This is a genomic window from Barnesiella sp. An22, from assembly GCF_002159975.1.
GTDB classification, from domain to species: domain Bacteria; phylum Bacteroidota; class Bacteroidia; order Bacteroidales; family Barnesiellaceae; genus Barnesiella; species Barnesiella merdigallinarum.
This window is the reverse complement of sequence record NZ_NFJR01000011.1, coordinates 57,672-100,249: the sequence shown is the minus strand read 5'-3', so window position 1 is coordinate 100,249 and position 42,578 is coordinate 57,672. Positions and strand designations below refer to the sequence as shown.

Sequence of the window (42,578 nt, the reverse complement as noted above, 5' to 3'; positions counted from 1 at the left end):
CCCTCCACACTCACTCTCACGCATTCATTCTCTCATTGTGACCATCTGGCGTAATCCAAACAAAAAAGGATGACCCTTTAAAGTCTTTGACTTTTGGGTCACCCTCTTTATAACTTCCGTACTGCGTCTTCTATTAGAGCAATACAACTTCTACGTCAGCTTCTGTTTCGCTGATGCTCACTTTACCTTCGCGAGCCAACCAGCCCAGGGCGGCATAAATTTCTTTTTCTTTCAGTTTAGTCGCTTTCTTCAGACCTTTTACAGTCAGTTTACCCGACTCATGCAAAGCATTCCAAACTTGGCCTGCCCATGTTCCAATAACTTCTACGTTCATTCTTTTTTACGTTTAAATTAAACAACTTGAAAACACATTGTTTTAATCCGATGCAAAGTTAATACATTTTTTCTTTATTTTTAATACTCAATGTATTTTTTATGCTTTTCTTGCCAATTCTCCAAGAAAATCGATATTGGAATAACAATTTCATCCTCACTTTTGTTTATGCGGCTCATCGGCCCAAAACAATCTTCATTCCTTCCCGGGCCAGGGTGCAGGGGGTAAACTCCTGGCTGGCTTCGTCGCAAAGGGGCTGCTCATCTTCGTACCGAGCCGAAAAATGGCCCAGCACCAACTGTTTGACCGATGCAGCCCGGGCAATACGAGCGGCCTGACGAGCCGTCGAATGGCAGGTAAGGCAAGCCAACTCCTCGGCATCGTCGCCAAACGTAGCTTCGTGATAGAGGCAATCGGCCCCTTCAATCAAAGGAATGAGGGCTTCGTTGTAGGCCGTGTCGGAACAATAGGCATAGCGTAGCGGCGGGTCGGCCGGGGTGGTGAGTCGGTCATTGGGTATGGTCTGCCCGTCGGGGGTCGTGTAGTCGGCACCGGCCTTGATTTCGGCTCTCCGGTAGACGGGTATGTCGTAGAACTTCACCATATCGCCCCGCAGATGAAGCTGCCCCGGCTTCTCCTCGAAAAGGAAGCCCGAGCAGGGCACCCGGTGAATCAACGGCAAGGAGCGTACCCGTATCGAACGATCTTCGTAGATTACCTCCGAACAATTGGGCACGACGGGTTCAAACCGCACGGCAAAGGGCAATTCCCGGCAAAAGAAGTCGAGTTGCGGACGGAAAACCGCCTCGGCCTGCGGGTGGGCATGAATCACCAGCTCGCCCGTGCGCCCCAGCAACGACAGGGTCGAAATCAGGCCGATAAGCCCGAAACAGTGGTCGCCGTGCAGATGACTCAGGAAGATGTGCCCCAGCCGGGTAAACTTCAGGTGCATGCGGCGAAACTGGATTTGCGCCCCCTCGCCGCAATCGATCATAAACAGATTGTCACGCAGATTGAGCACCTGAGTACTCGGGTAGTGACGCAAGGTAGGCAAGGCCGAGCCGCATCCCAAAACATTGATTTCAAATTTTCCCATAACTTCTGACGGTATACAATATCTACAAAGATAACCCTTTTCGAGCAGATACGTTACTTCAGACAATACGATACCCCGATAAAAAGATAGGCCGGCAAAATTGCCGGCCTATCGGTATAGAGTCATTTGTCGATTACTTCACAACGATTATTTGTTGTTTTTGTCCTCGGCTTCGAGTTTCTCTTTCAGAGCAGCCAGAGCGTCGATGTCGCCCAGCGTCGTCTTCTCAACTTGCGGAGTTACAATCGTATCCTCGGCCTTAGCAGCTTTCTTGGCAGCTTTCTTGGCAGCCGATTCTTTCTTGGCCTCAGCCTTAGCCTCATCTTCGAAGATACGGCTGTGCGAGAGGATGATACGTTTGGCGTCTTTGTTGAACTCGATAACCTTGAAGGGGAGTTTCTCCTCGAGTTGAGCTTGCGTACCGTCTTGTTTTACCAGGTGTTTGGGAGTAGCGAAACCTTCTACACCGTAAGGCAATGCGATAACGGCACCCTTGTCGAGCATCTCGACGATTGTACCCTCGTGGATAGAATCAACGGTAAAGATGTTCTCGAATACGTCCCAAGGATTCTCCTCGAGTTGTTTGTGACCGAGGCTGAGACGACGGTTCTCCTTGTCGATTTCGAGCACTTGAACTTCGATGTCGGCACCGATCTGAGTGAACTCCGAGGGGTGTTTGATTTTCTTCGTCCAAGAGAGGTCCGAAATGTGGATAAGACCGTCTACGCCCTCTTCGAGTTCAACAAATACACCGAAGTTGGTGAAGTTGCGAACTTTGGCGTGGTGACGCGAACCAACGGCATATTTCTCTTCGATATTTTCCCAGGGATCGGGTTTGAGTTGTTTGATACCCAGCGACATTTTGCGCTCTTCGCGGTCGAGCGTAAGGATTACGGCCTCTACCTCGTCGCCCACTTTCATGAAGTCTTGAGCGCTACGCAGGTGTTGCGACCACGACATTTCCGAAACGTGGATAAGACCCTCTACACCCGGAGCGATTTCGACGAATGCACCGTAATCGGCCATCACAACGACTTTGCCTTTTACTTTGTCGCCTACTTTCAGGTTGGGATCGAGAGCATCCCAGGGATGCGGTTGCAGTTGTTTCAAGCCCAGAGCGATACGTTTCTTCTCGTCGTCGAAGTCGAGGATAACGACGTTGAGTTTCTGGTCGAGCGAAACCACCTCTTCGGGGTGCGAAACACGGCCCCAAGAGAGGTCGGTGATGTGAATCAGACCGTCTACGCCGCCCAGGTCGATGAATACACCATACGAGGTAATGTTCTTGACGGTACCCTCGAGAACCTGACCTTTTTCGAGTTTGGCGATGATCTCTTTCTTCTGTTGCTCGAGCTCGGCCTCGATGAGAGCCTTGTGCGAAACAACCACGTTCTTGAATTCTTGATTGATTTTAACCACCTTGAATTCCATCGTTTTACCTACGAATACATCGTAGTCGCGGATGGGTTTCACGTCGATTTGAGAACCGGGCAAGAATGCTTCGATGCCAAATACATCGACAATCATACCGCCCTTGGTACGACATTTGATATAACCCTTGATGATTTCGTCGTTTTCGAGAGCCGAGTTAACACGATCCCAAGAACGGGTAGCGCGGGCTTTCTTGTGCGACAGAACCAATTGTCCTTTCTTGTCTTCTTGATTTTCGATATAAACCTCTACTTTGTCTCCCACTTTCAAATCGGGATTGTAGCGGAATTCGCTCATCGGAATGATACCATCCGATTTGTAACCGATGTTTACGACTACCTCGCGCTTGTTCAGGGCGATAACCGTACCTTCGATTACCTCTTTGTCTTTAACGGTGTTCAGCGATTGGTCATAAGTTTTTACCAATTCGTCGTGGCTTTTGTCGCCATACACTTCGCCATTTTCATAGGCGTCCCAGTCGAAATTTTCTACCGGGCCATTTTTCAGTTCTTCACTCATGTTGTTTAAATAATTGATTTTTTGATTACTAAGTTAGACATTATATGGTCTGTTAAAATCGGTGCGAAGATACGAAATCTTTTTTTCTCTGCAAACTATTTCGATAATAATCACTTACAATCGTTCACGACAAAAACCGGAACCCTGCCGGCAATCAAGAAAAAACATACAATAAATATAAACTTTTTGTGTTTTATAAAGAAAGACTATTACTACCCCCACATGAAACAAAAAATTACATGGCTCCAGATACTGCAAGGATGGAGCATGCTGCTGGTCGTCGTCGGGCACATCACGCTCACCGGAACCTTTGAGAATCCCGAGACCCCGGTAAGCGCAGCCATCGAAACAATTATTTACAGTTTCCACATGCCCCTGTTCATGTTTATATCGGGCTTCCTTTTCTATTATACCAAAATAAGCCGCAATATCGCTTATAAAAATGTAGTTATCGATAAGCTCAAACGATTAGGTATTCCGTTTCTCTTCTTCACGCTGTTCACATTTGCAGTGAAATTTGCATTTGCCCCGTTTATGAAACGCCCTGTGGAGTTGTCAATTTCGCAGTTTGTCAACAGTTTCCTGTATCCGGGGAGTAATCCCTTAAGCGAAATGTGGTTTGTCGCAACTCTCTTTATTATCATGCTTACCTACCCTCTCTTGAAATATATGATTACAAGTCCCTTCAAGATTGGAATACTCTTATTGGGGTGTATCGCACTGAATCTATTTTTTCCTGCCGATATTGAGTTGCTCTGCCTCTCCAATGTGGCTTATATGCTGATTTTCTTTTGTCTGGGGATACTCTTTTGTCAATTTCACCTGCACCAATACCTGAGCACACCTTGGATATTCATCGTGCTATTGGCTCTATTCTGTGCCTTTACGCTTATTCCGGGATGCCCCAGGCTGCTACTAAATCTCTCGGGCATACTCGCTTCAACCTCTTTAGCTCTTAATCTGGCACCTTTGACACCTCGGCTGTTTGCTTCGTTCAGAGATTATACATTCCAAATCTTTTTACTGGGTATCTTCCCGCAAATAGCCATTCGAATCGTATACGCGAAAATTCCCCATTCCGAAGTCGCCTATTGGACACTCTATCTGGCCAGCATTCTCATAGGTATCTATCTCCCGGTACTCGTTGCCAAAATCATCAAGAAAATACCATCCCCGCTCATATACCGTTGCTTCGGTCTGTAACCTACCTCCGCCGTTTGAAAAAGCTCTTCATCAAGGCGGCGCACTCGTCGGCCAGAATACCAGACTCGACGCGGGTTTTGGGGTGCAGGGCTTCGGGAGCAAAGCGGCGGTAACCCCGCTTGTCGTCGCCGGCCCCGAAGACGACACGCGACAACTGCGACCATCCGATAGCCCCGGCACACATTACACAAGGCTCCAGGGTAACGTAGAGGGTACAGTCGGTCAGATACTTGCCCCCCAACGAAGCGGACGCCGAGGTGATGGCTTGCATCTCGGCATGAGCCGTCACATCGCCCAGACACTCGGTCAGGTTATGGGCTCGGGCTACTACCCGGTCCTTACACACCACTACGGCCCCCACCGGAATTTCGCCAGCCTCGAAAGCCGCCCGGGCCTCCTGCAAGGCCATCCGCATATATCGCTCGTCTTTTTCTTTATCGTCCATCATTCTGTTGCACTTATAAAAAAAGTGGAGAATCCCCGGTCGCTACCGACTCAAGGACTCTCCGCAAAGTTAACGCATAAAACAATTTCAATCAATCTTTCAGGTAATAAACCACCGAGGTCACTACGCGCACGTGTTTTAAATAAGGTGTATTGGCATCGCGATCCTCGATAGAGAACTGCCCCTGATAGGCCGAAGAGATTTTGCCCAGCTTGCTGTCCGAATCCTTGGCAAACTTCTCGGCGGCGATACGGGCATTCTGGGTGGCCTCGGCAATCATCTCGGGTTTCAATTCGTTCAACTTGGTAAAGAGGAACTGCGTGTTGTACTGGTAGTCGCCCGACACGATGGCTACCCCCTGCTCCAGCAGAGAGGCCTGTTTCACAATGAGCTCGCGCACCTTGTCGACCTGATTCGACGAAACGGTGATAACCGAGGTGACGTTGTATCGATACGGATTATTGAGGTTGCTATATCGGTCGGCCTGCATGTCGACGATGCTGGGAGGGGCCACCGAAATTTCGTTCTCGCCAATGCCGTTCGATTTCAAGAAATCGATCACGATTTTGTTCTTGGCATTCACCGCCCGGTATATCGAGCTCAAATCGTTGCCCAACTCCTTATATACCAGCGGCCAGATGACCCGATCGGCCGGGACTTCCCGCTCCGAAAGGCCTTTCACCGAGACCGTTCGCACAGCCTCTTTCGACTTGACGATGCCACTCTCGATACGCTGGCCCAACAAAAACAGGCCCAAGGCTACAATGATAGCCGGTACAATCCACTTGTTTTTCATATCTCTTCTATTTTTACGGATTACATACTCCTGCACAAATATATAACTATTATTGAATAATTGAATAGATAACGCTTAAAAACCATTTTCCCCCTATTCTCTTTCACTTTATCTGCACTCCGGCTTCCGATTCCCGCCGAATCTTCGTATATTCGCTACCCAATCGCAAGCCTATGGCACAACACAACCAATTGGGAAAGACCGGCGAAGAACGGGCGGCCGAATACCTCATCTCAAAGGGGTACATCATTCGCGACATCAACTGGCGCAGCGGGAAGATGGAGCTCGACCTGGTGGCCTATCGCGACACGACCCTCGTCGTGGTCGAGGTGAAGACCCGCAGCAGTCTCGACTTTCTACGCCCCGAAGAGGCGGTGACCCTGCGCAAAATCAAGAATATCGTGCGGGCTACCGATGCTTACATACGCCTGTTCAATATCCCGTTCGAGGTGCGATTCGACATCATCACCCTTGTGGGCAATAACGACAGCTTCGAAATCGAACATATCGAAGATGCCTTTCTCGCCCCTCTTAACTGTTAACATTCATCTGCAAACGCAATGGAAACCAAAGAGATAATTTTCACCAAAGACCACCTGGTCGAAACCGCTTCGACCAACACCTATCTGCAACAACTCGATACCGACCGGCACTTGCCCGAGGGCCATATCGTCTACACCGATACCCAACGGGCCGGACGTGGACAACGGGGCAACTCGTGGGAATCGGAACCGGGCAAGAACCTTACCTTCAGCCTGCTGCTGCGCCCCGAACACATCCCGGCCAACCAACAGTTTCTGCTCTCGCAGGCCGTTTCGCTGGCCATGACCGACCTGCTCGGCCGCTATGCCACAGGCTTCTCCATCAAATGGCCCAACGACATCTACTGGGAGGACAAGAAGATAGCCGGCATCCTCATCGAAAATGTATTAAGCGGCACCACTTTTGCCCGCTCCATCGTGGGCATAGGACTCAACATCAACCAAGCAACTTTCGTGAGCGATGCTCCCAACCCCGTTTCGCTGTTCCAGATTACGGGTCATACCTACGACATCGAGGCGGTTCTCGACCAGTTTGTCGATGCTTTCCGCACCCGCTACCAGCAGACCTTTACCGACTCGGCCCGGGCGCTGCGCGAAGAGTATGCAGCCACCCTCTACCGCAACGACGGAGAGTATCCCTATTGCAGCGAGGGCAAAACCTTTTATGCTTCGATTACAGGGGTAGAGCCCGACGGCCATCTGATACTCACGACCGATACGGGCGAGGAGAGACGCTTCGCCTTCAAAGAGGTATCATTCCTGCTTTAACCGCCAGAGCAACGGTTTGACAATGCCGCTGAGCTGGGGCAACACGTCGGTCAGACGGTCCAGCCGAGCCAGTTGGTCGGTCAAATACCGATTGCTTTGCCTCTGAACCGCCGCCGTAAAATAGCGACGGGCACTGGCTATATCGGAAGCGAGCACCTCGCGCTTGGCCTCGCGATAGTACGAGGCCTGCACCGGTGGCTGCCCCACCTCCTCGAGATAACGGGTATCTATCGAATCGAGTCGTTCCTGCCCCTTGACGGCATAGTAGCTACCCAGAAAAAGATTGGCATCGAAGTCGAGCGAGTCGATTTGCAGAATCGACTTCTGCACCTCGACAGCGGCCTCGCTGTCGCCGGCCAGCAGCAGGGCATTAGCCTTCGACTTCAGGTAGTTGACCTGGCGAGGCATCACCGCCAGCAACTCATCGGCAATGGCCAGGGTGTGGACCGCATCACGCCGGAACTCGTAGTAACCCAACAGGTAATTGTTTGCCACCCGCGTAAACCAAGGCTGCTCGCTCTTGACCAGCAGCAGCACCTGTTCATACACGCCGGTCTGTCCAATGGAGCGGGAGAGCACATCGATGCCCGTAAAGAGCGAATCGAGCGAGAGCCCCTGCATCTCGGACCGCACCACATATTGCATGATAGCTGCCGAGTCGTTGAGCATGGCCGAAGCAACCACCGCATCGACATAGGTTTTCACCCGACCGGGTCGACGCTCGAGCAGCGTGTCGCACATGGCAAGAGCATCGCGCCACTCGGCATTTACAAAGTAGTCGTCGGCTTTCCGCAATACAGTGCGATACGGCTGTTCACCCCATGCCGCAAAGAGCGTCGCACACAAAAGAAGCACACCTATTACCCGCCTCATATTCATACGTTTAATCAATCACATTACAGACGGACAAATATACACATTCGGCAGCGGAATATCGGCAAAGAAGAGGCTAAAAAAACGAAACTGCTATTTTTCTTACAGAATTTGCGACCCAAAATTCAGAGAATAATAAAAATTCACTATTTTTGAAAACCAATAAAATCAACAAACACAGTGTGGTTATGAGCAATCGTTACAAAAGAATACTCCTGAAACTGAGCGGCGAGTCGCTCATGGGTGAAAAACAATATGGCATCGACGAAAAACGGGTAACCGAGTATGCCTCGCAAATCAAAGAGATTGCCGGGATGGGTATCGAAATCGGTATCGTCATCGGCGGCGGCAACATATTCCGCGGATTGAGCGGAACGACCCAAGGGGTCGACCGGGTGAAAGGCGACCAGATGGGCATGTTGGCCACTGTCATCAACAGCCTGGCCTTGAGTTCGGCGCTCGAGAAGGTAGGCCAAAAGGCCCGGGTATTCACGGCCATCAACATGTTCCCCATCGGCGAGCATTACAGCAAGTGGAAAGCCATCGAGGCCATGCAGAAGGGCGAAATCGCCATTATCTCGTGCGGAACGGGCAACCCCTTCTTCACCACCGACACCGGTTCGGCCCTGCGCGGTATCGAAATCGAAGCCGACGTGATGCTCAAGGGTACCCGCGTCGACGGCATCTATACGGCCGACCCCGAGAAAGACCCCACCGCCGTGAAGTTCGACAAGATCAGCTACGACGAAATCTACACCCGCGGCCTGAAGGTAATGGACCTCACCGCCACCACCCTCTGCAAAGAGAACCACCTGCCCATCATCGTATTCGACATGGATACCGTGGGCAACCTGAAAAAGGTATTGTCGGGCGAGAACATCGGCACCCTGGTATATTAACCGGCCCGCTTGGTCATTCTCGAAAAAAAGAGTACATTTGTTCACAAAACTATTAGAAACTTTTCAACCCTACTTTATTATGGACGACGTAAAAACATATCTCAACACGGCCGAAGAAAAAATGTCTATGGCTATCGAATTCCTCGACGAGGCTCTGGCTCACATCCGGGCCGGTAAAGCAAACCCGCGGATTCTCGACGGCATACGGGTCGACTACTACGGCAGCCAGGCCCCGCTCTCGAATGTAGCCAACATTTCGGTGCCCGACGCCCGCACCATCGTCATCACCCCGTGGGAAAAATCGATGTTCCGGGTTATCGAAAAAGCCATTCTCGACTCCGAGCTGGGCATCACCCCCGAGAACAACGGCGAAATTATCCGGCTCTCCATTCCCCCGTTGACCGAGGAACGACGCAAAGCGCTCGTGAAACAGTCGAAACAAGAGGCCGAAAATGCCAAAGTGAGCGTACGTAACGCCCGCCGCGATGTAATCGACGCCTTGAAAAAGGCCCAGAAAGAGGGCATGTCGGAAGATGTAGCCAAAGATGGCGAAGCCTCGGCTCAAAAGCTGCACGACAAATACATGAAAAAAATCGACGACATCTTTGCCGAGAAGGAGAAAGAGATTCTCACCGTATAACGACACTTTCAAATTGGTCATACCAGAGGTGAGCCGGGTCGAAAAACCGCGGGCGCACCTCTTTTTTATTTCCATTTCCAAAACTTTCTGCTACATTTGTAACCTAAAAACCGATTACGTGGAAGGGCTTGTCATCAAAAATACGGGTAGCTGGTATATCGTGCGCACCGATGCGGGCGAGTCGATACCGTGCAAAATCAAGGGGAATTTCCGATTGAAGGGAATACGCAGTACCAACCCGGTATCGGTGGGCGACCGGGTCGACATCGAGATGAACCCCGACCATACCGCCTTCATCACCCGCATACACGAGCGGAAGAACTACATCATACGCCGGGCCTCCAACCTGTCGAAAGAGTCGCACATCATCGCCGCCAACATCGACCTGGCCCTGCTTGTGGTCACCGTCAACTCGCCCCTCACCTCGACCACCTTCATCGACCGCTTTCTGGCCACGGCCGAGGCCTACCGCATACCCGTGCACATCGTCATCAACAAGTGCGACACCTTCACCCCCGACGACCGGGAGTATGCCGAGGCACTCTGCTACCTCTACCGCTCCATCGGCTACGAGTGCCGCTGCGTGTCGGCCGCCACGGGCGAGGGGTTCGACTTCATCACCGACTCGCTCAAAGATCGCATCACCCTGCTATCGGGTAATTCGGGGGTGGGGAAATCGACCATCATCAGCCGCATCCTGCCCGGTGTCGAAATCAGAATCGGTGCCGTATCGACCGCCCACCACAAGGGCATGCACACGACCACCTTCTCCGAGATGTACCCGCTGCCTCAAGGGGGATACCTCATCGACACCCCGGGCATCAAGGGGTTCGGCACCATCGACTTCAACCCAAGCGAGGTGGCTCACTTCTTCCCCGAGATATTCGAGATTTCGCGGGGATGCCGCTTCAGCGACTGCACCCACCGGCACGAACCCGGCTGTGCGGTGTTGAAGGCTCTCGAAAATCACGAGATAAGCGAATCGAGATACGCCAGCTACCTGAGCATCATCGACGACAGTTCCGACGGGAAATACCGAGAAGCCTTTTGACAACCCGCATCCATCCCGACTCAGGCGACCGGCCTATCGCTCAAAAACAAGAAAGATTATGAAGAGGATTTGTATTACTTATCGTCACGCAGCCATCGTATTTCTGACCGCAGCTTGTCTTCTGTCGGCCGGAGCTACTCCTAAAAAAAGCCGTACCGCTGCAATCCCTCGCGATACCGATACCGCCGTAAACATACCCGACTCGCTGATGAAGCCGCTGTCGGTACCTCTGCCTCAAACTCTGGTCGACAAACAAATCGACAGCCTCATCGTCTATGCCCGCAAATATACCGGCACCCCCTACCGCCGGGGTGGAAAGGGACCCAATCGATTCGACTGCTCGGGATTCATGCAATATGTCTTCAACCACTTTTCCTACCCGCTCAACGCCAGTTCGGCTTCGCAGTTTCTGCAGGGCATCTCGGTAGCCGACGAACAGATACGCCGGGGCGACCTGGTATTTTTCAAGGGGAGTAACAGCCGCCGGGCAAGGGTGGGACACGTAGGACTGGTAACCGAAGTCTACCCCGACGGGCGATTCAAGTTCATACATGCCTCTACCTCGCAGGGTATACGCGAGGATTGGAGCTCGTCGCCCTATTATGCCAAACGGTACATGGGAGCCCGCCGTATCTACTTTGCTCAAATAGACCAAAGTCTCATCCTCGATGCCATTATCGACCTCGAGGAGATAGACGACGATACCCCTTTCGATGGAGATTGAATAATCGGTCCTGATCAGGCTGCCGGAATCTTCAGCCGCTGTCCCGGCCGGATGGCATTGCCTTTCAGATTGTTTTCGCGCTTAATGTCTTCGGCCGAAATGCCTTTATACTTTTGGGAGATGGTCCACAGACTTTCGCCTTTGCGCACCGTGTGATACTTCGACGCCGAAGAACCGCTTTTACTTTTGGCCAACGAAGCTGCTACAGCCGTACTGCTGCTCTTCTTCGCCCCCTTGCTGCTCACGGCCAATCGCTGCCCGATACGCAGATAGGAGCTCTTGCTCAGGTTGTTCCAGGCCCGCAGATTGCTCACCGATACGCCATACTTCTGAGCTATCTTCGAGAGTGTCTCACCCTTGCGCACCTTGTGATAGACCATCGTGCCGGGGGCAATACCGGCCGGCTCGACCGAAGTGCGCTGCGCATACAGCTCGGCATCATGGGCAAAAATATCGTCCTGTGCCTCGATATAGGCATAGACCTGCTGCGAAGGCAAGATGAGTGCATAGGGGCGAATGTTGCCCGGGATAATGTCGCGGCGGTACTGGGGATTGAGGCTGCGAATCTCCTCGATCGGGATTTGCAGCACATCGGATATTTGCTTGAGGTGCACCCGGCGAGTCACCTGCACCGTATCGGTCAGGAGGGGCCGACGTGTAAGCACGGGACAAATATTGTGGTCGTTGTAATAGTTCATCACATAGTTGACGGCAATGAAGGCCGGCACGTATCCCCTCGTCTCGCGAGGCAGGTAAGGATAAATCTCCCAATAGTCGGTCTTGCCGCCCGAGCGACGGATGGCCTTGCTCACATTGCCGGGGCCGCAGTTGTACGAGGCTATAGCCAATGCCCAGTCGTGATAGATGCCGTAGAGGTCTTTGAGGTAGCGGGCCGCCATGGCCGACGACTTGATGGGATCGCGGCGCTCGTCGACCAGGCTGTTCACCTCGAGTCCCATGCTCTTGCCGGTCTTCACCATGAACTGCCACAAGCCGGCGGCACCCGCACGCGAAGTGGCATCGGGTCGCAGTGCCGACTCGATGATGGGCAGATATTTCAGTTCGAGCGGGAGCCCTTCACGCTCGAGAGCCTCCTCGAAGATAGGCATGTAGTAGGTACTCAGACCCAGCAGGTTCTCCACCAGGGCACGACGTCGTTGCACATACATGTCGATATAGCGACGCACCACGCTGTTGTAGGGCATCTCGATAACCGTGGGCAGTTGCGACAGCTTGCGGATATAGACCGAGTCGGGATAATCGACATTCACGCTGTTTTCCAGGCACGAATTGTCGACCACGGCATACTGCTGCATGTACCAGTTGGTCAGCAGTGTATTCAAATCGGCCTCCATACTCTCGGGATACACTTCGGTACTGTCAGAGACCAATATCTCCATCGAGTCGGGCAAGGCCACCTCGGTCGTATCCAACTCGATATACTCCTCGTCGAGCTCCACCCCCTGGGCGAAGCTACACAACGAAAGCCCCAAACCTGCTAAAATAAATCCTATCCTCTTCATTATTCTCTTTCTCTTTATTCCAATTCATTAAAACGTAATCGCACACTGCACACCCACCGCCGGCAATGCCGATCGGCCGGTGGGTATCACGGCCGGCTGCCACTGCATCGATATGTCGGGGCTCACGTCGAAGTGATACAACTGGGCATCGACATAGGCATCGATCATACAGATGGCATAGAGACCGATCATGCAGATGATACAGAGGTCGCGATACTGCCGGTAGTAGTCCTTGCGCTGCTTCAGCACGCTGGTGAGCCAATCCTTGTCTATATCCTCCTCCTTGTAAGCCGAGGAGAAAAAGTCCATATAGCTGTTGGTCGTGGGGTCGCTGTCCATGATATCGAGATAGGCCCGCTGGTAGTCGGCCAACATGTTGCTGTTCCAGGTCGTCGCATAGAAGAGCCCCACATAACCGCCCACGACGATAGGCAGTTTCCAGTAGCGGCGGTTGTAAATCTGCCCCAGTCCCGGGAAGAGGGCCGACAGCCACACCGCCCGCATGGGGTCGGGGTTGAACGAGGCGGGACGCCACGACTTGCGGTGTGTCGATTTCAGCTGGGCGGTATCGGCCAGGGCAATCTGCCCCAGCGAGTCGGTAATCATCAGGGGTACCGAGTCTTGCAGCAGCGCGCCTATGCTGTCGCCCGAGGTCACCGACACCGAGTCGGCCACCACTTGCGGCTCGACGGCCCGTATCGAATCGGCCGGGAGGCTCTTGGCCCCCTGGGCCTGACGGGCTGCACCCGGGACGAGCCGTCCGCCGGTAACAGGCCGCGACAATTCGGGAACCGCGCCCAACGACGTCAAGCTCCACCACCCTATTATCCACACCAGTATCGAGGCTCTTTTCCAGCCCATGTTACCCGATAGTCTCAAAACTCTATTTCAATTTATCGAACAAACCGATAATTCGTTCTAAGTCTTCCTCGTTCTTAAACGGGATCGATATTTTTCCTTTTCCTTTCTCGTCGCAGCTAAACTGCACTTTGGCTTGGAAGAAGTCGGAGAGGTGCGATTTGAGCACGTTGTACTCCTGCCGCATCATCACCTTCTTCTGTGCCTTCTTGCGGGCACGTTCGCCACCGGCCGCAAGGGTCTTGGCCAACTCCTCGACGTTGCGCACGCTCAACCCGTCGGAGAGGATGCGCTCGTAGAGCTCGAGCTGCAGGGCCGGGTCGGAGACCGAGAGCAGAGCCCGGGCGTGACCCATGTCGATGCGCTTGTCGCGCAGGCCTATCTGTACCTCGGCCGGGAGTTTCAACAGCCGCAGGTAGTTGGCTATGGTGGTCCGTTTCTTGCCCACCCGCTCGCTCAGCTTCTCTTGCGTGAGCTGATAGAGCTCGATGAGCTTCTGGAAGGCCAGGGCGATTTCAATCGCGTTCAAGTCTTCGCGCTGGATGTTCTCGATGAGAGCCATCTCCATGAGGGTCTCGTCCTCGGCCGTACGCACATAGGCGGGAATCGTGTCGAGCCCGGCCATCTGGGCAGCGCGGTAACGGCGTTCACCGGCAATAATCTGGTAGTCGCCGCCCTCCAACTGTCGGAGCGAAATGGGCTGTATGATGCCCAACTCGCGAATCGAAGCCGCCAACTCCTCGAGCGCCTCCTGGTCAAACTCGCGCCGGGGCTGGTCGGGGTTGGGCACAATCCGCGACAACTCTACTTCATGAATCGAGGAGGTACCGCTGGTAACGATGTTGTCCATCGAAATCAGGGCATCCAGTCCTCTACCCAATGCACTTCTTTTAGGTGCTGACATATCTTTGTTCTCCTTCTTTTCTACTATCTATCGATTCTTGGTAATCAACTCTTTGGCCAGCTCCATGTGGTTGACGCTACCCCGCGACTCGCAGTCGTAGAGCAACGCCGGCAGGCCGTGACTGGGGGCCTCGCTCAAACGGATGTTCCGTTGGATTACCGTATTGAACACCAGACTGCCGAAGTGGCCTTTCAGCTCTTCGTAAATCTGGTTGGCCAGTCTCAAACGCGAGTCGTACATCGTGAGCAGAAAGCCCTCGATTTCGAGCTTCGGGTTCAGTTTCGATTTGATTATCTTAATCGTATTCAACAATTTGCTAATCCCCTCCAGCGCGAAATATTCGGCCTGTACGGGGATAATAACAGAATCGGCCGCGGTGAGGGCATTGACCGTAATCAGTCCCAACGAGGGCGAGCAGTCGATCAATATGTAGTCGTAGTCGTCGCGCACTTCGTTGAGCGCCTGCGCCAACACCCGTTCGCGGTTTCTCATATTCATCAGTTCCAGCTCGGCACCCACCAAGTCGATATGCGAAGCTACCAGGTTAAGCCCGTCGACACAGGTATCTACCACCGAATCCTTAATCGAGGCCTGTCCTACCAGACACTCGTAGATCGACGATTTCACCTGTTGCGGGTCTATGCCCAGACCCGACGAGGCATTGGCCTGAGGATCGGCATCGAGGAGCAAAACCTTCTTTTCCAAAACAGCCAGAGAGGTAGCCAAATTGATCGAAGTCGTCGTCTTCCCGACGCCCCCTTTTTGATTTGCAATAGCGATAATTTTACCCATACTGTTATTTTTTCACTATACAAAGGAATATCTTTTCATCCACATTACGCACTCCGGTGTACTCGAAAATAGTCCAATTGTTGATAAGTGGCCCCTTTTGTTGATAAACACAACAGCCACTTCGCTGTTTTTCTGCGTAAAGATACACTTTTTTTCAGAGACTTCCACCAGAAACGGCCGCCTCTTTTACCTATTTTAGGACTCCATATTATCCGTTAAAATATAAAAGATTAAGATTTTTATTCATTACTTTTGCATCATTAAACAGATTTCCGCATGATATGAAAAAAATAATTCATTCTCAGCGACCGCTCATCCTCATCACTAACGATGACGGCATCCAGGCCAGGGGATTGCAGCAGGTCGCCCAATTTCTGAAACCGCTGGGCGACATCGTAGTGGTGGCCCCCGACGGCCCCCGCTCGGGACAGAGCTCGGCCATCACGGTCACCGTTCCCCTGCGCATGAAGGTAATCGACGAGCAGGAGGGCTTCTGCCAGATCAGCACCAACGGTACGCCCGTCGACTGCATAAAACTGTCGATGAATATTCTGTTCGACCGTCGCCCCGACCTCATCGTCTCGGGCATCAACCACGGCTCCAACTCGGGCGTAAGCGTGGTCTACTCGGGCACCATGGGTGCCGTGTTCGAGGGAGCGCTGCTGCACATCCCCTCCATAGGTTTCTCACTCTGCAACCACAAGGCCGATGCCGACTTTGCACCGTGCCGCGACCTCGTGGTCGACATCTGCCGGAAGGCACTCGCCGCCAAGCAATGGCCGCAGGGTATCGGGCTCAACGTGAACATACCCAACCGGCCGCAACTCAACGGCGTGAAGCTGTGCCGGGCCGCCCAGGGATACTGGACCGAAGAGTATGACTGCCGCGTCGACCCGCACGGCCGGGAATACTTCTGGCTCACCGGCACCTTCAAAAACAACGAACCCGATGCCACCGATACCGACGAGTATTGGCTCGACCGCGGCTACGCCACCATCGTACCCTGCTCGACCGACTGCTCGGCCGTCGGCACCGCACCCGAGTTTGCCTCGATATTGAACCTGTAAATTACAGCAGGGGGTGAAACCCCTACTCTAACAGGCAATACAAGGGTGCGTTCCGGTTCTCCAATCGAGCGCACCCTTTTGCATGACACAGCCCGGACAACTCACGGGAGGCAAAGGTGCAAGGGAGGGGGTTATAGCGTCGAAAAAATTTCTCCTCTTCTCCCCGCATCCGAGCCACACCCGACCGGCAGGCAGGCTCGTTCGTTCAAAGGCTGTTTTATTGCATAAGCATGCAGTTAGAGTTTAAATTTCGCCCTATACTGTAAAAAATATACAAATTTTATTCCATTATTCTATTTTTTAGTTATATTTGTCGCATAATTATTCAACAGTAAAATTCGCATTATGAAAAATAAAGCTGCTCGTCTACAAGCAATACGAGAAATCATCATCCACTCGAGGGTAAAAAGCCAGGACGAAATTCTGCAACGTCTGCATGAATCGGGCTTCGACCTGACCCAAGCCACCCTCTCGCGCGACTTGAAGCAACTGCGCATCGCCAAGGTTCCCGGCAGCGACGGCTCCTACGTCTACATCATGCCCGAAATCGGGAGCGTAGGGAAACTCATGCAGGAGAAGCTGGCCGACAACTCCGAACGTCCAGTCTCGGGGAGCTTCATCTCCATCAACTTCTCGGGCAACCTGGCAGTCATCAAGACCCGCCCCGGATATGCCGGCAGTCTGGCCTACGACATCGACAGCAACACGCCGCCCGAAGTGCTGGGCACCATCGCCGGTGACGACACGGTGCTGGTGATTCTCGAAGAGAACATCAACCACCAGCAAGCCATGTTGGCGCTCTCGCCCTTCATGCCCGACCTGCACAAGTAACCACACAAATTCTACGACGCTATAACCCCCTCTTAAGGAGAAGAGGACAAACACATTATGGAAGAAGAAATCAAAGTCATCGTTGCCGACGAAAGACATATCCCCTACGTCGACACCATCCTCGACACCATCGAGAAAGCAGCCAAGATAAGAGGAACCGGTATTGCCAAACGGTCTCCCGAATATGTAAAACAGAAGATGCTCGAGCGCAAGGCCATCATCGCGCTCGACGGCGACAAGTTTGCCGGCTTCTGCTACATCGAGAGCTGGAGCAACAAGCAATTCGTGGCCAACTCGGGCCTCATCGTCGTCGACGCCTATCGCGGTCACGGCCTGGCCAAACGCATCAAACGCAAAGCCTTCGAGCTGTCGCGTGAGCGATTCCCCGAAGCCAAAATATTCGGACTCACCACCGGCGAGGCCGTGATGAAAATCAACAACGAACTGGGCTACCGCCCCGTGGCATTTGCCTCGCTCACCGACGACCCCGCTTTCTGGAAAGGGTGCGAGAGCTGCGTCAACTTCGACATTCTGCAGCGCAACAACCGCCGCATGTGCCTCTGCACCGGCATGCTCTACGACCCCCACGAACACGAAAACAACGACAATCAACCTCAAAAATAACTGCATATCATGGCTAACAAGAAAGTAGTATTGGCTTTTAGCGGAGGTCTCGACACCTCCTTTTGTGTAAAATACCTGTCGCAGGAGTGCGGGTATGACGTCTATACCGCCATTGCCAACACCGGCGGTTTCGGTCCCGAAGAGTTGAAATCGATCGAAGAGCGAGCCTACCGACTGGGCGCCGTCAAGCACGCTACGCTCGACATCACCCAGGAGTATTACCAGAAGAGCATCAAATACATGGTGTTCGGGAATGTGCTGCGCAACGGCACCTACCCCATCTCGGTAAGTTCCGAACGTACTTTCCAGGCCATCGCCATCATCAACTATGCCAAGGAGATCGGGGCCGACTACGTGGCCCACGGCAGCACCGGTGCCGGTAACGACCAGGTGCGGTTCGACCTTACGTTCCAGATTCTGGCCCCCGAAATCGGCATCATCACCCCCACCCGCGACATGACCCTCACCCGCGAATACGAAATCGAATACCTCAAGAAGCACGGCTACACGGCCGACTTCAAGAAGATGGAATACTCGATAAACAAAGGGTTGTGGGGCACCAGCATCGGCGGCAAGGAGACCCTCAAGAGCAACCAGACGTTGCCCGAGGAGGCCTACCCCTCGCAGATGACGGCCACGCAGAGCCGCACCCTCACACTCGACTTCGTGAAGGGCGAGATTGCCGCCATCGACGGGCAGGCCTACGACGACAAGGTGAAGGCCATACAGGCCCTCGAAGCCATCGCCTCGCCCTATGCCATAGGCCGCGACATGCACATAGGCGACACCATCATCGGCATCAAGGGACGGGTGGGATTCGAAGCCGCCGCCCCCATGCTCATCATCGCCGCCCACAAGATGCTCGAGAAGCATACCCTCACCAAGTGGCAGCAATACTGGAAGGACCAGGTAGCCACGTGGTACGGCATGTTCCTGCACGAGGCCCAGTACCTCGAGCCGGTCATGCGCGACATCGAGGCCTTCCTCGACAGCTCGCAGCACAACGTCACCGGCCGCGTAATCATCGAGTTGCACCCCTACCGCTACGTGCTGGTGGGCATCGAGAGCGACTACGACCTGATGAAGTCGGACTTCGGCGAATACGGCGAGGTGAACAAGGCCTGGAGCGCCGACGATGTGAAGGGCTTCACCAAAATTTTGGGCAACCAGATGAAAATTTTCTATTCCATACAAAATAAAAACAAAAAATAAATCGTAGATTAGAGTCCGAAAATCAAAACTGTCAACCCCATCGTTATGATTAAAGTAGGTATTATAGGCGGCGCAGGGTATACCGCCGGCGAATTGATAAGATTGTTGATCAACCACCCCGATGTAGAGATTGTGTTCGTACACAGCGAAAGCAACGCCGGAAACCGAGTGACCGACGTTCACACCGGACTGTTCGGCGAGACCGACCTTGTCTTTACCCGCGAGATGCCCTTCGACGAAATAGACCTGCTCTTCTTCTGCACGGCACACGGCGACACCCGCAAGTTCATGGAGAGCCACAAGCTGCCCGACGAGCTGCGCATCATCGACCTCTCGGCCGACTATCGGCTCGATGCCCCCGACAACGACTTCGTCTACGGGCTGCCCGAGCTGAACCGCAAGTACATCATCCGCTCCAAGCATGTGGCCAACCCGGGTTGCTTCGCCACGGCCATTCAACTGGCGCTGCTACCGCTGGCCAAGAACCTGCTGCTCAACAGCGAGATACACGTGCACGCCATCACCGGCTCGACCGGCGCGGGGCAGAAGCCCTCGCCCACCAGCCACTTCAGCTGGCGCAACGACAACATCTCCATCTACAAGCCGTTCAACCACCAGCACCTGTCCGAGATACGGCAGAGCCTCTCAAAGTTGCAGAACAGTTTCTCGGCCCCCATCAACTTCATCCCCGTCAGGGGTAACTTCTCGCGGGGCATCTTTGCCACGCTCTACCTCGACTGCCCCGTCGAGCTGGAGCTGCTGAAGGAGCTGTACAACACCTACTACGACGATCATAACTTCACCTTCCTCACCGACCGGATGCCCGACCTGAAGCAGGTGGTCAACACCAACAAGTGCCTCCTCTATCTCGAGAAGCACGACGGCAAACTGCTCATCGTCTCGGTCATCGACAACCTGTTGAAAGGAGCCTCGGGACAAGCCGTACACAACATGAACCTGCTGTTCGGCCTGCACGAACGGGTGGGGCTGCAGTTGAAACCTTCGGCTTTTTAAGCTGGAAACTGTTATGAAACTATTTGACGTATATCCGCTGTTCGACCTGGAAATCGTAGCCGGGAAAGGGTGCTACACCTACGACACGCAGGGCACCGAGTACCTCGACCTCTACGGGGGTCACGCCGTCATCTCCATAGGCCACTCGCACCCCTGCTACGTGAAACGCATTACCGAGCAGGCCCAGAAGCTCGTCTTCTACTCCAACTCGGTTATCAACAGCCTGCAACAGCAACTGGCCGACAAGCTGGGCGCCCTGTCGGGGTATGACGACTATGCCCTCTTCCTCATCAACTCGGGGGCCGAGGCCAACGAAAACGCGCTGAAACTGGCCTCGTTCCACACCGGCAAGAAGAAGGTCATCGCCTTTGCCCACTCCTTCCACGGCCGTACCTCGGCCGCAGTCAAGGTGACCGACAACCCCTGCATCGTCGCCCCCATCAACGACACCTTCGAGGTGGCTTTCCTCCCCCTCAACGACATGGCTCGTGTCGAGCAGGAGATGGCCGCCGGCGACGTCTGCGCCGTCATCATCGAGGGCATACAGGGCGTGGGCGGCATTCAGGTACCCGACGCGCAGTTCCTGCGCGACCTGCGCGAGGCCTGCACCCGCCACGGAGTCGTGCTCATCGTCGACGAAGTACAGTCAGGCTACGGCCGCACGGGCAAGTTCTTTGCCCACCAGCATGCCGGCATACGCCCCGACCTCATCACCATGGCCAAGGGCATGGGCAACGGATTCCCCATCGGGGGAGTCCTCATCAGCCCCCAGTTCACCCCCGTATACGGGATGCTGGGCACCACCTTCGGCGGCAACCACCTGGCCTGCGCCGCTGCCTGTGCCGTGCTCGACGTGATGCGCGACGAACACCTCGTCGACAACGCGGCCCGCGTGGGACAATACCTCATCGACCGGCTCCGGGAGATTCCTCAAATCAAGGAGGTACGGGGCAAGGGGTTGATGATCGGGCTCGAGTTCGACCAGCCCGTCAAGGAGCTGCGCCACAAACTACTGTTCGAGCAGCACGTATTTACCGGAGCCTCGGGCACGAACGTGATACGATTGCTGCCGCCTCTGTCGCTATCGCAAGAACAAGCCGATTGTTTTATCGGTAAACTTAAAAACATACTTCCATGAAAATAACGATTATAGGATGCGGGAATATGGGTGGAGCCATAGCCCGCGGACTGACCAAAAGCACTTTCGTAAACCCGGACGACATTACAGTGAGCAACCGGGGTAAAGAGAAACTGGAAACGATTCAGGGCGAGATTGCCTCGATTCACACCACCACCGACAACAAGGCCGCCGTGAAGGATGCCGACATCATCGTCCTGGCCGTGAAGCCTTGGGTTCTCGACAGCGTGGCCATCGACATTCGCAAGGAGCTCGACCTGCCCCGCCAGATGATTGTCTCGATTGTAGCCGGCGCCACTATCGAACGCCTGGCCGCTCTCTTCGCTTCGGGCGATGCCATCCCCGCCATCTTCCGGGTGATGCCCAACACGGCCGTGGCTATCCGGCAGAGCATGACCCTCTTCACCCCCTACAACGCCACACCCGAGCAGGTAGACGTCATCAAGACGATGCTCGACAGCCTGGGCAAGAGCCTTCTCGTCGACGAGAGCCTCATGGAGGCCGGCACAGCGCTCTGCTCTTGCGGCACAGCCTTTGCCATGCGCTACATACGGGCTGCCATCGAGGGGGGCATAGAGATGGGATTCCGTCCTCAAGATGCCCAACTGGTCGTAGAACAGACCGTCAAAGGGGCTGCCGAACTGCTGCTCGATACCGGCAACCACCCCGAAGTGGAGATAGACCGCGTGACCACACCCGGCGGCATCACCATCAAAGGACTTAACGAAATGGAGGCCGCCGGATTTTCGGCTGCCGTCGTCCGGGGATTGAAAGCCTCAAAATAAGGCGCATCCCCTCAAGAGCTATTGCTGGGCCGGAGTTTACAAATCGTAAAACCGGTCCAGCAATTTCTTTTTGTAGACCTTGCTCACCCGGAGCTCCGACACCTTGTTGAACGGAGGCAACAACGTGCAGCTGTTCTCCGAAATCATATACAGGTAATTGATATTGATGATATACGACTTGTGAATCTGGATAAACTCGGGAGCGTAATTCAGAATCGTATCGGCCGTGGTCTGGTGTTTCAGAATAAAGTGCTGCAGATTGTTCAGGATTACCTTCCACAACTTGCGCTCCGAATCGTATTTGAAAAAGCCGATATTCTCGGCCCGCACAATGAGCTTGTCGTTGGTAATGGTGGTAATCAGTATCGACTGCATCGGCGACGGCGACGGTATCGAAGGCGGGACAACCATCCGGCGAGACTCGTCGCGCAACAGGTAGTAACGGTCCATAATCAGCGACAGTTCACTGTCGCTCACCGGCTTGAGCAAATAATCGAAAGCCTGCAACCGCAGAGCCGGCAACAGGTATTTCTCGTACGAGGTATAAAATACCACCTTCATATCCCAGTCGATGTGCCTGTCGAGCGACGACAGGAACTCCAGCCCCGACGTGTCGGAGAGCTCCACATCGAGAAAGAGCAGGTCGGGTTTATACCTCAAGACCGTATTCCAACCCTCCTCGCCGTTACCGGCCGTAGCTACCACCCGCACATCGGGGTAGGCTTTCAGCCGGTCGGCCAAGAGCCGTATCGACGGGTTGTCGTCGTCGACGATTACGGTATCAATTCTGTTTTCCATATCAATCGTTTATATCGAAGTTATAGCCGTCGGGGATAATCAGCTGGGCTCGACACCCCTCTTCACCCTCGGGAGTGTGACAGCCGCTCAACTCGAAACTCATCGGCCGCTTGTTGCGGGTGTTGAGCAACTGAATAATCTGGGCAACGACCCGCAAGCCCACTTGGACCTTGTCGCCGCTACGCTGCACGACGGGCAACGGCCCGTTGTTGAGCACCTCGATGCGGATGGCTCCGTCGTGGCGGTCGACCTGTACCGTCAACCGTTTGGCGGCATCGTGGGGCAGTTTCTTCAAGCCGTGCTTAATGGCATTCTCCACGAAAATCTGCACCATCATCGAGGGCAACTGCACGGCATCCAGCGCAATTCCATCGGCTACCTTTACCTGATAATCAAAATTTTCGCCCAGCGACTCGCCCTCGACAGCTACATAGAGGTTGATAAAATCGAGCTCCTCGCGCAGCGTCGTGATGAAGGCACTCGCCAGCGACTGCCCCTGGCGGAGCATGTCGACCAGGACCCCCAGCGACGAAGGGCGCCCCTCCTGCCGGGCCAGCAACTCGTGGTTGAGAGCATTGTAGATGAAGTGCGGCGTGATGCGGTTGCGGGCATTCTCCATCTTCATGGTCACGATGCGTCGCATCATCTGCTCCTCCCGCTGTTTCACCCGCTTGCGCCGGTAGAAGTAGAAAAAAATCAGCACCAGCACAACGACCGTCACCCCGCCCAGCAGGGCATAGGTGCGCATCAGTTCGGCCTCCTTGTCGCTGATGACCAGGTATTGATTCAGGATGGTGGCATCGCGCTCGTAGCGCATGCGGTTCTCGGCTATCTTCATGCGCACCCGCTCGCTGCGCAGCGAATCGGAGAGGGAGGTATAGGTCTGACTGTATTCGAATGCCCGCTTCCAATCGTGCCGGGCCTCTGAAAACCGCCGCAGGAAATCGAGCCGCAGCAAACCCTGCTCCGACCGCAGTTCGTCCCGATAGGGATACCGGGCCACCAGCTCGCCGGCCTTGTCGAAATCGCCATCTTGCAAAGCCAGTTCCATCTGCTGGGTGCGCAGGTGCGACATCACCATCTCGTTGTGTCCGCTTGCCCCGAAAAACGCCAGATTCTCGGCAATGAGCGGGCGAGCCTGCTCGGGCTGATGCAGCTTCAGGTAGATGTCCGACAGGTTGGCTTGACAGAAGTGGCGCTCCCACTCCATATCGGGATAGTCGAGCAGAAAAGTATCGAGCCGCAAAAAGGTCTCCAGCGCCTGCGGATAATCCTTTTGATAGAAATAGTCGTTACCCAGGCTGTTCAAGTAGTTGAACCGGTCGTAAACCGTCATCAGGGGCCACAACCGGCCGCACTTCTCCCACCAGATTCGACTTTGCTCAAAATCGCGCAGGGTCGTATAGGTCGCAGCCAAACCACTGTACAGCGGAATATAGCTGGCCGTATCGGCCTGAATGGAGTCGGCCAGAGCAATGGCTTGCCGGTAGGTCATGGCACTCATCGACAAATCGCCTCCAAACTTGTAGGCATCGGCCAAGTTGGCATAGCACAACAGCTTCTCCGACTCCTCATCACCCTGCTCGGCATAGCGACAGGCCTCTTTCTGATAGAAGAGCATCGAGTCGGCATTGAACACAAACTGGGTGTAATAGATACCCTTGGCCTGCATACATTTGACCATCAATCGGTTACGGAAGTCCGAAAAGGGTTTCCCCGACAAATAGTGCAGCACGCTGTCGGTATTGAGCAATACCGAGTCGGGACGCCCCGTATAGAAATGGCGTACAATATCCTGTGTCACAAAGTTATAATACTCGTCGCTGTCGCGCGCCTCGCGTTTTCCCTGGTTGATGGCCTGAACGACAAACGAAATATTGTGTCTCTTCAGCGAATCGGCTATCGTCTGGTTAATGGCATCGAGCGATACGGTCTCGGACTGTCGAGAGGTACAGCCACTACCCACCAATATCCCGCACAAAAACCAAGGGGCCAATCGCCAAAACTGTATTATTTTCATGGGTCAATCACTTATTCTATAAACAACAGTCAAGGCTCAAAAGGTATAAATCATTCGCGGGCTATGCCTAATCGGAGACAGCATTTTACCACATCCACGAGAGTAGAAAGGGCCCCCCTTTGACAATATCGAGCATCAACCATTTTGCAAGAAACAAAGGTACTACTTTTTTCCGACACGTTTACCATTTTTAAAAACAAACCTGTTAATCCCGATTTTTCACCTCTTATCCAACAATCGGGCCTCTTATCTCAAAAGCCACCTACCGCACAGTTGCCGGGCTGCTTTTATCGTCCTATCTTTGAGTTGTATTTTGTATGGTTACACGGTTCAAAAAAACAAAAGTACAAAACTAAAAAAGGGGACATAAATACAGGAATACTCTTTGTAAAGGCATGAAACATCATGCGGCTTGTTTTCGGGCGAATGCCCGATATAGGAATATCGAAATTCAAGTCCAGAAAGCAGCCGTGAGAGCGCAAGGGGGCTCGAGCAGCCTTTACACGCACATCAAGACAGAGAGGATCTCCATCACAAAACAAGAACCGTTCCGTCGTTAAAAACGACACATTCCTGTATTTTTTTACATGAGGGACTTCCTTGAAATCAAGGGAGTCCTTTTTTGTCGATTGCTCCTGCACGAAAACTCAAGCGCCACTTGCATCGGCTCGCTTTTTTCTCTATCTTTGTTACACGAAGATAGGATGCGGTTCGGCATAAAGTTCAAGTGAACGCTCTATTTTTGAAAAAGATTATACCACCAACAACTCAACAATATGTCTGTAAACAAAGTCATTCTGATAGGTAACGTGGGGAAAGACCCCGACGTGCGATACATCGAAAACAACGTGTGCGTGGCCAACTTCACCCTGGCAACCACCGAACGCGGATATACCACCCAAAGCGGGGTGCAGATACCCGATAAAACCGAGTGGCACAACATCGTGGCCTGGCGCGGCCTGGCCGAAGTGGCCGAGAAGTATGTGCGCAAAGGCACTCAACTCTATATCGAGGGAAAGATTCGTACCCGCTCGTGGGAAGACCAGAACAAGATTCGCCGCTACACCACCGAAATCTATGTCGACAACATGGAGCTGCTGGGCCGTCGCGACAGCCAGGCAACCGCAGCACCGGCTCCGGCCGCACAGCCTCAGGCTCAACCGCAAAGCTACCAGGCTCCGGCCAACCCGGGAAATGCACCGCTTGGCGGAAATAGTGCCGACGACGATTTGCCGTTCTGATAGATTGTTGTAATTTTGCAGGCAATTAACGGGCTACGCTCCTCGTGCCGGTTCAGACCGGCACGAGGAGTTGCCGACCCGGCATCGGGAGAGGCAAGCCTATTGTTTAACTAATACTCATTTTTCTTGGACCCAGATTCGTATTTATCGGTTTTCTCTGCCATCGAAGTGACCTCCCCTTCGGGCGGTGCCATTCTGGCTATCATCCTGGCAGGATTGTTATTGTGTGTCTCTGCTTTTGTTTCAGCTTCCGAAATAGCCTACTTCTCGCTCTCGTCCGAAGAGCTTCACGAGTTTGACAACGACGAGTCTACGACCAACGCCCTGGTCAAAAAGCTGCTTTCCCGTCCCGAGTATCTGCTGGCTACGATACTTATCTCAAACAACCTGGTCAATGTGGCCATCGTTATTCTCTGCAACTTCTTCTTTTCAGATATTCTTCATTTCCACAGCGACGTACTGGATTTCATCTTCCAGACGATTCTGCTCACCTTCCTGCTGCTGCTCTTCGGCGAGGTGATGCCCAAGTTCTATGCCAATCAGAAGCCGGTCAACTGGGTGCGACGCAGTTGCCGGGGGCTGTCGGTACTGGAGAAGATTTTCTCTCCGCTGGCCAACTTGCTGGTCAACACGACCCACATCGTCAACAAGCACATGGTGAAGAAGAGTGCCAACATCTCGATGAACGAACTCTCGCAAGCTCTCGAGATGACTCAGGTCGAGGCGAATGACGAGAAGGAGATGCTCGAGGGCATCATCAAATTCGGCGGCAAAACCGTGCAGGAGGTGATGACGGCCCGCGTCGACATTACCGACGTAGAGATACGTACCGACTTCAAGGAGCTGCTCGACCTCGTCATCGAGACCGGCTACTCGCGGCTGCCCGTCTACGACACCACCGAAGACGACATCAAGGGCATCATATACAGCAAGGACCTCTTGCCCTACATCGGGCAGGATGCCTCGTTCAACTGGCGCAAGCTCATGCGCCGGGCCTACTTCGTGCCCGAGACCAAGATGATCGACGACCTGCTGGAGGAGTTCCGCACGAAAAAAATCCACATGGCCATCGTCGTCGACGAATTCGGCGGCACATCGGGTATCGTCACGATGGAAGATATTCTCGAAGAGATTGTGGGCGACATCAGCGACGAGTACGACGAGGAGGAGAAGAACTACGTCAAGCTCGACGACAACACCTACATCTTCGAGGGGAAAACCCTGCTGAACGACTTCTACAAAATCACGGGACTCGACGAGAGCGAGTTCGGCGACAAGGCCGAGGACGCCGAAACCCTGGCCGGGCTGATTCTCGACATCAAGGAGGATTTCCCCAAGGTGAAGGAGCAAATCGACTACGGCCGTTGCAGCTTCCTGGTACTCGAGCTCGACAAACGACGCATCGGCAAGGTGAAGGTAAAAATCGACCCTGCCAAAACCGAAGAATAACCCCTGCGACCCCATGAAGCCGACCCTTCGCATACGACCCTATCGACTGGCTCTCTACGCGCTGCTCTGTCTCGTGGCCGGATCGGCCGGCTACTCATGCCGCCGCCAGTATACTCCCAAACCCGACGGCTACTTCCGTATCGACCCCTATCCCGATAGCTACCGGCGCACCACGCTGCTGGAGCCAGCCCTCTCGTTCGAGGTCCCCGAGGGGACGGTCGAGACGCTCGACCATGATACGACCCGCCATCACGGTGGGGTACAGTGGCTCAACATCCGGTTCCCCCGCTACCGGGCTACCCTCTATTGCAGCTACCACCCCTTGCGGGGCAATCTGGACCGACTGCTCGACGAAAGCCGCGAACTGGTCTACCGCCAGAGCATCCGCCCCGAAGCCGTACAGGCCGGTACCTACGAGAACGACAGTCTGCACATCTACGCCACCCTCTACGACCTCTCGGCCGCGAGCGTCACGCCGCTGCAATTTATCGCGACCGACAGCGTGCGGTACCTGCTGCGAGGCTCGGTCTACTTCGACGAACCGGGTAAAAGCGACTCCATCGCGCCCGTCGTCGGATACCTCTCCGACCACATCGCCCACCTCATCGAAAGCATAGAAACCCCTGCCCGATAGCCATGCCGCTCTACGACTACATATCGACCCCCACCGGAGCCACCGTTGCCTTGTGGCACCTCACCGAAACGGAGCCGGAACTGGCAGCTCTTCTGCCCGAAGAGGAGCGTCTGCGACTGACGGGAGAGGGACTATCGTCCAAACGATTCTGCGAACAGGCGGCCACCCGTCTGCTGCTCGAGCACATGGAGGCTACCCGCGGAGCCCTCGTGACCCATACGGCCGAGGGTCAACCCTATCTGCCAGGACGCCCGGGGCACCTCTCCATCTCGCACACCCGCCAATGGGTGGCCGTGGCGTGGCACCCCACCCAACCGGTGGGAATAGACATCGAGCGGACAGGCGTGCAGGTAGAGCGCGTGGCCTATCGCGTATTCGGCGATGCCGAACTGCAGGCACACGCCAACCCGGCCCAGACACACACCGTATGGCTGCACCTGTGCTGGTCGGCCAAGGAGGCGCTCTTCAAGGCGATGCCCGAAGCCGGAATCGACTTTCGCGAACACCTGCACCTCACCCCGCCCGACACCATCGAAAAGGAGGGGATATTCACCGCCACCGAGAGCCGCACACCGGCCCGGCGCGGTTACCGGCTGTGGTACCGCACCCACCCCGAGTGGGTGATGATCTGCGCCACGCCCTTAGCGTAACTCGGCTTTGAAACCGGCGGCACGCACGGCCTCGACTACCCGCTCGGCCGGCACGTCGGCATTGACGGTCAGCAATTTATCGGGATTCGACAAATCGAGGCTCCACTGCTCGGGAGTCAGAAACTGATTCAACTTTTCGCCAATCTTGGCTACACAACCGGCACATTTGGCCGAAGTCTTTACCTGTATCATGATTCTATCTTTTTGAGATTAAACATCTATTTCTTATCGCAATCGCAAGCTGTTGAGGATAACCGACACCGAACTGAAGGCCATCGCCGCACTCGCCCACATGGGGGTGAGCAATATTCCTATGGGATAGAGCACCCCGGCAGCTACCGGGATACACACCACGTTGTAGCCGAAGGCCCAGAAGAGGTTCTCGCGAATGATGCGCACCGTCTTGCGCGACAGAGTCACAGCCCGCGGCAACAGCAACAGGTCGGAGTTCATCAAGGTCACCATGGCCACATCCATGGCCACATCGGTACCCTTGCCCATAGCCACGCTCACATCGGCACGAGCCAGAGCCTGCGAGTCGTTGATACCGTCGCCCACCATGGCCACGCACTTGCCGGCCTTTTGCAATTCGGCCACGAAACGCTCCTTGTCGTCGGGCAGCACGCCCCACCGATAGTGCTCGATACCAGCCGCCCGGGCCACCTCGGCCGCGGTCGACTCCTTGTCGCCGGTGAGCATGTAGACCTCGATACCGCACCGTTTCAACTGCTCCACCGCCTCGCGCGAAGTCGCTTTCAAGGCATCTTTCACCTCAAAGGCAGCCAGCAACTCCCGGTCGTTCCCGAAGTAGATGGTATACCCTTCGGGCAACTCCACCCCCTTCAGCCGCTCTTCGGCCAGGGCCTGGTTGCCTGCCCAGAAGGGGATACCCTCGCAGGTGCAGACCACACCGCGCCCCGTAAGGCTTTCGAAGTCGGCTACCTGCTCGGCCGGCTTGTATCCGCGCTGTCGCAGGTTCTCGGCCAGCGACAGGGCCAACGGGTGCTCCGACTTCATTTCGGCGGCCAGCAATACCGGGGCGTAGCGGTCGAAATCGGGGTAGAGCTTCTCGCCCACCACCTGGGGAGCCCCCTCGGTGAGGGTCCCCGTCTTGTCGAGCACCACGGCATTTACCCGGCACATGTTTTCGAGGGCAAAGGCATCTTTAATAAGGATATGTTGTTGCGCCCCCTTGCCTATCCCCACCGTCAAAGCGGTGGGAGTAGCCAGGCCGAGGGCACACGGACAGGCAATCACCAGTACCGAGACGGCACTCAACAGGGCATAGGGGAACATGCCCCAACCGGCCACCACAATCCAGACGACAAACGTCAATATAGAGATGCCGATAACCACCGGCACGAAGATAGCCGCCACCTTGTCGACAATGCCCTGTACGGGAGCCTTGCTGCCCTGCGCCTCACGCACCATGCGCACCATGCGCGACAGCACCGTATCGGCACCCGAAGCCTGTACATCCAGCACGAAAGCCCCCCGCTGGTTGAGGGTACCGGCCAGCACCCGGTCGCCGGGCTGCTTGGCCACCGCCTCCGACTCGCCGCTGATCATGCTCTCGTCGACATACGACGACCCCTCGAGCAGCACGCCATCGACGGGAATCTTCTCGCCGGGGCGCACACTCACCCGATTGCCGGGGCGCAGCATGCCGATGGGCACATCGCGCTCCTCGCCGTTCTCGTCGACCAGCCGGGCCGTCTTGGGCTGCAGCCCCATGAGCGACCGAATCGAGGCCGAAGTGCTCTGCTTGGCCCGAGCCTCGAGCAACTTGCCCGTGAGCACAAAGGCGATAATCATCGCCACCGCCTCGTAGTAGACGTGAGGCACCAGCCCCAGCGACACCCAGAATTGGGGATAAATCGTACTGAACAGGCTGAAGAGAAACGATACCGAGGTACTGAGCATGACCAACGTGTCCATGTTGGCCCGCCCCTGTCGGGCAGCCTTCCAGCCCGAGATGTAGAACGACCTGCCCAGATAGAGGACCGGCAGGGTGAGGAGCATCAATATCCACACCCATATCGTCGACGGTTCGTGAAACAGCATCGACAGCACCATGACCGGCACACCGAAGAGCCAGGCCCCCAACGTGCGGCGTTTCATATCGACATAGTGCCGGTGCTCGGCATCGGCGGCATCGGCCTCGGCATTATCCGAAATGACCAGGTCGTAACCCGCCGCCTGCACGGCAGCCTGCATCTCTTTCAACGAAATTTTCTTGGGATCGTAAACCACCTGCAAGGTGTTGGCCGCGAAATTGACCGTAGCCTCGGCCACCCCCGGCATCTCTCTCACGGTCTTCTCGACCGTAGCGGCGCACACGGCGCAACTCATTTCCAAAACGGGTATTACTTGCTTTTCCATATTCTTACTCCTACAGACCGGCTCTTCACCTCGCGGCTCTCAAGCCCACAGCCCCCGGCCGCCACCGCGACTCAAGCCTCGCCACCCTCGTCGAGCGGCGGCTGCATGGTGCACTTGCCGTTCAGCACCGCCCCCGGCTCTATGGCCAGGCGCCGGGCCTGCACATCGCCCTCGAGCGACGAAGTGGCCTTCAAGACCAGCATCTCGGCCACCATCACATTGCCTGTGACACGGCCCACGACCTCGGCATTCACGGCCACGATGTCGCCGATTACCTGACCGGTTTCGCCGATTACCACTTTACCCTGACACTCCAGCCGCCCTTCGAGCGTGCCGTCTATGCGAATGTCCTTCTGCGAAACAATCTTGCCTACGACCGTAGTCTCTGCCGTAAGCGCATTGTGCGCCATTCCCGAGAAAGTATTATCCTTTGCCATATCTATGTCTCGTTTTTATGTTCACACGGGCTACGCAAACCGATTGAGTTACGCTTGCCGAGGTTAGAGTCTGTCTTTATATCTCGTGCAAAAATAGAAAGAATCTCCCGAAATATATCCTCCGGGTTTGATAATCATTCTAAAAATGAGGTAATAATATTTGCGTCGGCCCGACACGAAGGATCCCCTCCGAAGTCGCGGTACCAAGCGAGACCGAAGGATTTCCACCGACAGGCGAAACAGCTCTGCGCTATTCTTTATACCTTTGCACCACTTGATTGCCCGCGTATGTCACACCAGCACCTGAACCTTACCCAAGGAGGCATTACCGGCACCCTGCTCCGGTTTACCCTCCCCATGATGGCGGGAGCCCTGTTGCAGCAGTGCTACAACATAGCCGACACCCTCATCGTGGGGCAGTTTGTCGGCCCCGAGGCTCTGGCGGCCGTCGGGTCGGCCTACACGCTCATGGCCTTCCTCTGCTCCATCCTGCTGGGGTTGTCGCTGGGCAGCAGTACCGTATTCTCGCAGCAATACGGGCGAGGCAGCCTGTCGGCCCTGCGGCACAGCACCTGGGTGTCGTTTGTTCTGATACTCGCCATCACGGTGGTGCTCAATGTGGCTGCCTTCCTGGCCCTCGACCCCATCTTGCGGTTTCTGCAGGTACCGGCCGAGGTCTACCCCCTCATGCGCGACTACCTGTGGATTATCTTCTGGGGAATCCTCTTTACCTTTATCTACAACTTCTACGCCGCCCTGCTGAGGGCTGTGGGCGACTCGGTCACCCCGCTGTGGTTCCTCTCGCTCTCGGTGGTGCTCAACATCGGGCTCGACCTCTTCTTTATCCTCTCCCTCGACTGGGGCATCGAGGGGGCGGCTGCGGCTACCGTCATCGCCCAGGGAGCGGCCGCTCTGGGAATCGTCATCTACACCTACCGCAAACGGCCCGAGCTGAAGATACGGCGCAACGAAATCTACCTCGACCGGGCCACCCTGAAAGAGATTACCGAGTTTTCCACCCTCACCTGCGTGCAGCAGTCGGTGATGAATCTGGGCATCCTGATGGTGCAGGGGCTGGTCAACAGTTTCGGCACCGTGGTGATGGCCGCCTTTGCCGCCGCCGTGAAGATAGATGCCTTTGCCTACATGCCTGTGCAGGAGTTCGGCAACGCCTTCTCGACCTTCGTGGCCCAAAACTTCGGAGCCCGCAAACGGCAGCGCATCCGCCGGGGCATCCGGCAGGCCCTGCTCATCACCTGCCTCTTCTCCCTGGCCGTATCGTTGCTCATCTTCCTCTTTGCCGAGCCCCTCATGCTCATCTTCGTCAAGCCCGACGAGGTGGAAATCCTGCGCATCGGGGCCCAATACCTGCGCATCGAGGGGGCCTTCTACGCCCTCATCGGCATCCTCTTCCTGCTCTACGGCTACTATCGGTCGGTACGGATGCCGGGCATGTCGGTCATCCTCACCGTGCTTTCGCTGGGCACCCGGGTAGCCCTCTCCTACATCCTGGCCTCCCTGCCCGCGGTGGGTGTCACGGGCATCTGGTGGTCGATACCCATCGGGTGGTTCATCGCCGACCTCGTGGGCATCGTCTACTACAAACTGTCGTCGGCCCGCGTCGGGCGCCTCATGGGGTAAAGCGGAACAGCCTGATACGGCAAGAGCCGACGAGGCTCGGCCCCATCGGCTCCAACAGTCTGTTCTTTAAATAATATTCACTACCTTTGCGGTAGATAATTCTCTCACATGAAAACAGCGATACACATTGGCTCCATGCGCTTCTACGCCTTCCACGGCGTACTGCCGCAAGAACAGAAGGCGGGCAACTACTTCCGCGTAGAGGCTACGCTCTATACCGACTTCTCCCGGGCTCTGACCTCGGACGAACTGACCGACACGATCAACTATGCCGAAATCTGCCGCGTGATTGCCGACGAGATGGCTCGTCCCTCACGGCTGATCGAACATGTAGCCGGCCGTATCATCGCAGCCATCACACGCCAGTTTCCCACCGTGACGGGAGGCAAACTGATTGTGACGAAGGAGAAGCCCCCCATCCCCGGCGACATCCGCGACGTATCGGTCGTGGTCGAGTGGTAGAGCCGCTACGGTCTTGCGCTGCTCTTATTTTACGGGTATCTTGTCGATACGGCGTTGATGACGACCACCTTCGAAGTCGGTATTCAGGAAGATGTCGACCAGACGACGACCCAGTTCGGCCGAGATAAAACGACCCGGCATCACCAGCACGTTGGCATCGTTGTGCTGACGGGCCAGAGAGGCAATCTCCTCGGTCCAGCACAAAGCAGCACGAATGCCCTGATGTTTGTTCAACGTCATGTTTATGCCGTTGCCGCTGCCGCAGATGGCAATGCCGGGATAGCACTCGCCCTGCTCCACCGCCAAGGCCAGGGGGTGGGCAAAGTCGGGATAGTCGCAACTGTCGGTCGAATAAGTCCCGAAATCCTTATAGGCGATACCCTTTGCATCCAATTCCTGCATGACTACTTGTTTCAGTTCGTATCCAGCGTGGTCGCAGGCCAATCCCACCGGCTTTCCCGATTTCAATATGCTCATATTTTTTTGATTTTGTTTCGTCCAGCAAAAGTAGTACAATTCGAGAGTTGCAACAAATAATTCGTATTTCTGTTGAAACATCTTAATTGTACGAGTATTGTCACAAAAATACAAAAAATATCGGCACCCCCGGCCTGTCGCTTCACAGGAATGAAAAGACTTTTTTTATAAATAGTGTCAACAACAGAACCTTCTGTACCGTAATTTGTTATTCTCAAGAAAAGCCTCTCCTGCGGGCTAATTGCATTGCCGAATCGGTAATCTTTTCAAAAAGAAAATTTATACAAAACTTAACAGGTTGAACCAAAAGCGATTAGGCTGTTTATCGCAGATAATATACATTTGCAGCCCAACTCGTGAGAGAAAACGAACTAAACCAGAATATGAAACTATTTGTACGATATGTGTTACTTGCCCTCGGCGGCCTTGCTTGGAGCTGCCAATCGCCCATCATGGCCCAGAATATGGCCGAGAGCGACAGTATTGCCGTAATAGCTTCGACCGACAGTCTGCTGGCACAACCGGCTCCCCAGAAACTGAATCTGTTTCAGAAGGTCTTGAAATACTTCAACGAATCCAACGAACCGCGCCCCGACAAAAAATTCGACTTCGGCATTATCGGCGGCCCGCACTACTCCTCGACTACCAAGCTGGGACTGGGTATCGTAGCCTCGGGCACCTATCGCATGCGACACGACTCGCTCACACAACTCTCCAACGTATCGATCTACGGCGACGCCACCACCACGGGCTTCCTGCTCATCGGGGTCAAGGGCAACAACATATTCCCCGAAAACAAATACCGCATCGACTACGACTTCTACCTCTATACCTTCCCCAGCGACTTCTGGGGAATCGGTTACGACAACGGCAACAACAACGACAACAAGAGCAGCTACAACCGGCTCGAAACCATCGTGCGCATCGACTGGCTGGCCCGCCTCTGTAACAACCTGTACGGCGGTATCACCACCGGATTCAACTGGGTGAAAGGTTCCGACTTTACCAAACCGGCTCTGCTCAACGGCGAACCCCGCGAAGTCATCAGCACCAGTGCGGGATTGGCCCTCACCTACGACAGCCGCGACTTTATTCCCAACGCGGCCCGCGGGGTCTACTTCAACGTGCGGCAACGCTTCTTCCCCCGAATCTTCGGCAACAAGCATCCCTTCACCCGCACCGCCTTCATCTTCGACTACTACCAACGGGCGTGGGAGGGAGCCATCATCGCCTTCGACCTGCACGGCGAATTCAACTACGGCGATGTGCCCTGGAACATGCTCGCCTCGCTGGGCGGCTCGACCCGCATGCGGGGATACTACGAAGGGCGCTACCGCGACAAGTGCCTCATCGAGACCCAGCTGGAACTGAGGCAGCACATCTGGCACCGCAACGGCATAGCCGTGTGGGTGGGTGCCGGCAACGTGTTCCCCTCGTTCTCACGCTTCGACTGGGGGCACACCCTGCCCAACTACGGGATAGGCTACCGCTGGGAGTTCAAGAACCGGGTCAACCTGCGACTCGACTACGGATTTGGCAAGAAAGGACAATCGGGATTTTTATTCAACATCAATGAAGCATTTTAATCGACTATTCACACAACGGCGCATCTTCTGGATATTCCTGGCCGTGATGCTGGTGCCCAACCTGTTTCTCTGTTTCACCGAGCATCTGCCGTTCCTGTTCAAGGTGGTCTACATACTTATACCGGGGGCTCTCTACCTGCTGTTGCTGAACCTCTCGCGCAAACCGGGCATTACCTTCTGGGCGCTGTTCCCGCTCCACTTCATCGGGGCATTCCAACTGGTATTGCTTTATCTTTTCGGCAACTCCATCATCGCCTCCGACATGTTCCTCAACATGTTTACCACCAATAGCGGCGAGGCCTTCGAACTGCTCGACAAGCTGGCCCCGGCTGTCGTGGGGGTATTCATCCTCTATCTGCCGGCTCTGGCTCTGGCCGTCTACTCCATACGCCGGTCCGACTCGCTCACGCCCCTTTTCCAAAAACGGGCCTTCATGCTCTCCATGCTCCTGCTGGGTACAGGCCTGCTCATCTATACCCCGGCACACCGGCAGGCGCCCCACCGGGCCCGGCTCGACAACCTCTACCCCATCAACGCCTTCAACAACGCGCGGTTTGCCGTGAGCAGCTGGAAGGCGGCCAAGAACTACCACCTCACCTCGCGCGACTTTGACTACCGGGCTTCGTCGTCGCGCGACCCGCAAATGCCCGAGGTCTATATCTTCGTCATAGGAGAGACGGCCCGCGCCGGCAACTGGGGGCTCTACGGCTACGAACGCAACACCACCCCACGCCTCGGTGCCCGACACGACGTCATCCACTTCGACGATGTGCTGACCCAAATCAACGCCACCCACAAGAGCGTACCCCTCATGCTCAGTCCGGCCGACGCCCTCGACTTCAACCAAATCTACCGGCAGAAGAGCCTCATCACGGCCTTCAAACAGGCCGGATTCCGCACGGCATTCATCTCGAACCAGTTGCACAACGGCTCGTTTACCGACTTCTTTGCCGACGAGGCCGACTGTACCCTCTACCTGCTGGCTCCCAAAAACAAGACTCACCTCTACGACAACGCCTTGTTGCCGGTGGTCGACTCGCTGCTTCGCAGCGGACCCGCCAAGCAGCTCATCGTGCTGCATACCTACGGTTCTCACTTCAACTATTGCGAACGCTATACGGCCGAGAACCGCAGCTTTACGCCCGACTACATCAACGAAATCAACCGGAAAGACAGGCAGGCCATGATCAATGCCTACGACAACTCGATTGTGGCAACCGACTGGTTACTCGACCAGCTGATCGAACGGCTCGACCGCACGGGGAAGACCTCGGCCCTGCTCTACCTATCGGACCATGGCGAAGATTTGCTCGACGACGACCGCGACCGCTTTCTGCATGCCTCGCCCATCCCCACCTACTATCAGTTGCACATTCCGTTTGTCTTGTGGTTCTCGCCCCAATATGTCAGCCAGTTCCCACTCGACACCCAACAGGCTCGCGAGCAGCACAAAACGCCCTTCGACTCACGGGTCGTATTCCACACCTTGCTGTCTATCGGCGGCATCGAGACCGACTATCGCATCGACAGTCTCTCGCTCGTGAGTCCCTCGTTCCACCTGGACAAACGATACTATCTGGGCGAGCGCAACATACCTGTACCCGTGAAGTATCTCCCCTTCGACGACGAAGATCGACAGGCTTTCGAACGCCACGGCATCGCTCCTCGATAAGGGTTTTCACCCTGTGCCATACCATAGCCCCGACTCTCACCTTTCACTATATTTCCAGAATATAGGAGGCGGCTCGGCACAGGCAAACTGAAAAACTTCGTTTTTGTTTGCCTCTGCTCTCACCTTTCACTATATTTGTATGGATAAAATGCGGGCGAGGCTCACGGGCTGCCTGCATGAGTTGTGATAAACACCCAAACCAGAGAGTTATATGGACCACACTGCGTCTTCGAGATCAGAGAATATTGTTCTCATTCCTACCTACAACGAGAAGGAGAACATCGCTGCCATCATCCATGCCGTATTCGAACTGCCCCGCCAGTTCCATATCCTCGTAATCGACGACAATTCGCCCGACGGGACCGCCGAAATCGTGCGGTCGCTGCAAAAGCAATTCCCCGGAGCCCTGCACCTGATGGAGCGTGCCGGCAAACAGGGATTGGGCACAGCCTACATTGCGGGATTCAAATGGGCTATCGCCCGCAAATACGAATATATCTTCGAGATGGATGCCGACTTTTCGCACAACCCGCAAGACTTGATGAAACTGTTGGCGGCCTGCAAGACGGGCGGCGCCGATATGGCCATCGGCTCGCGGTACGTGACGGGGGTAAATGTCGTGAACTGGCCGATGGGCCGGGTCATGATGTCTTACTTCGCCTCGAAATATGTGCGCTTCATCACCGGCATGAAGATACACGACACCACCGCCGGTTTTGTCTGCTACCGTCGCCGGGTACTCGAGACCATCGGCCTCGACTCGATTCGGTTCAAAGGCTATGCCTTCCAGATCGAGATGAAGTTCACCACCTACAAATGTGGATTCACCATCAAAGAGGTGCCTATCATATTTATCAACCGGGTACTGGGCGAAAGCAAAATGAACAGCAGCATCTTCGGCGAGGCTGTGTTCGGTGTCATCAAACTGAAAATAGACAGTTGGTTCCGCAAATACCCCAAGCGGTAACCCCACCGGGATAAGGAACCGCCTTAAACATCTATCGGCCATGGGCAAAACAATTATCAAAAACGGAACAATAGTAAACGATGGCGAGCAATTCGTGGGCTCGATTGTCATCGACGGTGAATGTATCGAATCGATTATCCGGGGCGAACTGCCCGAAGCGGAGGCCTGTACCGCCCAACGCATAGTCGATGCCACGGGGAAATGGGTTTTGCCCGGAGCTATCGACGACCAGGTACACTTCAGGGAACCGGGTCTCACCCACAAGGCCGAAATCGCTACCGAGTCGGTGGCTGCCGTGGCCGGTGGCGTCACCTCGTTTATGGACATGCCCAACACCCTGCCCCAGACTACGACCCTCGAGGCCCTCGAATGGAAATACGAACGGGCCGCCCAGGTATCGCCGGCCAACTACTCGTTCTACATCGGAGCTACCAACGACAACTTCGAGGTGCTCCGGCAGACCGATTTCACGCAGGTTTGCGGAGTCAAGATCTTCATGGGCTCATCGACCGGCAACATGCTCGTCGACAACGAGCAGACCCTGCGCCGCATCTTTGCCGAGATACCAGCCCTCATCGCCGTACACTGCGAAGAGGAGAGCATCATCCAGGCCAATAAAAAATATTATACCGAGCGGTTCGGCAACGACCTGCCCATCTTCTTCCACCCGCTCATACGCAGTGCCGAAGCCTGCTATGCCTCGTCGTCGCGTGCCGCCGAACTGGCTTCGCAATACGGCACCCGGCTGCACCTGCTGCACCTCTCGACCGCCCGCGAAATGTCGCTGCTCGACACGGCACCACTGGCACAAAAGCGCATCACCGGCGAAGTGTGTGTGCACCACTTGTGGTTCGACGACAACGACTACGCCCAATATGGCAACCGCATCAAATGGAACCCGGCCGTCAAAACCTGCGGCGACCGCAAAGCCCTGCTCGAAGCCCTGCGCAGCGGCAAGCTCGACGTGGTAGCGACCGACCACGCTCCGCACCTGTGGAGCGAGAAGCAGGGGTCGTGCCTCAAAGCGGCCTCGGGAGGCCCCCTCGTACAGCATTCGCTGCAAGTGATGCTCGAGTTGGCACAACGGGGCGAATTCCCCCTCGAACTGTTGGTAGAGAAGATGTGCCATGCTCCGGCCCTGCTCTACCGCATCGACCGGAGAGGCTATCTGCGCCCCGGCTACTATGCCGACGTCGTGGTGGTCGACCCGCACAAACCCTATACCGTCACACGCGACAACATCCTGTCGAAGTGCGGATGGTCGCCCTTCGAGGGGCACACCTTCCCGGCTACCATCGAACGCACCTTTGTCAATGGCAACGAGGTATTTGCCGAGGGTAAACCCGTGGGTACGAGCCGGGGCAAACGGCTCACGTTCCACCACACCGAAGCCGACCGTGCGACCCGTTGAAACAGCGCCGAAACGCCCCTTAATTTTTCATAAATTCCGGCCGGTATACTTGCGTTAGCGGTCGGATGAAACTTTTTTGTTATAAAATTTTTATACTTTTATCCCCCTGAAATCATACTATTTTACTTTACACCTATGAAACACATTAAGCTTATTTTCTCGACAGCGTTACTGCTGCTTTTTGCCCTCGGCGGAGAGGCTCAAACCCAACAAGACTCCCTGACCATCGCCCACGCGCAATGGGAAACCGACACCCTGGCTCACGGAGCCGTGTGCCTGAGTGCCAACCTGCAACTGTTCGACTCGCCTCAACAGATTGCCATCATCAAATACGATGCCCGCAAATACAAAACTCGAATCGTACAGGCTCCGCACATCGCCATGACCAGCGACCTGGCTCGCAAGAGCGGTGCAGAAGTGGCCGTAAACGGGGGGTACTTCAATGTCAAGACGGGGCTCCCCTCGACTTTCGTCCAACTCGAGGGCAAGGTCTATGGCGAAACGACGCAGGCCGATGCCTTCCGCACCACCGGTGCCATCACGACCGACCACAACCGAATCGAGATTCACCCCTTCGACTCCATCTCGGCTAAAAAACTGAAAAAGAGATATAAAAACATACTCACTGCCGGGCCGCTGCTCTTGAAAGACGGTGTGCGGCAAATGGCTCCCACCTTCGAGGCCAACGACAATCAAGCTGCCAAGGGAGGCAACTCCTTCAGCTCCGACGTACCGCAAGGTTTCTACAAACGCCACCCGCGAGCCTTTATCGGCATCACGAAAGATCATCAGGTGATGATGGTGGTTGTCGACGGCCGGTTCAAGGGGAAAGCCGCCGGCATGTCTATCGACGAACTCTCGTACCTGGCCCAGCAACTGGGCATGACCGACGCCCTTAACCTCGATGGAGGCGGCTCGGCCACGCTGTGGAACAACCACACGGGCATCATCAACCACCCCTACGACAACAAGAAGTTCGACCACGAAGGCGAGCGCGAGGTAGTCAATGCCATCGTCGCCCTGCCCCAATAAGCGACTGCCATGAGACTCCGTTTCAACCCCATTGTCCCGATTGTTCTCCTCGCCGGTCTGCCGCTGCTGTTCCACAACTGCACCGAAAAAGAGGATATGCCCGAGATTGCCGCACCCGCGACCGACACAATCGAGAGTGGCATAGAGATTAAAGACTTTGCCATCGAGGCCGAGATACACACCTGGCCCGACAGTACGGTAGTCATGCAAGGCGAGGGCTTCCTGCAGTCGGACAGCCTTACCCTGGCTGCCCCGGCGGCAGACTCCCTGCGGTTCACGCTGCCGCTTGTCGACGTTACCGCCAACCGGGCAGGAATCGTCATGCCCCGGAATATCGTATCGTCGACCTACAGCCTATGGCTCAAACGCGAGGCAGACTCCTGCCTGCTGGGCGAGACCAGACTGATCGTCGACAAGAAGGTCGATTTCAATATCCCCGACATCGCAGGCATGACCCTCAAGGGGGTAGTATATTGCGGCGACAAACCGTTGCCCGACGTAGCCGTATCGGACGGCCGACAAGTGACCCTCACCGACGAAAACGGGCGGTACTACATCGCATCGGACAAAGAGAGCGGCTTTGTATTCATCTCCGTACCGGGCAACTACGAAGTCGACATCAAGGCCAACAACCGGCCCCAATTCTTCTACCGGCTGAAAAGCGACGACTCTGTAGAGCAACACGACTTCAAGCTCACGGCGACCGACAATACCAACCATGTGCTCCTGGCTCTGGCCGACATGCACCTGGCCAACCGCAACAACGACCTCTCCCAATTCTCCGGGAAATTCCTCCCCGACCTGAAAGCCTCGATCGAAAAGTACCGGGGCGAGGGAAAGAAGGTATATGGCCTCACGTTGGGCGACATGACCTGGGACCTCTATTGGTACGACAACCACTACGACCTCTCCAACTACCTGTCGACCATCCAGTCGGTAGATATTCCCCTCTTCAACAGTACGGGCAATCACGACAACGACCCCTATTGCGCCGATGACTGGCTGGCCGAACAGGCCTTCAAGGACATCATCGGCCCTACCTACTACTCGTTCAATCTGGGAAATGTCCATTACATCGTACTCGACAACATCCAGTATATCAACACCGGAGCCAGCGAGGGTACCGTGGGCAAACGCAACTACAACAAAAAACTGACCGAAAACCAGCTCATCTGGCTCAAAAACGACCTGGCCACGATTACCGACAAGAGCCGGCCGGTATTCGTCGCCATGCACGCCCAACTCTACGCCAATCCCACCTCGCTGCCGCAAGTCAGCAGCATATCGATGAGCGGCGGGACCACCCTCGTAAACTATCTCAAGGAGTTTACCAACGCCCACGTCATTACCGGCCATACCCATATCAACTACACCATCACCCCCAGCGACCGCCTCATCGAGCACAACATAGCCGCCATATGCGCCACCTGGTGGTGGACCGGGAAGAACGGATATGCCGGCAACCACATCTGCAAGGACGGATCGCCCGGCGGCTACAAGATTTTCACCGTCGACGGCAACCTGGTGAAATGGCGATACAAGGGCATCGGCGAAGAGGAGTCGAAACAGTTCCGCAGCTACGACCTCAACCAGTGCCATATCACGGCGGCCAAGTTCGCGCCCAACTCGACCGAAGCCAAAATGGAGAAT

42 protein-coding genes (1 of these 42 only partly in view) are annotated in these 42,578 nt (G+C 55.0%); 26 read left to right on the top strand and 16 right to left on the bottom strand.

All coding sequences use genetic code 11. From position 1 onward, the window contains the following. Positions 1-133: 133 nt before the first annotated feature. The 3 genes from B5F38_RS10855 to rpsA form a co-directional block, all read right to left on the bottom strand. Complete coding sequence (locus B5F38_RS10855; RefSeq protein WP_087409310.1) at positions 134-334, bottom strand: winged helix-turn-helix domain-containing protein; 201 nt, start codon at positions 332-334, stop codon at positions 134-136. A 175-nt stretch (positions 335-509) separates the two neighbouring features. Then, positions 510-1,430 carry a ribonuclease Z gene (locus B5F38_RS10850; RefSeq protein WP_087409309.1) on the bottom strand — a complete coding sequence of 307 codons (921 nt, stop codon included), beginning with the start codon at positions 1,428-1,430 and terminating at the stop codon, positions 510-512. Positions 1,431-1,577: 147 nt separating this feature from the next. After that, complete coding sequence (gene rpsA, locus B5F38_RS10845; RefSeq protein ID WP_087409308.1) at positions 1,578-3,380, bottom strand: 30S ribosomal protein S1; 1,803 nt, start codon at positions 3,378-3,380, stop codon at positions 1,578-1,580. A gap of 222 nt (positions 3,381-3,602) precedes the next feature. On the opposite strand from rpsA, the gene B5F38_RS10840 reads away from it, so the two are divergent. Next, a complete protein-coding gene (locus B5F38_RS10840) occupies positions 3,603-4,583 on the top strand; it encodes an acyltransferase family protein (protein ID WP_087409317.1) in 981 nt (326 codons plus the stop codon). 1 nt (position 4,584) lies between these two features. On the opposite strand, the gene B5F38_RS10835 is transcribed toward B5F38_RS10840, so the two are convergent. Continuing rightward, entirely contained in the window at positions 4,585-5,028 is a 444-nt protein-coding gene (locus tag B5F38_RS10835; protein WP_087409307.1) for a nucleoside deaminase, read from the bottom strand. 91 nt (positions 5,029-5,119) lie between these two features. Then, positions 5,120-5,824, bottom strand: a complete 705-nt coding sequence (locus B5F38_RS10830; RefSeq protein WP_087409306.1) for an SIMPL domain-containing protein — start codon at positions 5,822-5,824, stop codon at positions 5,120-5,122. A gap of 173 nt (positions 5,825-5,997) precedes the next feature. Here B5F38_RS10830 and B5F38_RS10825 point away from each other — a divergent pair, with 173 nt between their 5' ends. After that, complete coding sequence (locus B5F38_RS10825; protein WP_087409305.1) at positions 5,998-6,366, top strand: YraN family protein; 369 nt, start codon at positions 5,998-6,000, stop codon at positions 6,364-6,366. Between the two features lie 18 nt (positions 6,367-6,384). Further along, positions 6,385-7,134, top strand: coding sequence for a biotin--[acetyl-CoA-carboxylase] ligase (locus tag B5F38_RS10820; protein ID WP_087409304.1), 750 nt, complete (start codon positions 6,385-6,387; stop codon positions 7,132-7,134). On the opposite strand, the gene B5F38_RS10815 is transcribed toward B5F38_RS10820, so the two are convergent. Further along, complete coding sequence (locus B5F38_RS10815) at positions 7,120-8,007, bottom strand: hypothetical protein (protein WP_143240968.1); 888 nt, start codon at positions 8,005-8,007, stop codon at positions 7,120-7,122. The two genes, B5F38_RS10820 and B5F38_RS10815, sit on opposite strands and share 15 nt — an antisense overlap. A gap of 188 nt (positions 8,008-8,195) precedes the next feature. Between B5F38_RS10815 and pyrH the strand changes: the two genes are divergently transcribed. The 4 genes from pyrH to B5F38_RS10795 all read left to right on the top strand — a co-directional run bounded on the left by pyrH (position 8,196) and on the right by B5F38_RS10795 (position 11,321). Then, the gene (gene pyrH / locus B5F38_RS10810; RefSeq protein WP_087409316.1) at positions 8,196-8,906 is read left to right on the top strand and encodes a UMP kinase; all 711 of its coding nucleotides are present in this window, start codon (positions 8,196-8,198) and stop codon (positions 8,904-8,906) included. 79 nt (positions 8,907-8,985) lie between these two features. Then, the gene (gene frr / locus B5F38_RS10805; RefSeq protein ID WP_087409302.1) at positions 8,986-9,546 is read left to right on the top strand and encodes a ribosome recycling factor; all 561 of its coding nucleotides are present in this window, start codon (positions 8,986-8,988) and stop codon (positions 9,544-9,546) included. Positions 9,547-9,664: 118 nt separating this feature from the next. After that, positions 9,665-10,597 (top strand): ribosome small subunit-dependent GTPase A, encoded by a 933-nt coding sequence (gene rsgA / locus B5F38_RS10800; protein ID WP_087409301.1) that lies wholly within the window; start codon positions 9,665-9,667, stop codon positions 10,595-10,597. Positions 10,598-10,655: 58 nt separating this feature from the next. After that, complete coding sequence (locus B5F38_RS10795; RefSeq protein WP_087409300.1) at positions 10,656-11,321, top strand: C40 family peptidase; 666 nt, start codon at positions 10,656-10,658, stop codon at positions 11,319-11,321. Positions 11,322-11,335: 14 nt separating this feature from the next. On the opposite strand, the gene B5F38_RS10790 is transcribed toward B5F38_RS10795, so the two are convergent. Genes B5F38_RS10790 through B5F38_RS10775 form a run of 4 tightly spaced genes read right to left on the bottom strand, consistent with a single transcriptional unit; the run spans position 11,336 to position 15,398 of the window. Further along, the gene (locus B5F38_RS10790; protein WP_087409299.1) at positions 11,336-12,844 is read right to left on the bottom strand and encodes a lytic transglycosylase domain-containing protein; all 1,509 of its coding nucleotides are present in this window, start codon (positions 12,842-12,844) and stop codon (positions 11,336-11,338) included. Positions 12,845-12,871: 27 nt separating this feature from the next. Further along, on the bottom strand, positions 12,872-13,705 hold the full coding sequence (locus tag B5F38_RS10785) for a DUF5683 domain-containing protein (RefSeq protein ID WP_087409298.1): 834 nt from the start codon (positions 13,703-13,705) through the stop codon (positions 12,872-12,874). Between the two features lie 22 nt (positions 13,706-13,727). Beyond that, the gene (locus tag B5F38_RS10780; RefSeq protein WP_087409297.1) at positions 13,728-14,606 is read right to left on the bottom strand and encodes a ParB/RepB/Spo0J family partition protein; all 879 of its coding nucleotides are present in this window, start codon (positions 14,604-14,606) and stop codon (positions 13,728-13,730) included. 27 nt (positions 14,607-14,633) lie between these two features. Further along, positions 14,634-15,398: an AAA family ATPase gene (locus tag B5F38_RS10775; RefSeq protein ID WP_087409296.1), complete on the bottom strand. Its 765-nt coding sequence runs from the start codon at positions 15,396-15,398 to the stop codon at positions 14,634-14,636. Positions 15,399-15,679: 281 nt separating this feature from the next. Between B5F38_RS10775 and surE the strand changes: the two genes are divergently transcribed. The 7 genes from surE (at position 15,680) to proC (ending at position 22,069) form a co-directional block, all read left to right on the top strand. Continuing rightward, a complete protein-coding gene (surE, locus tag B5F38_RS10770) occupies positions 15,680-16,465 on the top strand; it encodes a 5'/3'-nucleotidase SurE (protein ID WP_087409295.1) in 786 nt (261 codons plus the stop codon). 345 nt (positions 16,466-16,810) lie between these two features. Continuing rightward, a complete protein-coding gene (locus B5F38_RS10765) occupies positions 16,811-17,296 on the top strand; it encodes an ArgR family transcriptional regulator (RefSeq protein WP_087409294.1) in 486 nt (161 codons plus the stop codon). A gap of 57 nt (positions 17,297-17,353) precedes the next feature. Then, complete coding sequence (locus B5F38_RS10760) at positions 17,354-17,920, top strand: GNAT family N-acetyltransferase (RefSeq protein WP_087409293.1); 567 nt, start codon at positions 17,354-17,356, stop codon at positions 17,918-17,920. Between the two features lie 9 nt (positions 17,921-17,929). Next, positions 17,930-19,132, top strand: coding sequence for an argininosuccinate synthase domain-containing protein (locus B5F38_RS10755; protein WP_087409292.1), 1,203 nt, complete (start codon positions 17,930-17,932; stop codon positions 19,130-19,132). A 45-nt stretch (positions 19,133-19,177) separates the two neighbouring features. Beyond that, complete coding sequence (gene argC / locus B5F38_RS10750) at positions 19,178-20,146, top strand: N-acetyl-gamma-glutamyl-phosphate reductase (protein ID WP_087409291.1); 969 nt, start codon at positions 19,178-19,180, stop codon at positions 20,144-20,146. 13 nt (positions 20,147-20,159) lie between these two features. Then, positions 20,160-21,284, top strand: coding sequence for an aminotransferase class III-fold pyridoxal phosphate-dependent enzyme (locus B5F38_RS10745; RefSeq protein ID WP_087409290.1), 1,125 nt, complete (start codon positions 20,160-20,162; stop codon positions 21,282-21,284). Further along, positions 21,281-22,069, top strand: a complete 789-nt coding sequence (gene proC, locus B5F38_RS10740) for a pyrroline-5-carboxylate reductase (protein WP_087409289.1) — start codon at positions 21,281-21,283, stop codon at positions 22,067-22,069. The genes B5F38_RS10745 and proC overlap by 4 nt, the downstream gene beginning before the upstream one ends. Before the next feature lie 36 nt (positions 22,070-22,105). On the opposite strand, the gene B5F38_RS10735 is transcribed toward proC, so the two are convergent. Both B5F38_RS10735 and B5F38_RS10730 read right to left on the bottom strand, forming a co-directional pair. Next, positions 22,106-22,867, bottom strand: a complete 762-nt coding sequence (locus B5F38_RS10735) for a response regulator transcription factor (protein WP_087409288.1) — start codon at positions 22,865-22,867, stop codon at positions 22,106-22,108. 1 nt (position 22,868) lies between these two features. Further along, complete coding sequence (locus B5F38_RS10730) at positions 22,869-24,887, bottom strand: histidine kinase (RefSeq protein ID WP_087409287.1); 2,019 nt, start codon at positions 24,885-24,887, stop codon at positions 22,869-22,871. A 776-nt stretch (positions 24,888-25,663) separates the two neighbouring features. Between B5F38_RS10730 and ssb the strand changes: the two genes are divergently transcribed. The 4 genes from ssb to B5F38_RS10705 all read left to right on the top strand — a co-directional run bounded on the left by ssb (position 25,664) and on the right by B5F38_RS10705 (position 28,861). Continuing rightward, a complete protein-coding gene (gene ssb / locus B5F38_RS10720) occupies positions 25,664-26,128 on the top strand; it encodes a single-stranded DNA-binding protein (protein ID WP_087409285.1) in 465 nt (154 codons plus the stop codon). A gap of 126 nt (positions 26,129-26,254) precedes the next feature. Beyond that, positions 26,255-27,577, top strand: a complete 1,323-nt coding sequence (gene gldE / locus B5F38_RS10715) for a gliding motility-associated protein GldE (RefSeq protein WP_087409284.1) — start codon at positions 26,255-26,257, stop codon at positions 27,575-27,577. A 13-nt stretch (positions 27,578-27,590) separates the two neighbouring features. Next, a complete protein-coding gene (locus B5F38_RS10710) occupies positions 27,591-28,211 on the top strand; it encodes a hypothetical protein (protein WP_087409283.1) in 621 nt (206 codons plus the stop codon). Positions 28,212-28,213: 2 nt separating this feature from the next. Beyond that, complete coding sequence (locus B5F38_RS10705; protein ID WP_087409282.1) at positions 28,214-28,861, top strand: 4'-phosphopantetheinyl transferase superfamily protein; 648 nt, start codon at positions 28,214-28,216, stop codon at positions 28,859-28,861. Here B5F38_RS10705 and B5F38_RS10700 read toward each other — a convergent pair. The 3 genes from B5F38_RS10700 to B5F38_RS10690 form a co-directional block, all read right to left on the bottom strand. Further along, entirely contained in the window at positions 28,853-29,053 is a 201-nt protein-coding gene (locus tag B5F38_RS10700; RefSeq protein ID WP_087409281.1) for a heavy metal-associated domain-containing protein, read from the bottom strand. The two genes, B5F38_RS10705 and B5F38_RS10700, sit on opposite strands and share 9 nt — an antisense overlap. A gap of 33 nt (positions 29,054-29,086) precedes the next feature. Continuing rightward, positions 29,087-31,243 (bottom strand): heavy metal translocating P-type ATPase, encoded by a 2,157-nt coding sequence (locus B5F38_RS10695; RefSeq protein WP_087409280.1) that lies wholly within the window; start codon positions 31,241-31,243, stop codon positions 29,087-29,089. Between the two features lie 71 nt (positions 31,244-31,314). After that, positions 31,315-31,680, bottom strand: coding sequence for a polymer-forming cytoskeletal protein (locus B5F38_RS10690; protein WP_087409279.1), 366 nt, complete (start codon positions 31,678-31,680; stop codon positions 31,315-31,317). Between the two features lie 288 nt (positions 31,681-31,968). Between B5F38_RS10690 and B5F38_RS10685 the strand changes: the two genes are divergently transcribed. Continuing rightward, on the top strand, positions 31,969-33,321 hold the full coding sequence (locus B5F38_RS10685) for an MATE family efflux transporter (RefSeq protein ID WP_087409278.1): 1,353 nt from the start codon (positions 31,969-31,971) through the stop codon (positions 33,319-33,321). Between the two features lie 108 nt (positions 33,322-33,429). Next, positions 33,430-33,783 carry a dihydroneopterin aldolase gene (gene folB, locus B5F38_RS10680; RefSeq protein ID WP_087409277.1) on the top strand — a complete coding sequence of 118 codons (354 nt, stop codon included), beginning with the start codon at positions 33,430-33,432 and terminating at the stop codon, positions 33,781-33,783. Positions 33,784-33,807: 24 nt separating this feature from the next. On the opposite strand, the gene rpiB is transcribed toward folB, so the two are convergent. After that, positions 33,808-34,260, bottom strand: coding sequence for a ribose 5-phosphate isomerase B (rpiB, locus tag B5F38_RS10675; RefSeq protein WP_087409276.1), 453 nt, complete (start codon positions 34,258-34,260; stop codon positions 33,808-33,810). 383 nt (positions 34,261-34,643) lie between these two features. Between rpiB and B5F38_RS10670 the strand changes: the two genes are divergently transcribed. The 6 genes from B5F38_RS10670 to B5F38_RS10645 form a co-directional block, all read left to right on the top strand. Beyond that, positions 34,644-35,846 (top strand): BamA/TamA family outer membrane protein, encoded by a 1,203-nt coding sequence (locus B5F38_RS10670; protein ID WP_087409275.1) that lies wholly within the window; start codon positions 34,644-34,646, stop codon positions 35,844-35,846. Further along, positions 35,833-37,518 carry a lipid A phosphoethanolamine transferase gene (locus tag B5F38_RS10665; protein WP_087409274.1) on the top strand — a complete coding sequence of 562 codons (1,686 nt, stop codon included), beginning with the start codon at positions 35,833-35,835 and terminating at the stop codon, positions 37,516-37,518. Before B5F38_RS10670 ends, B5F38_RS10665 begins: the two co-directional genes overlap by 14 nt. 211 nt (positions 37,519-37,729) lie before the next feature. Then, the gene (locus B5F38_RS10660; protein WP_087409273.1) at positions 37,730-38,485 is read left to right on the top strand and encodes a polyprenol monophosphomannose synthase; all 756 of its coding nucleotides are present in this window, start codon (positions 37,730-37,732) and stop codon (positions 38,483-38,485) included. A gap of 40 nt (positions 38,486-38,525) precedes the next feature. Beyond that, on the top strand, positions 38,526-39,896 hold the full coding sequence (locus B5F38_RS10655) for a dihydroorotase (RefSeq protein WP_087409272.1): 1,371 nt from the start codon (positions 38,526-38,528) through the stop codon (positions 39,894-39,896). A 135-nt stretch (positions 39,897-40,031) separates the two neighbouring features. Beyond that, positions 40,032-40,928 (top strand): phosphodiester glycosidase family protein, encoded by an 897-nt coding sequence (locus B5F38_RS10650; protein WP_241147853.1) that lies wholly within the window; start codon positions 40,032-40,034, stop codon positions 40,926-40,928. Positions 40,929-40,937: 9 nt separating this feature from the next. Continuing rightward, positions 40,938-42,578, top strand: the 5' portion of a protein-coding gene (locus B5F38_RS10645; RefSeq protein WP_087409271.1) for a calcineurin-like phosphoesterase family protein. The gene runs 345 nt beyond the window's last position; 1,641 of the gene's 1,986 nt are visible here — the first part of the coding sequence; the start codon lies at positions 40,938-40,940; its stop codon lies off the right edge, out of view.

Excerpts from the sequence above, each read along its gene's own strand:
- B5F38_RS10855 (WP_087409310.1), bottom strand. The coding sequence starts at position 334 with ATGAACGTAGAAGTTATTGGAACATGGGCAGGCCAAGTTTGGAATGCT.
- B5F38_RS10850 (WP_087409309.1), bottom strand. The coding sequence starts at position 1,430 with ATGGGAAAATTTGAAATCAATGTTTTGGGATGCGGCTCGGCCTTGCCT.
- rpsA (WP_087409308.1), bottom strand. The coding sequence starts at position 3,380 with ATGAGTGAAGAACTGAAAAATGGCCCGGTAGAAAATTTCGACTGGGAC.
- B5F38_RS10840 (WP_087409317.1), top strand. The coding sequence starts at position 3,603 with ATGAAACAAAAAATTACATGGCTCCAGATACTGCAAGGATGGAGCATG.
- B5F38_RS10835 (WP_087409307.1), bottom strand. The coding sequence starts at position 5,028 with ATGGACGATAAAGAAAAAGACGAGCGATATATGCGGATGGCCTTGCAG.
- B5F38_RS10830 (WP_087409306.1), bottom strand. The coding sequence starts at position 5,824 with ATGAAAAACAAGTGGATTGTACCGGCTATCATTGTAGCCTTGGGCCTG.
- B5F38_RS10825 (WP_087409305.1), top strand. The coding sequence starts at position 5,998 with ATGGCACAACACAACCAATTGGGAAAGACCGGCGAAGAACGGGCGGCC.
- B5F38_RS10820 (WP_087409304.1), top strand. The coding sequence starts at position 6,385 with ATGGAAACCAAAGAGATAATTTTCACCAAAGACCACCTGGTCGAAACC.
- B5F38_RS10815 (WP_143240968.1), bottom strand. The coding sequence starts at position 8,007 with ATGAGGCGGGTAATAGGTGTGCTTCTTTTGTGTGCGACGCTCTTTGCG.
- pyrH (WP_087409316.1), top strand. The coding sequence starts at position 8,196 with ATGAGCAATCGTTACAAAAGAATACTCCTGAAACTGAGCGGCGAGTCG.
- frr (WP_087409302.1), top strand. The coding sequence starts at position 8,986 with ATGGACGACGTAAAAACATATCTCAACACGGCCGAAGAAAAAATGTCT.
- B5F38_RS10795 (WP_087409300.1), top strand. The coding sequence starts at position 10,656 with ATGAAGAGGATTTGTATTACTTATCGTCACGCAGCCATCGTATTTCTG.
- B5F38_RS10790 (WP_087409299.1), bottom strand. The coding sequence starts at position 12,844 with ATGAAGAGGATAGGATTTATTTTAGCAGGTTTGGGGCTTTCGTTGTGT.
- B5F38_RS10785 (WP_087409298.1), bottom strand. The coding sequence starts at position 13,705 with ATGGGCTGGAAAAGAGCCTCGATACTGGTGTGGATAATAGGGTGGTGG.
- B5F38_RS10780 (WP_087409297.1), bottom strand. The coding sequence starts at position 14,606 with ATGTCAGCACCTAAAAGAAGTGCATTGGGTAGAGGACTGGATGCCCTG.
- B5F38_RS10775 (WP_087409296.1), bottom strand. The coding sequence starts at position 15,398 with ATGGGTAAAATTATCGCTATTGCAAATCAAAAAGGGGGCGTCGGGAAG.
- surE (WP_087409295.1), top strand. The coding sequence starts at position 15,680 with ATGAAAAAAATAATTCATTCTCAGCGACCGCTCATCCTCATCACTAAC.
- B5F38_RS10765 (WP_087409294.1), top strand. The coding sequence starts at position 16,811 with ATGAAAAATAAAGCTGCTCGTCTACAAGCAATACGAGAAATCATCATC.
- B5F38_RS10760 (WP_087409293.1), top strand. The coding sequence starts at position 17,354 with ATGGAAGAAGAAATCAAAGTCATCGTTGCCGACGAAAGACATATCCCC.
- B5F38_RS10755 (WP_087409292.1), top strand. The coding sequence starts at position 17,930 with ATGGCTAACAAGAAAGTAGTATTGGCTTTTAGCGGAGGTCTCGACACC.
- argC (WP_087409291.1), top strand. The coding sequence starts at position 19,178 with ATGATTAAAGTAGGTATTATAGGCGGCGCAGGGTATACCGCCGGCGAA.
- B5F38_RS10745 (WP_087409290.1), top strand. The coding sequence starts at position 20,160 with ATGAAACTATTTGACGTATATCCGCTGTTCGACCTGGAAATCGTAGCC.
- proC (WP_087409289.1), top strand. The coding sequence starts at position 21,281 with ATGAAAATAACGATTATAGGATGCGGGAATATGGGTGGAGCCATAGCC.
- B5F38_RS10735 (WP_087409288.1), bottom strand. The coding sequence starts at position 22,867 with ATGGAAAACAGAATTGATACCGTAATCGTCGACGACGACAACCCGTCG.
- B5F38_RS10730 (WP_087409287.1), bottom strand. The coding sequence starts at position 24,887 with ATGAAAATAATACAGTTTTGGCGATTGGCCCCTTGGTTTTTGTGCGGG.
- ssb (WP_087409285.1), top strand. The coding sequence starts at position 25,664 with ATGTCTGTAAACAAAGTCATTCTGATAGGTAACGTGGGGAAAGACCCC.
- B5F38_RS10710 (WP_087409283.1), top strand. The coding sequence starts at position 27,591 with ATGAAGCCGACCCTTCGCATACGACCCTATCGACTGGCTCTCTACGCG.
- B5F38_RS10705 (WP_087409282.1), top strand. The coding sequence starts at position 28,214 with ATGCCGCTCTACGACTACATATCGACCCCCACCGGAGCCACCGTTGCC.
- B5F38_RS10700 (WP_087409281.1), bottom strand. The coding sequence starts at position 29,053 with ATGATACAGGTAAAGACTTCGGCCAAATGTGCCGGTTGTGTAGCCAAG.
- B5F38_RS10695 (WP_087409280.1), bottom strand. The coding sequence starts at position 31,243 with ATGGAAAAGCAAGTAATACCCGTTTTGGAAATGAGTTGCGCCGTGTGC.
- B5F38_RS10690 (WP_087409279.1), bottom strand. The coding sequence starts at position 31,680 with ATGGCAAAGGATAATACTTTCTCGGGAATGGCGCACAATGCGCTTACG.
- B5F38_RS10685 (WP_087409278.1), top strand. The coding sequence starts at position 31,969 with ATGTCACACCAGCACCTGAACCTTACCCAAGGAGGCATTACCGGCACC.
- folB (WP_087409277.1), top strand. The coding sequence starts at position 33,430 with ATGAAAACAGCGATACACATTGGCTCCATGCGCTTCTACGCCTTCCAC.
- rpiB (WP_087409276.1), bottom strand. The coding sequence starts at position 34,260 with ATGAGCATATTGAAATCGGGAAAGCCGGTGGGATTGGCCTGCGACCAC.
- B5F38_RS10670 (WP_087409275.1), top strand. The coding sequence starts at position 34,644 with ATGAAACTATTTGTACGATATGTGTTACTTGCCCTCGGCGGCCTTGCT.
- B5F38_RS10665 (WP_087409274.1), top strand. The coding sequence starts at position 35,833 with ATGAAGCATTTTAATCGACTATTCACACAACGGCGCATCTTCTGGATA.
- B5F38_RS10660 (WP_087409273.1), top strand. The coding sequence starts at position 37,730 with ATGGACCACACTGCGTCTTCGAGATCAGAGAATATTGTTCTCATTCCT.
- B5F38_RS10655 (WP_087409272.1), top strand. The coding sequence starts at position 38,526 with ATGGGCAAAACAATTATCAAAAACGGAACAATAGTAAACGATGGCGAG.
- B5F38_RS10650 (WP_241147853.1), top strand. The coding sequence starts at position 40,032 with ATGAAACACATTAAGCTTATTTTCTCGACAGCGTTACTGCTGCTTTTT.